The sequence below is a fragment of the Flavobacterium sp. genome, assembly GCF_046073885.1.
In the GTDB taxonomy this organism is placed as follows: domain Bacteria; phylum Bacteroidota; class Bacteroidia; order Flavobacteriales; family Flavobacteriaceae; genus Flavobacterium.
In genome coordinates, this window is the sequence record NZ_JBJTND010000015.1 from 1 (window position 1) to 44498 (window position 44498).

Sequence of the window (44498 nt, forward strand, 5' to 3'; positions counted from 1 at the left end):
CCCGCTCTCCCAACAGTAACTACGCCTGTAACTTATTGTCAGGGAGCCACTGCTACTGGATTAAGTGCTATTGGAACTGGTTTATTATGGTATGCTGCTCCAACAGGAGGTACTGGATCTTCAACGGTAATCGTACCAAGCACTTCAACTGCTGGTACAGCAACCTATTATGTATCACAAACGGTATCGGGTTGTGAAGGTCCAAGAGCTCCAATTGTAGTTGATGTAAATGCTACACCTGCGCTTCCTACAGTTACCACACCAGTTACGTATTGTCAGAATGATACACCATCAGCATTAATTGCTACTGGAACTGGTTTATTGTGGTATACCACTGCAACAGGAGGTACTGGATCTGCAGCAGTACCAACACCAAGTACTGCCACTGCAGGTACAACAAATTATTATGTATCACAAACAATATTAAACTGTGAAGGTCCGAGAGAGACTATTGTAGTTACAGTAAATGCTACACCGGCTCTTCCAACAGTTACTACACCGGTGACTTATTGTCAAGGAGCCACTGTAACACCACTTATAGCAACTGGAACCGGATTATTATGGTATACAGCAGCAACAGGAGGTACGGGCTCAGCCACTTCACCAACACCAAGTACCGCAGCCGCAGCAGTAGGTACCACTACGTATTATGTATCGCAAACGATATTAGGTTGTGAAGGTCCTAGAGCTGCTATAGATGTTACAATATTAACTGCTCCAACCATTAGCGCTCCAACCAACTATGAGGCATGTGATGACAATGTAGATGGATCAGTTTGTGCCTTTAATTTGCATACAAAAGATATTGAGATAACTGCCGCTCCAGGATTAACTATAACATACCACTTAACTCCATCGGATGCACTAACAGGTAGTAATCCAATACCAAATGGCCCTTATTGTAATATTGCAAATCCACAAACGATATATCCAAGAGTATACAACCCTGCGGCACCAGCATGTGTTTCTACTACCTCTTTTCAGTTGATAGTAAATCCAAAACCACAAGTAAATTTATCGGTTAGTGATTACCAATTGTGTGACAATAACAATTCACCAGATGGGAAAGAAGAATTTAATTTGCCAACTAAAGATGCAGAGATTATAAACGGTCAACCTTCTATGGTGGTTACGTATTATTTTGATCAGCCAAATGCTATTGCACAAACAAATGCATTACCAAATTTATACACCAATGTGGTTGCCAATGTACAAACCATTTGGTTTAACATTAAAAACACGGTAACCGGATGTACTTCGGTAGGTTCGTTTAAATTGGTTGTTAATCCGTTGCCATTAATGACAGTAAACAGTCCAACGGTATGTCAGGGTAATCCGGCTACAGTATTTGCTACAGCAGCTACAGCTGCCAATTACAGTTATGTATGGACGGTTCCATCTGGAGCTAGTAATCCGGGTAATGTACCTTCATTTACCACTACAACTCCTGGTGTTTATAGTGTGGTTGCCACCAATACTGTAACGGGTTGTGTAGGAGCAAGCGCCTCGGGTACAGCAACTTTTATTACAGCACCTTCTTATAGCGTTCCAACCTTGTATGAATTATGTGATGATAATAACGATGGTGTATCGTGTGCTTTTGTTTTAAACACCAAAGACACAGAGATCTCTACCCAAGCAGGAATTGTAATTACATATCACTTAACCCCAACAGACGCTCAAACGGGAGCCAATCCAATACCAAAAAACACTCCGTATTGTAATATTACCAATCCACAAACGATTTATCCAAGAATATTCAATCCGGCAGCCCCAACATGCGCCTCTACCACGTTATTCCAATTGATGGTAAATCCAAAACCTTCGGCTACTCTTCCGAGTGCTTATCATATTTGTGATGACAATACCGATGGTATACAGGTGTTTAATTTATCTGGAGTAGTTACCCCACAGGTATTAGGTACTACATTACCAGCGGCTAATTACACCGTTACGTATTATACCTCATTGGCTAATGCCCAAGCGGGAGCACCAGTTATTAATCCAGCCAGTGCTTTTGTATCGTCAAGCACCACAATTTGGATACGAGTTCAAAACAATGCTACAGGCTGTTATAGTATTTTAACAATGTCTTTGGTAGTAGATTCGTTGCCACAACTTCCTTCTCCAAACTTCTTTCCACAATATGAACTTTGCGAGACGGTGGCTCCGGTATGTATCGAGACCTTTGATTTAACAACTAAGATACCTTCTATTTTACAAGGACAATTAGGTATGCAAGTGTTGTTCTATCCATCATTGGCAGAGGCCATCAGTAATACCAATGTTATCGCTAATCCATCGGCTTATGACAATGCTATTCCTTGCGCACAAACATTAGGAATCCGAATCACTAATTCCATCACGGGATGTTATGTAATCTCTACGATGGACTTGGTAGTGAATCCAAAACCACAACCGATACCACCAACAGGACCTTATACGGTATGCGGAACCGATCAATCGGGATTGTCATGTGTTGATTTAACCACCAATCTTACTCCCAATATCTTATTCCAAAGTCCGGGAGTGTATACCATTTCGTATCATTTAACAGCAGCAGATGCAACCAACAATCTAAATGCAGTAAATGCGAGTTGGTATTGTATGATTAATGCATTCTCACAATTTTTATGGGTTAGAGCAGAGAATCCGATAACCCATTGCTTTAGCATTATGCAAATCGAGTTAAATGTAGACCCTGCACCAATCATGCCACCAAATCTTACCGCTATTGCCAACTGTGATACAGATAGTAATACTCAGGATGGATGCACCACGTTTAATTTAGAGACACAAACTCCAATAATCTTAGCAGCACAAGTAACACCTGCTACTAATTATACGGTAAGTTATTACACCACCCAAGCCTCAGCAAGCGTTACTCCGGCTGGATTGTCTATCTTTAATACTACCTCATATACAGCTTGTGGTACCACCACGATATGGGTTAGGGTAGAGAACAAAACCACACATTGCTTCTCTGTAGGTTCGTTCCAATTGCAGGTGAATACTCCAATAGTTTTAACAACCCCAACTTTATATAGTTTGTGTGATTATGCTCAGCCTACCTCACCTGCCAATGATCAATATGCTATTTTTGACATGCTAGGATTTGTAGGGGCTGTACCAGGACATACCTTAGAATTTTACTTGGATGCCAACCACACCCAACTTATCAGCAATCCATCGGCTTATCAAAATAGCACCAATGCAGCTCAAACGGTATTTATAGTAGCTACAAACACTGCAACAGGATGTAAGAGCTATAGAACACTTACCATACAAGTGTTACCAATACCAACACCAAGAACCGATTTAACGAGTTTGCCGTTGGTAAAATGTGATGATGTAAACCCGAATGATGGCTATGAGATCTTTGATTTAACGGTCAATGCAAACTACATCATGAACGGCGATGTGAATGTAACCTTACATTACTTCCCAAGTTATACTGATGCGGTAAACAATACCTCAGAGCTACTTACTCCAACAGCGGCTAACGTGAATCAAAATGTATGGATTCGTGTGGAGAGTATGTATAATATCGATACCCAAAGTCCACCACAACATTGTTATGTACTGGTAGAGCAACCAATAAAAGTAAACCCACTTCCATTAATTGTACCAGGAGTAGTGTACCAAGAGTGTGATGATGATACCGATGGGCATACCGTATTCCATTTAAACAGTCAAGCCAGTATTTTATTAAATGGCAATGCTTTGCCATTAACCAATTATACTTTGTCCTTCTATTTAGATGCAGCGCTTACTCAGCCTATACCAAGTACGTTTACCAACACCAATACAACAGGTAATACCCAAATTATTTATGTGGTAGCTACCAATACCGTTACCGGATGTAAGAGCCCTGTGTCGCAGTTTACCATTATGGTCAACCCAAAACCAATTCTTAACATCCCACCGGATTATGCTACATGTGATGATGAAGCAAACGATAACGATGGGTACTACTTATATCCACTAGATGTGTTGATACCAGGTATATTAGGTGCAACACAAACTCTAGCCGATTATGATGTGATGTTCTATGACACCCAATACAACCCACAGGCAACACCACCATTGTTACCAACGGCTATTACAAATCTTACAAACTACCAAGCCTACACACATACGGTATGGGTAGTGGTAAAAAACAAAGTAACGGGATGTGAGCGTATCGCTACATTTAACATTATAGTAGAGCAAAAACCACAGCCAAAAATTGAGGCTATAACCAACGTTATTTGTGTGGATTACAACACCCACCAAGTAGTTCGAGATTTAGTGCTAACTGCAACCAATACGACCCCGTATTTAAATACGATTCCAACCTACACCTACCAGTGGTATGATGCAGCAGGAGTTGCTATACCGGGAGCAACAGGAGCAACCTACACTGTGAGCAGTCCATTTGCAGATAATACCAGCACGAATTTCACTGTGAGTATGACCAGCACAAGTCCGCAAGGCTGTACAGATGGATCAGCACCGTTTACCGTGTTGCAATCAGGGCAAGCAGTGCCACTACCATCGGGAAGTCAGGGGTATACAATAACCAATGCTTTTTCAGCCAACCAAACCATAACGGTAAACATAACAGGATATGGAAACTACCAATACAGCTTGGATGATGGACCACGTCAAGACAGTAATGTGTTTGAGAATGTAGGATTAGGAGAGCACTATGTTACTGTGTGGGATACCACCGCAGGAATAGCCTACAGTTGTGATCCATTGGTGATAAGTCAAATTGCCACTATCGATTACCCACATTATTTTACTCCAAACGGAGATGGTATCCATGATAATTGGAATATTCATGGATTAGAAAATGATTTTACGGCAAAAATTTATATATTTGACCGCTACGGAAAATTGATCAAACAAATCAGTCCGCAAGGACAAGGGTGGGATGGAACCTACAACGGAATATTAATGCCATCAACCGATTATTGGTTTACTGTAGATTACACCGAAGCTGCAGCTTACAAACAATTTAAAGCGCATTTTACATTAAAAAGATAGTATTACAATGAAGATTAAACAATTAATTATAGTAATAATTGCATTAGTAACCGAACAGGCATTTTCGCAAGAAATATTACCGGTTTATTCGGATTATTTATCTGATAATTATTTTTTGCTACATCCTTCAATGGCGGGAGCAGCAAATTGCGCTAAATTAAGATTAACAGGAAGACAGCAATGGTCAGGTCAACAAGATGCTCCAGCATTACAAACAGTAAGTTTTAACGGTAGTGTGTCTGATAAAGATGGTTTGGGTGTTATTTTAATTAATGATAGAAACGGATACCATTCTCAAAAAGGTTTTAGAGTTGCATATGCGCATCATTTAATGTTTTCAAGGGATGACATTGATTTAAACCAATTGTCTTTTGGTATTAATGTAGGTTTTGCACAAAGCCAATTGGATGAAAGCACTTTTTATCTTAATGATCCTTCTTATGATCCAATTGTTTTTGGACAAATACAGAAAGCTTCTTATTTTAATGCAGATATTGGAGCCTCTTATAACTTTTTAGATTTTTATGCACATTTAACCGTAAAAAATGCACTTGCATCTCAAAGAAAACTTTACACAGATAAAGAACCTGTTGATTTAAAAAGATTGGTTTATAATATGGGTTATACATTTGGAGATTCAGAAGGATTAATGTTTGAACCATCGATGATGTTTCAGCATGTATTTCAAACTAAAGAATCTATCCTTGATTTTAACCTTAAGGCATATAAACAAATGGATTTTGGAAAATTATGGGCTGTTCTATCTTACAGAAGAAGTTTAGATGGGGCTCAATATATTGAAGGTAATGCAATTGCAACGCAAAAAATGCAATACATAACTCCAATATTAGGGGTGAATTATAAAAATTATATGTTCTCTTATACCTACTCATCTTTATTAGGAAATATTAAATTTGATAATGGTGGATTCCATCAGTTTACTTTAGGAATCAATCTTTTCTGCAAACCAGAAAAATACCACTGTAATTGTCCTGCTGTTAATTAATATAAAATACAATTCAATCCCGATATTTCTATCGGGATTATTTTTTCTATGTAAAATATGATAATTAAATCTATTCAAGGTAAGTCTCCAAAAATCCCTACAGATTGTTATATAGCTGAAAATGCTACTATTATAGGAGAAGTCGAGTTTGGCTCAGAATGCAGTGTATGGTTCAATGCAGTGATTCGAGGTGATGTTCATTATATTAAAATTGGAAACAAAGTAAATATTCAGGATGGAGCAATTGTGCATGCCACTTATCAAAAACATCCCACAAATATTGGTAATAATGTATCAATTGGTCATAATGCGATAGTTCATGGTTGTACTATAGAAGACAATGTGTTAATTGGTATGGGAGCAATTGTAATGGATAATTGTATTATTCAAAGCAATGCTATTGTTGCCGCTGGATCGGTAGTTACTCAAAATACAATTGTAGAGTCGGGGACAATTTATGCAGGAATTCCAGCAAAGAAAGTAAAGGATATTGACGCTTCAGAATTTTCAGGAGAAATCCAACGTATTTCAAATAATTATGTGATGTATTCAAGTTGGTATAAAACAGAAGAATAAGTAACCGAATTTAGCTTAAATTTTCAGAAATGCTCTTCCGTTAATAAGAACTTCGGGATCTATTAATACAATACTAAAAACGCCTGAAACAATAATAAATTTCAAAATTACATGAAGTTGTAGGTATTGTATTTTTGAATTTGAATTCCATAAGAAAAATAAGAAAAACAGTAACACTATCAAACTTACATAAAAATAGATATCCATATAACCTACATCGTATTTGTCTACTAGCAGGTAAACCGGAATTATCGTAAGCACAGTAAGTAATGAAATGATTTTTTTAGCAAATAGTTCGCCATATTTCACTGGAATCGTTTGATAGTCATTCGCAACATCACCTTTAATATTTTCTAAGTCTTTAATTATTTCTCGAATTAATATCAGCAAAAACAAAAATGTTGCATGAGCAAAAATTTGGGGATATAAATTCTTGTAATATAATAGAATTGCAAAAAAGGGTAAGATAGCTAATAATGAGGCAGTTAGATTACCAATAATTGGATACTTTTTTAATTTATGTGAATAAAACCAAATCAGAAAAATATAAACAGAAAAATACAGTACTGCCCTAAACGAAACCAATAAAGCCAATAAAGCAACAATAAAGTTAACCGTAAAATATACTTGAAGCTTGGTTCGTTGACTCACCAAACGATCAATTTTTGATTTATTAGGTCGGTTAATTAAGTCTTTTTTACTATCATAAAAATTATTGATAATATATCCCGAAGCAATAGTTAAACAGGAAGCAATAACGATAATGAAAAGATTAAAATCGAGCAGTACAGTCAAAGCTCTTTTTTCTGGAGCCAAAATAAAAATGGCCGAAAGGTATTGCGCCAGCACAATAATCGGAATATTATAGCCCCGAACCACAGAAAACATACTCAATATTTTCTTAATAGTATGTTTAGTTTTCCGGCTTAACATCAGTTGGATTAAAATTGATAAACTACTTCGAGAGTATATTCTTTTAAAGATTTTTTAGCTTTTTCTAAATCCTCTGTAAAACCAAGAATATAGCCTCCGCCACCCGATCCGCAAAGTTTTAAGTAGTAATCGTTAGTTTCAATACCTCTTTGCCACACTCCGTGAAATTCTTCAGGAATCATCGGTGTAAAGTTATTCAAAACAACTGTCGACAATTTTTTTGTATTAGAAAACAACGATTTTTTGTCTCCTCCAAGAAAATTCTCTACACACAAATCGGTGTATTTGACAAATTGATTTTTCAACATGGTACGGAAACCTTGATCTTTAAGGTTTTCCATAAATATATTTACCATAGGAGCGGTTTCGCCAACAATTCCAGAATCAATTAAAAAAACTGCGCCTTTACCTTCTGTACTTTGAGAAGGAATCCCAGTTGCCTCAATATTATCTTTTGAATTGATTAAAATAGGAATGCTTAAATAGCTGTTTAATGGATCTAAACCAGAACTTTTTCCATGAAAAAAGGACTCCATTTCGGCAAAAATATTTTTTAACTGAATTAATTTCTCACGAGTAAGATTTTCTAAAACAGTAATTTTATCTTGCGAATATTTATCGTAAATAGCAGCAACTAAAGCACCACTACTTCCAACGCCATAACCTTGTGGGATGCTCGAATCAAAGAACATTCCTCTAGTTAAATCGGCATTTAATAATTCGATATTGAAATTTACTAAAGTTGGTTTTTGTTGCTGTAATTGCTCAAGATAAGCAGCAAATTTCTGTAAACTTTCATTAGATTTTTGGGCTTCCGCCGAAGGGTTTTCGGTCACTTTTAAAGCTCCATTGTAGAAATTGTAAGGGATAGATAATCCTTTTGAATCTTTGATAATTCCGTATTCTCCAAAGAGTAATATTTTGGAGTAAAATAAGGGTCCTTTCATTTCTTAATTTTCAAGTATTAATTGACTTCCAAAACCAATTTCATCACAAATATACTGACCATTTTGACAATAGCCAACTAATTCGTCTTTAATAAATTGCAAAGTCTCATTTTTATATTGTTCAGGGTATAATACATGTACATTGGCACCGGCATCCAAAGTGAAACAAACCGGAATTTTCGTTTCATTACGATACTTCCAAATTTTGTTTAAGATCTCCAATGTGTTTGGTTTCATTAAAATAAAATAGGGCATTGAGGTCATCATCATGGCGTGTAATGTTAATGCCTCACTTTCAACAATTTTAATAAATTCATCTAGATTTCCATTTTCTAAAACCAATTTTAATTTGGATAAATTTTGCGGAGCTTGTAAAAATCGTTGTTCAGCAAACGGATGATTGTGCATTAAATCATGTCCAACAGTACTTGACACTTGTTTTTCTCCTTTATCTACTAATAAAATGGTGTCTTGATAATTATGAAAAACCGAATGCAGTTCTGGTGAAAAGGCAACCCCAAATAAATTGGAACTTTCTTTAATTTCTTGATGTTCTCCCCATGCTACAACCGCTCCTTTAATACTTCTACAAGCACTTCCAGAACCAAGACGAGCTAAAAATGATGCTTTCTTATAAAAGAAATCAGCACTCATTTCTGGATTTAATTCTTTTTCCAAACTCATGATGTTCATGGCTAAAGCTGCCATACCTGATGCAGAAGAAGCAATTCCAGAACTGTGCGGAAAAGTATTTTGGGTATCAATTGTAAAATGATAATTTTTCAAATACGGACAATATTTTTCTATGCGCTCAAAAAACTTTTGAATTTTTGGTTTGAATTCTTCTTTGGGCTTTCCTTCAAAAAGTAAGTCAAAAGAAAAAGTACTATTGTTCTCACTGAGTTTGTCAAAGTGCCTCTTTGAGAATCCTAATTTAGTGATGGTCTTACAATTATTTAACGTAAAACTTATAGAAGGATTAGCCGGAATTTGATCTTGTTTTTTTCCCCAGTATTTTACAAGTGCAATATTGCTAGGAGCACTCCAAGTGAAGATTCCTTGGTAAATATCTGAAGAAATTGAGTTGGCAATAAAATCCGTTTCGGATAACATAGATAATATATTTTTACAAAGATACTTATTTTACAAAAACGAAACCATTTTGTTTACTATATTTGTATAATAAATAAACAAAATGCAAAAGATAATTCGAATAGCGGTGGTTTTAACAACCTGTTTGTTGGTTGGATATTTTTCTGGGATGGTTACTCGAGATAGTATTACTACTTGGTACCCTACTTTGGTAAAGCCCTCTTTCAATCCACCAAATTGGGTTTTTGCACCAGTATGGACGATCCTTTATATTATGATGGGTGTTGCAGGAGGTATGGTGTGGAATAGATTGGAGCAAGATCCCGAAAATGTAAAGAAAGCCTTTACTTTTTTTATTATTCAATTGGCTTTAAATGCCGCTTGGTCGGTCATTTTCTTTTATTTTCACAATTCTTTTTTAGCCTTAATTGAAGTAATTCTTTTTTGGCTACTTATTTTTGAAACTCACATTCAATTCAAGAAAATTGATAAAACGGCAGGTTTATTGTTTATTCCTTATTTAGCTTGGGTAAGTTTTGCAACAGTGTTAAATGCCAGTATTTGGTGGTTGAACCGATAAAAAAAGCCCTAGAAATTCTAGGGGCTTTTTTATTTAGTTAACTACTAACTTCTTTTGTAATTTACCATTGTCGGTAGTTATTTCAATGAAGTAAATACCTTTTGAGAAATTAGAAACATCTAATGTATAAGAATTAGAATCGTTCGAATCTACTGTTTTTATTGATTTTCCTAATACATCGTAAATTGTAATATCTTGAATAGTATCGGTTGTATTTTGTAAATTAACTTGTACTATAGAATTTGATGGATTTGGATATAGATTTAAATTCGAGGTATTAAAATCATCATTTGCTAAAGCAGCAATAAATTCTGTATTAAAAGTATTGGTGATTATTGCTGGGTTATTATCAAAATAGATTGAAGCTGCGTTTGGGATAATATCACCAATTGCAAATCCTGGTTTTAGTTTAACTTTAAAAGTTGCATAACCTTTTCCAATTTCTGTGTTCTCTACAGATGGAGGAAGAAGTATATCATTAAAGCTCCATTTTAAATTTGAACCATTTCTCTCTAATATATACTCATGACTTGCATTTATCATTCTAATTGAATTTTCATCAATTTTTGAATCTAATACATCTTGAATTTTAATATTTAGAGCATTTTCGTTTCCAACATTTTCAAATTTTATTGTGTAAAATAAATAATCATCTGGGCCAAATTCATTAAACACTATTTTAGCTCCATGTGATTCAATTACCCTATTTGGATCATAAGCAGCAACAACTGCTTGAGTATTTGAAGAATTATTGTTTATAATATTTACATCTGCCAAAGGTCCGCTTATTGTGGCTGTATTCGTTAGTAAATCATCAATGTTGATTGCTGGTATTGCTGGTACACTCATGCTTACATCAATTGATCTTGTTTCAAACGGAGTAAGATTATCATAATTATAAGTAAATCCTGATGCAGTTGCTGTTGTGCCAGTTTGACTAACTGTAGCTGTAGTTACTAATGGGTCATTTGTATAACTAACAACTCCTGAAGTAGTCGCCAAGCTATTGTTTTTATAAACAATTCTATTGATGTAATCAAAACCTGCTCTCGGGCTAGTTAATGGAACAATGTTTATACTTACATCATCAAATGATTGTGTAACTTGAATTGGAAAATAATAAGTTTGATTAACACTATTAATTGGAATTACTATATTAGTGTAGTTAGTTGGCGTTAACGATAAATAAGTTGCAAATTCTGAATTAATTTCATAATTAAAATTATAACTGCTGGTTCCAGTAGAGTCATATATTGAATAGCTTCCACTAGGAACTGTGATTGAATTAACTATCCCCGAATTATTTTTTTCAACCAAAAAAGTTCCGTTAGGAAAATTAATTTCATCTGAATCTTTAATGCCATTATTATTAGTATCAATAAATGCTACTAATTTAGTTTCAGTTGCTAGAGTAGAAGAAAAACTACCTGATTGAAGAAAAACCGCCGAATCAAATGCATTGTCTCCAACATTGGCTATGGCCAATTTTATGTGATACGTTTCACCACATTGAATAGCTGCATTTGCAGGTAAAACAGTAGTAAACCCGTCAAACTGAATCGTGGTATTTAATAAAGGTGTAGTTCCAGTTCCATTATTTACATAAAAAGCAGAGTTTACATTTGAATTAACCGTGTCAATTGAAATCGGAATAGTTGTATTTGGAATTAAAGCAATGTTCATTGCATTTCCCTGAAATGGGCCAGAAATACCAGGGCCACTTATAAAAAATCCAAAAACATCGTTAAATGAACTATTAACAAACTCAAGATATTCTTCAGATCCAAAAACAAAATTAAAACTGATATTATCTCCCTGAGCAACAAAATCAAATTCAAGAGATGCAGTGTTATATATTGTTCCATTGGTTATTAAAGCTAAATCACTATCTCCAGGGTTAATGATACTAGATGCTTGAGTCGCACTTCCTGAATTATTTGGTCCAATAGCGACTTGACCTTTTCCAGTACTTAATAGTAAACCTTGATTAAGTCCAATGTTCGTTGTCGCTCCATTAGAAAAAGAAGTTGCCTGGTCTTTAAGCATGGTCCCATTAATAAGAGATCCATTAAATTTTACATTACTGATGTAAACATTATTACCTAACAATACATTCTGAACTAACTCAGCAGGAGTGTTATTACTATTTACGATTAATTGAGCCTGAATAGTAATTGAGCTCAATAATAATAGGAGAATCAGGGTAGTTTTTTTCATAAAATAATTGTTATTTATTATTCAAATATAAATACAATTACAGAATAAACAAGTTTATTTATTATTTAATCGCCTCAGCCACAATAAATCCGCCTGTCCAAGCATTCTGAAAATTGAATCCACCTGTAATGGCATCAACGTTTATTATTTCACCTGCAAAAAATAAATTTTCATGGATTTTACTTTCCATAGTTTTGAAGTTGATTTCTTTTAAATCAATACCTCCTGCGGTAACAAACTCTTCTTTAAATGTACTTTTCCCGTTTACTTGAAATTCGCCTTTAGTTAATTGAAGTGCTAAATTTTGAAGTTGTTTTTTTGTCAAATCAGCCCATTTGGTTTCTTCTGAAATTTCGGAGGCAAAAACCAAACTTTCCCAAAGTCGGTTAGGAAACTCAAAGGGTGATTTTTTAGAGACTGCTTTCTTTGAATGTTCTAATTTGAGCTCTTTTAGTTTTTCTTCTGCTTCTTCAAGTGTAATTTCGTTCAACCAATTTACTTCTATAGCAAATTGGTATTTTTTATCCGCTAATTCTAGTGCTCCCCAAGCCGATAAACGTAATATTCCTGGGCCGCTCATTCCCCAATGGGTAATTAATAAAGGTCCGGAAGCTTCTAGTTTGGAGTTTTTGACCTTTACGGAGGCCACAGCAGAAACGCCCATTAATTCTTTAATTCGTTTGTCTTTAATATTGAAAGTGAATAGGGAAGGTACAGGAGGAATGATAGTATGTCCAATTTCAGAAAGCAAGTCCCATATTTTCGGATTACTTCCGGTAGCCAAAACTATTTTTTCACAAGAATAGTTGGCTACATTTGTTTCAATTTTCCAGTAATCATTTCCTTTAAATATTGATTGAACACTCTGACCGGTAAGTACATCAATTCCTAATTTTTTGGCCGTTTGGATGAAGCAATCAATTATGGTTTGGGAGGAATTGGATACAGGAAACATTCTGCCGTCCTCTTCAATTTTTAATTCTACTCCATGTTTTTCAAACCATTCAATGGTGTCTCCTGAGCAAAATTGATGAAACGGACCGCGGAGTTCTTTTTCGCCACGCGGATAAAATTTCACTAAATCATTCGGAACAAAACAGGCATGAGTAACATTGCATCTGCCACCACCAGAGACTCTAACTTTGGTCAACACTTCTTTTCCACGTTCTAAAATAGCAACTTTATAACTCGGATTTTTTTCTACAATATTAATTGCAGTGAAAAACCCCGCAGCACCTCCACCCACAATTACTATGTCGTATTTAGAAATCATATTCGATCTGGAAAATCTGAAATTATGCCGTCTATAGGCAATGTTTTGACAAATATAAGGTCTTCTGCAGAATTTACGGTCCAGGTGTAAATTTTATATCCACTGTTTTGCATTGAATTACAATTTTCTTGATTCAGTAATTTGAAATACGGATTAATCGAATGAACTTTTATTTTTTTGGCGAAGGCCATAGCACTTGCAACAGAATCTTCGGTTAACACCCCTAGTAAAATCGCCGAATTTAATTTTGAAATAGTTTCTAAGGTTTCCCAAATAAAGCTTGAAACCTGAAATTGTTGGTAAACCCAATTGAAATGAGTTTCAAATTCTTCAATGATTTCAACTACTTTTTGGGTAGCCAAAGGGTCTTTGATTTCAATATTGACGCCACATTTTTTATCAACTAATTCTAGGACCTCACGTAAAGTTGGAATTCCCATTTGATTTAATTCGGAAGCAGTAAAATTAGAAACCAAACCGGTTTTGTTTGTAGTTCGATCAACCGTTTCGTCATGAATGACAATTACTTCGCCATCTTTACTCAAGTGCACATCCAATTCAATTAAATCAACACCTAATTCTATTGCTTTTGCAAAGGAAGCTACCGTATTTTCGGCAACATGCCCTTTTGCACCACGATGACCAATTTTTAGCATGGAATATTACATTTTTTCTACTAAGAGAATAGTAAATGGAGTATCAAATTTTACTTTTCTATCAGTAACAATCGAAGTTTTTCCAGAATAAGTATCTTTAACTTTGGTGCCATTTTTAAATAGTTTACCAACCGATATGGTTTTTTTACCAACGATCAAATCCAAACCAATCACCACTTTATCTTCTGCATAAACTCGGCTAAATACATAAGGTACATTCGAGATTTTAGTATGTATTCCGGCGCCAATTGCAGGGTGGTTTTTTCTAAAGTTGCTTAGTTTTTGCCAATGCAAAACATTTTCTTGGGTTAATGAATTTGTTTTTATTTCTTCCCAATTCATAAAAGAACGAAGCGTGGCATCCCCTTGAGTGCCTTCTATAATTAAGGAACGACCACTTTCATCACCATAATAAGTTTGTGAAATACCGGGAGCTAAAAGTAATTTTGTTGCGCTCTCCAAAGTTTTTTCACGTTTTTTATCAAATGGATTTCCGTCATCATGAGAAGAAATATAGTTCATCACGGTATTTCCTTTTAAATCGGAATTTAATAACGATGCATATTTTGAAAACAATTCTTCGTAGCTCATTTTTGCATCATATGGAAACCCAAAATTGATTAAGCCAGTAAATCCATTTTCAAAATAGTTCACTTTTTTATCACCAAAATCATATATTTTTTTTCCGCTAATGTTATAGCCATAAACTTCCCCTACCATAAAAAATGGGTTGGCATCCAAAACCTTATTTGGATTATTTGCTTTAAATTCGGCGAAAGCCCTATCACATACTTTTTTAAAATCTGCCCAAACATCTTCTTTGGTATGCTTAGCAGTATCTACTCGGTAGCCATCTATTCCGTAGTTTCTAATGTAATCGGAAAGCCATTTCATAATGTAATATTTTGGAGCTCTTGGGTAGCCCGTTTTCTTGAAAAAGGCATCCAATTCGGCAATTTCTTTTTCATAACGCTCTTCTTTTTTCCATTTTTCAATTAAGAAAGGAGGCAATTCCACATTATCATTACTTTCAGTTTTTACATCCGGAAGATTCTCTACAAGTGTGCAATTGATGTAGGTATCATACGATTGGTAGGTGCATTTTGGTGAAGTTCGTACCCAGTCACTTGGATAAGCAGAGTCTTCTGGAGTAACGGGTCCCGTATGATTTATAACTGCATCCAGCATAATTCGAATGCCTTTAGCATGTGCTTTTTGAACTAATTCGGCCAGGTCACTTTTGGTTCCATAACTTGGATCTATAGCACTCCAATCGCGTGTCCAATAACCGTGAAAACCATAAGAATATCCAGTTCCTTCGTCTACACCATCATGAATTTGCTCTACAATTGGAGTCATCCAAATTACCGTGGTTCCTAATTTATCAAAATAACCTTCGTCTAATTTTTGAATAACCCCACGAATATCCCCACCTTCAAAACCACGAAGTTTTCCGGTTTCTTTAGTTCTGTTAAAAGTGTGGTCGTTAGTGGTATCTCCATTGTTAAAACGATCGGTTAATAGAAAATACACATTTGCATTTTCCCATATAAATGATGCTTTTACAGAAGTGTTTTTCTTTTTTTGGGCATTGGAGTTTCCGCAAAAGAATAATGTAATAACTAGTAAAGCAATTGTTTTTTTTATCATGATTTAGTATTCTATTTTTATTTCTGGTTTCGTTCCTTTTTCCCAAGAAATGGAAATTTCAGTTTGATTGGTAGTGGTTTTAAAAGCACTTTCTTTTCCGTTTAGGAATACTTTTTTAGGTTGAATAGTATGCAAGATTAGATTTACAAGTTTTCCCTTCGATGCAAAGTTTTTCCCAATTTCAGCTTTGAAATTAATTTTCAAAATTCCTTTAGAATGGCTACTGCTAAATTTTAAAAGTTCGTAATTTCCTTTTTCAAATGCATTTGGAGTCACACCATCATCATTGTAAACACTCCCAGAAGAGGCAGTTGCTTTTTCATCAAAATAATAATGCAAATCAAAATTATCCAATGAATACTCGCTTGTATTGGTAATGGTTTTAATTCTTGGGATGAAACTTCCTCCAGCCACAAAAACAGGAATATGGTCTTCAGCTACCTCAATTTTACTTGTTGTATTGCTAGCATATTTTTTATCTGAATAAAAATCAAACCAATTGAAAACTGTGTTTGGAAATTGCAATTCGATTTCTTTAATGTTGGCACTTGTTATGGGTTTAACTAAAAAATCAGCTCCCCAATAATATTGATCTGATTTAATATCAGAAGAATTGTTTTCCATATAAAATGGGCGCATTAGCGGCAACCCTTTTTGATTGTTTTCAAATGCTAAAGTGTAATTGTATGGCAGTAATTGATAGCGTAATTCCACTTGTTTTTTAGCTTTTTCTTTGGTTACTATATCTTTATAAGCAACTTCAGAAGCTACATCTTCTTGCGCATGGGGACGAAATATTGGGTTGAAAACGCCATATTGCAACCAACGTAAATACAATTCGTTATCAAAATAATCACCTGCAAATCCACCCAAATCAGAATGCATATAGGCCATCCCTTGCATTCCCATTTGTACAGAAATACCAACTTGACTTTGCAAGCCACCCCAGCTTCTGCTCACATCGCCACTCCACGGAATCATACCAAAACGCTGGCTTCCCGAATATCCGGCACGCATTAATATGAATGGGCGCTGGTTAGGAAAGTCTTTTTGATATCCTTCAGCAATTAATTTTGCCCAATTGTGTCCGTAAACGTTATGAATTTCATCTGCTTTTCCGCCGGCAGTGATTGCAGAACTCGGGAAAACTTCGGGTTCACCCAAATCACCCCAAAGTCCGCCAACACCTTGATTGATTAATCGCTTATAAACATTCCAAAACCATTCTTTTCCTTGCGGTTTGAAAACATCTACAATCCCGGTATTTCCAAAATAAAAATCCCAAGTTGCTGAAGTTCCATCAGCATTGGTCGCCAAAATTTTATTGCTAGCTGCTTCTTGCCATTTGGAAGAAGTGGTGAGAATAAAGGGCTCAGTAATCAGTATTGTTTTGATATTTTTTTTAGACAAATCAGTTATCATTTTATCCGGATTTGGAAAATTATCTTTGTCCCAATCTAGATTTCCCATAGTGCCTTTAATGTCTTTTCCAAACCAATATAAATCCAAAATAATGGCATCAACGGGAATTTTACTTTCTTCAAATTTTTGAATGGTTCGTTCAACTTCTTCTTGCGAATGGTATCCAAATCGACTTGAAAAATTACCGAACGCCCATCTTGGAGGTAACGGCTGTTTTCCGGTAAGGGAAGTATAATTAGACGTTAAATCATCCCAAGTATCTCCAATTAGTACCTGATAGGTTTTTCTGCCCGAAGTAGTTTCATAGACTAAAGTGTTGTCTTTTTTACTGTCTAAATCCAAGTATCCAATGGCTGCATTATCAAAATGAACCGCATACATTTTTGAAGATAAAACCACTGGAATACAAAAATTCATTAAATCGGCATGGGTTTGATACCCGTAACTTGCACGGTTATATAATTGCAATTTATTGCCGCGTCGGTTCATTGTTTCAAATGCTCTTGAACCGCCTCCATATAATTTTTCTTCAGGAGAAATGTTGAATTCTATTGTTTCATTATTTTCGTTTTTGGCATAACCATTTTTTTCAGATAAAATAATAGCACCGTTTTTTAAATAGGAAATTTTAAAAGGAGCTTTATCAATTAGAATTGTAATGTCTTTTGAATAGAGCATTAATGCTCCTATTCCATCTGAAAATTTTACTTTGTTTTTTTCTTGCGATTTAATTACAGCCTCCGAATTTGGATTGAAAGCTTCTCCTTTAGGAATAAAAGAAGTTTCTACGATTTTATCTGATAAGTACTTTATCAAATAAGCACCATCATTGGTTTTTACTTCCAAAATATTTTTTTTCCAAGTATGGGAAAGGTAACTTCTAGATGCATTTTGCGCAAATGAAATAGCAGTTATTAATAAAAAGCAAAGTATTTTTTTCATTTAGAATGTTTATTTTAATTCCAATATCAAGGCCGATTTTCCTTCAATTACCAAATCTTCTTTAAGATTAATTTGTTTGTTTGATAAAGCCTCTGTTGCAGACAAATGTGTTTTAATATTTTCTTTAAATCGATCTAATTTTAAAGTTTGTTTTTCAGTATTGTTATTAATAACTATCATTATCGTTTCAGAATCGTTGTATCTAAAATACACATATACATTGTTTTCTGGAACGTAATGTTTCATTTTTCCAGAATGTATTACTGATTTGTTTTTACGCCAATTATATAATTTTGAAGTGAAATCGAAATACTGTTCTTGTGTTGTATTTCTCCCCGATTTCGAAAAAGCATTGTTGGCATCACCATTCCATCCCCCCGGAAAATCCCTACGAATATCTCCGTCTCCAACAGATTTACTTCCGGCCATTCCAATTTCTGAGCCATAATAAATTTGCGGAATTCCACGAATTGTAGCTATTAGTGTCATCGCCAATTTGTATTTGTTGAAATCACTTTTATACACTTCATTCAAGCGATTAGTATCATGATTTTCTGCAAAAACAAACATGTTATTGACATTTGGATATAGAAAATCGCTATTGAAATTCTCATAAATCTTAACCATTCCATTTCGCCAATCTTGTTTGTCTTCATTGAAAACACCTGCATTTATTGTTTCTTGAAGGGTAAAATCCATTACACTTGGCAAATTGGAATTGTAACTTTGTATCGCAGCAATTTTACTGTCTTTTTGCCAATAGGCAATTTGTGCTTGGCTGTAATACCAAACTTCTCCAGCAATATTAAAATTTGGGTATTCATCCGTAATGGATTTTGTCCATTTGGCAATAGCCTCTTTATCATTGTAGGAATAGGTGTCAACTCTAAATCCATCCAAATCAGCATATTCAATCCACCAAATCGCATTTTGAGTTAAATATTTCAGCACCAAAGGATTCGATTGATTCAAGTCGGGCATTGATTTTACAAACCAGCCATCAACACATCGGTCTTTATCAATTTTAGCGGCATTTGTATCCATTTGAGTTGCCATTCTATAATTGGTTTGAGCATAACCTGGAAACTGATGAATCCAATCGTAAGTTGGCAAATCATTCATCATCCAATGTTTGTAACCCCAATGATTTGTAACATAATCCATGATATTTTTCATGCCTCGTTTGTGTAATTCCGAACTCAAAAGTACATAGTCTTCGTTGGTTCCAAAACGAGAATCTATTTTATACACATCCGATTGCCCGTAAGTGTGATACGAACCACGTTCATCATTGTCTTCGCAAAGTGGTGTTGGCCATACTGCAGTTGCACCAAGCTCTTTGATGTAATCCAAATGATTGATTATCCCCTGGATATCCCCGCCATGGCGTCCATCTTTATTGGTTCTATTTGCTTTTTCAATGGTTTCTTGCGTACTATCGTTATTGGGATTCCCGTTTGCAAAACGATCTGACATGATTAAGTAAATCATATCTGAACTATCATAACTTTTGCGTAAGCGTGAATTTTCTCTTCTTGCTTTAAGCGAATAGTTTTGGGTAAACGACTTGTTTTTGTTTTTGAACGTAAATACAAAATCTTGAGCAGCACAATTCTTGGTATCGATCGTAACAAAAACATAATTTGGATTTTCTGTTTTTTGAACTTCCTTGATGATTATTCCATTAGAAACCGAAATTGTATTTTGAGCAATGTTTTTTCCATAAAACATAATCTGCAACTCAGATAAATTCATGTCACTCCACCAAAATGGCGGTTCAACTCGGTCAATTTGCGCAAATGAAATGGAAGTGATAAATAGAAATAGAAAAACTTTTTTCATGGTATGATTTTGATAATGAGGAACTAATATAAAAAAAATAAGTCGCAAAGAACTTCTTTGCGACTTAAAATATCGAATAATAATTAAACTTTGACTAAGCTGTTAGGTTCTACTTGAATTTCTTTTCCTTTAACAACGACTTTAATAGCTTGTGTGCCATCTAAAGAAAATAAAGTTTCATTTTGATTCACAACCACTTTCACAATTTGATTTCTGAAATTGATTTTAAACGAATAACCTTGCCATTCTTTTGGAATTTTTGGCTCAAAATGTAAAGTGTCATTTTTTACACGCATTCCACCAAAACCTTCTACAATACTCATCCAAGTTCCCGCCATAGAGGTAATGTGACAACCTTCTTCCACTTCTTTGTTGTAGTCGTCTAAGTCCAAACGGGAAGTTCTTAAATAAAAGGTGTAAGCCATTTCCATTTTATCCAATACAGCTGCTTGAATAGAATGCACACAAGGCGAAAGTGAACTTTCGTGAACAGTGAACGGCTCGTAAAAATTAAAATGTTTTTCTAATTCTTCTTTGGTGAAATGATCTTCAAAGAAGTAAAAACCTTGTAAGGTATCGGCTTGTTTGATATAAGGCGAACGTAAAATTCTATCCCATGACCATTTTTGGTTAATTGGGCGTTGTGATCGATCTAAATCATGAACTTTTACCAACTCTTTATCTAAGAAGCCATCTTGTTGTAAATAAATTCCAAGTTCTTCTGAATAGGGGAAATACATATTGTCGGCAACTGCTTTCCAATGTGAAATTTCGGCTGTATCTAAATTTACTTTGCTCATAATTCGAGCAAAATCAGATGCATATTCTTTTTCTACTTTGTTAATTTGCTCCACGGCATAATCAATACACCATTTCGCTAAATAATTCGTGTAGAAATTATTATTTACATTGTTTTCATATTCGTTTGGACCTGTAACTCCTAGAATTACATATTGATTTTTATGGGTAGAGTAGGTAGCTCTTTGGTGCCAAAAACGAGCAATTCCAATCAACACTTCCAATCCTTTTTCTGGAATGTAAGAGTAGTCTCCTGTGTAACGGAAGTAATTGAAAATTGCAAAGGCAATAGCTCCGTTTCTATGAATTTCTTCAAATGTAATTTCCCATTCGTTGTGACATTCTTCACCATTCATGGTAACCATTGGGTACAATGCAGCACCGTTCGTAAACCCTAATTTGGCTGCGTTTTCAATGGCTTTGTCCAATTGGTTGTAACGGTAGGTCAACAGGTTTCTAGCTACTTGTTGGTCTTTGGTAGCCATATAAAACGGAATGCAATACGCCTCAGTATCCCAATAGGTAGATCCACCATATTTTTCACCTGTAAATCCTTTTGGACCTATATTCAAGCGAGAATCTTTTCCTAAATAAGTTTGATTCAATTGGTAAATATTGAAACGAATTCCTTGTTGTGCTTTTACATCACCATCAATGGTAATGTCACTCATTTCCCAAATTTTTGACCAAGCCTGTTTTTGATTTTCTGCTAATTTCAAATAACCAATTTCAAGTCCTTGTGCAATTACTTTTTTAGCAGCGCTAATAGTGTCTTGATGGTTTAATGAAACAGTATATCCACCTAATTTTTGAATGGCACTTGTTTGACCTTTTGCAACAGTAACTTCATAGGAAAATTCAATTCTGTCGGAAGTTTTAGTAACTTCTGAAGGCGCATAATTTAGGTTGTTACTTTCTAGCAAAATAGTATTGTGCATGAAAGTAGTTGCTGTAAAATGGGTTTTAAAAGTTCTAGCGGTTACAAATGCTTCATTTCCAGAATGAGCAACATCTAGCGGCTCCCAAAATTTTTCTTCCCAGTTGGCATCTTCATTTTGAACTCCGGCATCTAGATATGGTTTGTATACAATTTTGGCATCCCCATTTAATGGAGTGATTTCAAAATTGATAATTCCTAATTCATCTAAATCTAAAGATAGAAAACGAGTAATTTTTGCCACAACCTGGGTTCCGTTTTGCAGGGTAGCTTCAAATGAACGGTAATAAATACCTTCTTTCATGTTTAATTCTCTGCGGAAATTTGCGACCGATTTGCATTTAGCTAAATCTAAAATTTCGCCATTGATTTCAATGTTAATTCCAATCCAGTTTGGTGCATTTAGCACTTTTGCAAAATATTCTGGATAGCCATTTTTCCACCAACCCACTTTAGTTTTATCGGGATAGTAAATTCCGGCAATGTAACTTCCTTGAAATGTTTCACCAGTATAGGTTTCTTCAAAATTGGCGCGTTGACCCATGGCACCGTTTCCGATGCTGAATAAACTTTCTGACGATTTTACGCTTTCTGCATCAAATCCTTCTTCAATTATCGACCAATTATCTGGTTTAATGTAATCTTGATTCATTATTCTGTATTTTAAATCTATTTTCAAACTTCAATAGCGTTTGAAAATTTGTAACTAATTTTAATTTATTAAAGTATCTAAAAAAGAGGTATCAATAAATGTGAAATCTTTAAATAGATAGTTTGCTTCGTGTAAAGTTGCTGCATCTCCAATTCCAATACTGATCATATTGGCAGTATTGGCAGCCTGAATTCCTGCAACCGAATCTTCAAAAACAATCGAGTTTTCGTTGGTTGCGTTCAGTTTTTTTGCAGCTTGTAGAAATACTTCGGGATCGGGCTTAGCATTGGATACATCGTTGCCATCTACAATAGCATCAAAAAGCGGCATAACTCCCGTTTTTTCTAATATAGGACGAGCATTTTTACTTGCAGATCCTAGTGCTATGAGTTGGTTATTGTCTTTTAAATAATGCAAAACCGGAAGTACTCCTGGTAGAATTTCGCTTTGGTCAATATTTACTAAATACGACAAGTACTCATCATTTTTTTGAATAAGCCATTTGTCTTTATCTTCTTGAGAAGCTTGAATATTTCCTAGCTCTAAGATGATATCTAGTGAGCGAACACGGCTTACGCCTTTCAGTTGTTCGTTATGTTCGTGAGTAAATTCGATGCCTAGTTCTTGAGCTAATTTTTTCCATGCTAAAAAATGGTATTTAGCAGTGTCTACAATTACTCCGTCAAGGTCGAATATGAATGCTTTTTTATTTGTCATTGTATTCTAATTATTCTGTTTTTTCTTTAATTGTAAAAACAGCTAAACCAGCAATTGCCATAGAAATTCCAGCAATTACAATTATCATAATAGGAGCTCCACCAAATGCAGCAATTAAGGTACTTCCTAATAATCCAGCAGCAATTTGCGGAATGGTTATTGTTCCGTTAAACAGACCCATGTAAACACCCATTTTTTCTGCAGGTAAGGAGCTTGATAACATTGCATACGGTATTGCTAAAATAGCAGCCCATGCAAATCCAACCCCAATCATAGATAATAATAAGAGATTTTTATCGTGAATTAAAATCATTGAAATTAATCCGATTCCACCTAAAAGAAGTGAAAAACTGTAGGTTTTTTTTCTGCCAATTGCTTTTGCAATACTTGGAATTAATAAGGCAAATATTGCGGCAATTGCACTGTAAAAGGCAAACATTACTCCAGTCCAATCTCCTGCTTCATTGAATCCAAGTGATTTAGCGTCTCCTGCTTCAGGACCCCAAACTTGATTGGCTATTGCTCTTGTTGTGTAAACCCACATTAGAAATAACGCAAACCAAGAAAAGAATTGCACTACTCCCAATTGCCAAAAGATTTTTGGAGTATTTGAAATAAGTGTAAATAGATTTGATTTTTCTTTAGATTCTGTGGCATCAAGATCAATATTATTGTATTCGGCATGTTCTTTTGGAGCGTATTCTTTTGTTCTAAAAACTGTCCAAAGTACACTAAGTAATAAAATTGAACCACCGATATAAAAGGACCAAATTACAGAATCGGCAACTTTTTGACCTTCAGCTGGGACGTTAGCTACATTGGCTTTGGTTAATATCCAAGGAAGCAACGAACCAAAAACAGCACCAAAATTGATAAGGGCACTTTGAAGGGAATAGCCTAGATTTTTTTGTTCGTCGTTTACCATATCTCCTACTAATGCTCTAAAGGGTTGCATCGTGATATTGAAGGAAGTATCCATCAATAATAACATTACCGCACCAAAAACTAATGGGGGTAAAAGATTGGTAAAATTTCCGGCATTTGGCATAAAAAACATAGCCAAAGCAGAAATAATTGCGCCAACTAAAATAAAAGGAATTCTTCGGCCTAAACGTGTCCAAGTTTTATCACTTGAAAGACCAATAATCGGTTGTACAATTAAACCTGCCAAAGGGGCAGCAAGCCAAAAATAACCAATGCTATGAACATCGGCACCTAATGCTTCTAAAATTCTACTTGTATTTCCGTTTTGTAGCGAATAGCCTATTTGTACTCCTAAGAATCCAAAGCTTAAATTCAAAATTTGCCAAAAACTTAATTTGGGTTTTTTCATTATCGTAAATTTTTAAAAATTACGATAAGCAGTATGCTTATCAAAACTCATTTTTTTGTTTTCGAAGTAAAAAGTATAAGTTTTGATTTGGTAAAGATATTAAAAGAAATAAGAAATTAAAATTATGATTAAAAATTTTAGAAAAAATGTCTACGAAAACGTTTTTTTGTTAATAAATAAATTAATTTAACGTGTTGATTCCCGCTCAATTAGCTCGGTTTCAATCACTTCGGTTTTGTATTGTTCTTCGTAATCTTCTTCTTCAATTTCTAATTTTTCAATCAACATAATTGCAGCTTTTTCACCCATTTTTATTCCGTTTTGACTTACGGTTGTGATGGATGGTGAAGAATATTTAGAGATGATACCGTCTGTAAATCCAATTATTGATAGGTCTTCGGGAACTTTTTTTCCTAATCGGGTTGCTGTTTTTATCGCGGTAACTGCAAAAATTTCGTTTACTGCAAAAATGGCGTCAATGTCGTTGTTCAAAATCAAATCTTCAATAGAAGATTCAAAGTTATCGGTATCTTCAATTTTTAAAATTAGATTTTCATCAACCGAAATATCATTGTTTTGAAGTGCTTTTATGTAACCTTCAGTTCTTAATTTACCAACACTTACGTAATCTATTGTGGTGAGAAGTGCGATTTTTTTAAATCCCATGTCAATGAGATATTGGGTAGCATTAAATGCAGCTAAATTGTCGTCGATAATTACTTTATCACAAAGAATATCATTTGTAATTCGATCAAACATTACCACGGGCATTCCTTGATTGATAACTTCGGTAATGTGGTGAAAGTCCCTTTTTTGTTGGGTTTCTTTAGATAATGACATGATAAAACCATCAATACTTCCATTGGCAAGCATTTCCATGTTGATTACTTCTTTATCGAAAGATTCATCCGAAAGGCAAACAATAACATTGTATCCTTTTTTGTTGGCAACATGCTCTACACCGCTGATTACGGTTGCAAAAAAATGGTGAATTATTTCGGGAATAATAATGCAAATCGTTTTCGACTTTCTGTTTTTTAAACTAAGTGCAATATTGTTGGGTTTGTAGTTGTATAATTTCGCAAAAGCCTGCACTTTTTGACGGGTATCTTCACTTATTTCTGGGCTGTCTCTAAGCGATTTGGAAACGGTAGAAATGGATACGTCTAATTCCTTTGCAATTTGCTTTAAAGTTACTTTTCTTTTCATGTTGCGAAATTGATAATTAGTAAAAAAAAAATAAAGATATATTTATTTTCGGAATCATTGATTTTTTCTAGATAAAACTTGAAAAATTCGGAAAGTTTTCAACACGCAAACGTTTTCGCAACACTATTATTAAGGAGTAGTTTTTTTATACGATTTATTTACATAATTTTAATCTTTCGAAGTAAAAGTATAAGCTTTTAAAACAATTAATTAACCTAAACATAATTTATGAAAGCAATTTACAAAAAATTGTTGTTTTTAATGTTCTTGTTTCCAATTAGTCTGTTCGCTCAGAGCACTTTACAAGGAGTTGTATTGGATTCAAAAACAAACAAACCATTTCAAGGTGTGAATGTAGTTGTGCAAGGCACAGGACAGGGTGCATCAACTGATTTTGAAGGGAATTTTCAATTCAAAAATTTAAAAAAAGGAGCTAAAATTTTATTTTCTTACGTTGGTTATCAAAACGAAACAGTTGTTTTTTCTGGACAATCAATGATTACAGTAACGATGACTTCGGAGGCGAATCAATTGGAAGACGTAAAAATCCAAGTGGGATATGGTTCTGTTAAGAAAAAAGATGCTACCGGATCGGTAGAATTAATAACTTCCAAAGATTTTAATAAAGGGGCTATTACCAGTGTTGACGGCTTGTTAAACGGTAGAGCTGCAGGGGTTGTAATTACCTCTTCAGGGACTCCTGGTAACGATGCGGTTATTCGTATTCGTGGAGGGTCTTCACTAGCAGCAAGTAATGATCCGTTATTAGTGGTTGATGGCTTGCCAATTACGGGTGGCCTTTCTTCAATTAACCCAAATGATATTGAAACGTTTTCTATCTTAAAAGATGCTTCGGCTACCGCAATTTATGGAAACAGAGGTTCTAATGGTGTTATCATTATTACTACTAAAAAAGGATCTAAAAATGGAGTACAAGTTTCATTAAATACTTTTACTACCTACAATACTTTAGCAAAACAAATTGATGTTTATTCTGCTGATGCTTTTAGAGATTTAATTGGAAATATTGCTCCAACTAAAGTGAGTATGTTAGGAAATGCTAATACCGATTGGCAAAAAGAAATTTTCAAGCCAAACTATACTACAGATTTAAGTTTATCTTTAACAGGTAATTTATTCAAAAAAATACCTTCTCGTTTAACTATTGGAAATACAGATAATAGCGGGTTATTGTTAACTTCAAACTTTAAAAGAACAACAATTTCTACCTCTATCAATCCAAGTTTTTTTGATGATCACTTGAAATTTAACATTACAGGTAATTATGCATATACTTTTAGAAGATCTGCAGATGAGGGCGCTATAGGAAGTGCACTTTCTTATGATCCTACTCAATCTGTTTATGATCCTAATTCTCCTTTTGCTGGTTATACAGAATGGACCAATGGAGGTAATCCTAACGGTACAGCCAACCCAGTTGCATTATTATTAGAAAAAAGAGAGATTTCTAATAACAATCGCTTTTTTGGAAATTTCAACATGGAATATAAACTTCATTTCTTCCCTGCCATTAAAGCTATTATTAATGCAGGTTTGGAAGTTCAAAATGGAGATGGTATGCTATCAACCAACCCAAATGCTAGAATTGGTCTACAAACATTATCTATTGGAGGTACTTCTCAAAACCTTCCAATCGGATATACTCAAACTAATTGGTGGCATAATAAAAACCATAATGTAAGTTACCAATTGAACTATACTAAAAAAATCAATAAACTAGATATTGATGCATTAGTAGGATACAACTATCAAGAGTTTCAATACCAAAGCTACTATTCAGGAAATAAAAATGCCTATGGATATGCTGGATATGAAGAAGTTAAAGTATCTGATGTTTATACTGATCCAGGAAATAAACTAAGTGCTATTTTCAGCCGTGTGAACTTAGGATACAATGATAAATATTTATTTACTGCGAATTTTAGACGTGATGGATCTTCTAAAATTTCCAATGTAAACAAATACCAAAATTTTATGGGGTATGCATTTGCATGGAAAATTAAACAAGAAGATTTCTTGAAAGATTCAAAAGTTTTTTCTGACTTAAAATTACGATTAGGATACGGAGAAGTTGGACAACAAGATCTTCCAGTTCCTTACGATTGGTTTAAACGATACAATACAGCTAACAACAACTATTATCAATTTGGTAATGACTTTGTAATTATTTCAAAACCTGAAGGATACAATCAAAATCTTAAATGGGAAAACAGTAAGAAATACAATGTTGGTTTTGATTTTGGTTTCTTAAATAACAGATTAAAAGCTTCTTTGGATTTATATGTTGCAAAAACAACCGATTTATTTTCTCAAGTTGCTGAAGGAGCGCTTCAAAACTTAAGAATTTATGGTTATAGAAACATTGGTTCATTAGAATCAAAAGGGATTGACCTTTCTGTTAACTATAATGTAATTCAAAGAAAAAATTTAGATGTGAATTTTAACTACAACTTCACATATAATAAATTGACATTAACTGACTTGTTTACTGATGGATTATTAGTTGGAGGTATTGGTTTACAACAATTCACTCAAATTCATAAAGTTGGTTTAGCGCCGTATTCATTCTGGGTGTACGAACAAGTATATGATGCCAACGGAAAACCAATTGAAGGTGTATTTGTAGATAGAAACCACGATGGTGTGATTGATAGTAAAGATAAATACAACTACAAAAAACCACAAGCAGATTATACAATGGGCTTTATGGTAAATGCTACAATGTATAAAAATTGGGATTTCTCTATGGCGTGGAAAGCAAGTTTTGGAAACTATGTTTATGATCAAGTTTCTGCAGGAAGTGCTGCTGCTGATGTTATTAATAATACTCAATCAGGGACATTAAACAATGCACCAGTTAATTTTAATGATTCCAACTTTACTAAAATCAATTCTACAAAAGAATCCGATTACTACATTACTGATGCATCCTTCTTAAAACTTAATAACGTAACGGTAGGATACAAATTCAACCAACTTTTTGGAGAAAAAACCAATATGAGATTTTATGTTGGGGTTCAAAATGCACTTATTATTACTAAGTATAGAGGAATTGACCCAGAGGTATTCAATAATGGTATTGATGGTGCAATATTCCCAAGAGCGAGAATGTATATGTTAGGAGCAAATATTAATTTTTAATATAAAAGTAAGATGAAAAAAATAAATTTCAATTCTAGATTTTTTATAGTAAGCTTTTTACTATTAGTGTTAAGCTCTTGTAGTTTAGATATCAGTCCGAAGGATGATGATGATTTCACATCTGAAGATTTTTATAGCAACCCGGATTCATATCAACAATTCTTAGCTAAAATATATGGCGGATTGGCAGTAACTGGGCAATCGGGTCCTGCTGGAAGTTCCGATTTAGGTTCGGGTCCTGGAACAGTTGATGAAGGGTTTTCTCAATATTTAAGAGGGTACTGGCAATTGCAAGAATTACCAACAGATGAAGCAATTATTTCATGGGGAGATCCAACATTAAAAGATCTTAACTTGAATACTTGGAATGCAGATAACGTATTTACAGAAGCATTTTTTGCTAGAATATTTTTCCAAATTGGACTTTGTAATGAGTTTTTAAGAGAAACAACAGAAGAAAAATTAAATGGAAGAAATGTTGATCCAGATTTAAGGGCAAAAATTCAAACTTACCGTGCTGAGGTTCGTTTTTTAAGAGCATTATCTTACTATCATGGAATGGATATTTTTGGTAAGTTACCTTTTGGAACGGATCAAGATTTATTAGGTACACCACCTCCAATGCAATCAAGAACATTTATTTTTAATTTCATATTAGATGAATTAAATGCTATTGATGGGGAGTTATTAGCTCCAAAAACCAATCAGTATGGTAGAGCAGATAAAGCAGCGGCTTGGATGTTAAAAGCAAAATTATTATTAAATGCTAAAGTATACACTGGTGTTGACCGCAGTGCAGACGCTTTAGTTGTAGTTAATAATTTAATTGGTTCTGCATATGGTATCGCAAACATTCCATATTCTAATTTATTTAAAGCAGATAACAACTCAAACGGAGCTCAAGATGAGATTATTTTCCCTATTTGTTTTGATGGAGTAAAAACTCAAACATGGGGAGGTACAACCTATTTAATTCACGGTTCTTGTTCAAATGCAGTTGGTTTAACATTAGGAGTTAATAATGGATGGTCTGGTTTTAGAACTAGAAAAGAATTTACAGAAACGGTAGGTACTGATCCACGTGTGACTTATGTGCCTGGAAATAATGATCCGGTTTCAATTGCAAATTATGCAGATTTTAATCAAGGAAAAAAATTAATTAAATATTCAAATAAAAAATCGGATGGTTCAAATGGTCAAGATTTATCTTTCCCAGATACCGATTTCCCAATGTTCAGAATGGGTGATGTTTATTTAATGTATGCAGAATTGGCATTAGTAAATGGTCAAGGAAGTGCTACAACTGCTTTGGGGTATATTAATGCTTTAAGAAGTAGAGGAGGAGTAAGTCCGGCAACAATGGCAGATTATGTTTCAGATCCAGCAATGTTCATCTTAAAAGAAAGAGCAAAAGAGTTATACTGGGAAGGGCATAGAAGACAAGATTTAATTCGTTTAGGAAAATACTTAAGTGATTACAATTGGGAATGGAAAGGTGGAAATCAATCTGGAAATCCAGTTGATGCACACTTTTTAATATATCCAATTCCAAACAAAGAATTAAATTCTAACGCATTATTGTCTCAAAATCCTGGATATTAATTTGAATTCTAGAATTTTCTAAACTATTAGATAAAAAATATAATTATGAAAAAATTACTTTTTAGTTTTATTATTGCTGCGGGGATGATAGCTAGTTTTGTGTCTTGTGATAAGGACATGAATAATCCAAATGCAAGTATCTCGGGCTCTATGAACTTAGTTTCGCCAAATAATGGGACAAGTTTAACCTTGAATCCAAACAATTTTAGCGCTACAGCATTAACAGTGCGATGGACTTCTGCAAATTTTGGGTATTCAGCATCTGTTAAATATGTACTTCAAATTATCTCAGCTGCAGATAATTTTGATACTTCAACGGTTATACCACAGGTTATTCCATTGGATACATACAATGAGTACACCAATTCTACCTATGAAAAAGCAATTACGACTACCACTTTAAATGGTAAACTTAAGGCTCTTGGAGCAACAATAGGGGCAGTTTCAAATTTTAAAATGAGAGTTTATGCTCAACCTTCAAATCAATTGGACACTTCTGTAAATGGTCTTAGAGAATATTCTCAAGAAGTAGCCTTTACAAGTAATGTGTACGATCCAATTGATGAAGCTCCGAAATTGTATGTAATTGGAAACTTTGGTGCAACTAGCACATTTGCAAATTGGGATATTAACATGAACGGAACATCAAATTCTCCATTAATTTATTCGCCACTAAAAGATGGAGTATATGAAGGGTTTGTATACATGAATGTTGCTGCTCCTCAATTTAAATTTGCTAACCCTACCGCTACAACTTTAGATATTAAAGGATTAAAAACTCAATACACTCAAACCACAATGGCTAGTGTAAGTCTTACTACTCCCTTAGGAAATTTCGCTGGAGAGATCATGGCTTCGGCAGATGTTTCAACAAGTAATATTATTACTCCTGTTGCTGCCTTAACGGGTGCAGGAACTTATTTTATCAAAGCTGATTGGGTAAATAATAAATATACTGCAATAAAAAGATTAATTTCTTTAAAAGGAATTATGACATCTCAGGTAAACAAATATTTTACATATGATACCGATCCAACATCGCAAACATATAGAATGTTTACTATCGACAATGTAACATTATCGGCAGGAACTGGTTTCATCCAGCTTAAAGATAATAGTTCTGCATTGGCTGATAAAGTAGAGCGTTTTGGAATTGATAATAATGTTCCTGATTTGCAAATTTCTCCTGATGCATTGTCAAGCATTAAAAATAAAATGAAATTAGGAGGTCAATCTCAATTTAAGTTATTGGCGCCAGGAAATTATAAAGTTGTGTTGGATTTAAGAAATTCGGCAAACTACAATTTAAGATTTGTACAATTACCTTAAGAATTAAGTAACCATTTGTCACAACAACGATGAAAAAAATACTCTTTTATTTTTTAGTTTTATTTACAATAACGCTAAACGCACAAATAACAACTACACCAACTTCATTTGAAGCAAATCAGTCGGTTACTATTAATTTTAATAAAACTGGTACTGCATTAGCTTCCTATACAGGGGTTATTTATGCACACATTGGCGTTACTGTAAATGGCGTTGATTGGCAAAATGTGAAAGGATCTTGGGGGAATAATACAACTCAACCTGCATTAACTCAAACAGGTACTTCTACTTATACCCTTACAATCTCACCCGATTTATATACTTATTTTAATGTGCCAACTACAAGTTCAATCACTAAAATATGTGTGGTATTTAGAAATGCTGCAGGGAATTTACAAAACAATCAAGGATCTTTCATTAATGTTGGAGCCTTTCAAGCAAGCTTAACTACACCCGTTGCAAATAGTACTACTATTATAACATCTGGTCAAAGTTTGCCTATTGCCGCTTCAAATACAGGTGGTGCTGCTAATTATACATTATTAGCAAATGGAGTTTTTCTTAATGGTTCCTCAGGAACTACCTATAGTTATACGCCTACAAATATTACATCAAATACTACTTTTGAGTTACAAGTAAATTTAGGGTCGGTAACTTTTACTTATAAATTTTATGCAATTGTAGATCCTATTACTCAAAGTGTTGCTATGGCTTCTGGTCTTGAGGATGGAATAAATTACAATCCTACAGATCCAACTAAGGCAACTTTGGTATTAACCGCCCCTGGTAAGGATTTTGTATATGTAGCGGGTAGTTTTAATAATTGGCAACCAAATACTAGTTATGCTATGAAATTGGATCCAATTTCAGGTAAATTTTGGTTGGAATTAACTGGTTTAACATCTGACACAAAATATACTTATCAATATTGGGTTGTGGATAATACACCAACTTCAGGTTCTCCAAAACTTGTAAGAACTGGAGATCCATTTTCAACTTTGGTATTGTCATCCTACGATGATCCCTATATTCCAGCAGCTTCCTATCCAAACTTACCTGCTTTCCCAACAGCATCTGGACAAGATAGAGAAGTTACCGTTTTACAAACCGGTCAAACACCTTATGCTTGGAGTACAGCAACAACTAACTTTGTAAAGCCTAGTAAAGATAATTTAGTAGTATATGAGGTGCTAATTCGTGATTTTGATTCAAATCGAAATATCCAAACTTTAATTGATAAAATTGATTATTTCAAAAACTTGAAAATCAATGCGATCGAATTAATGCCAATTATGGAATATGAAGGAAATGAATCTTGGGGTTACAATACGGCTTTCCACATGGCTTTAGATAAATACTATGGTACTCAAAATAAGATGAAAGAATTCATTGATTTATGTCATCAAAACAGAATTGCTGTAATATTAGATTTGGCTTTAAATCACGCTTTTGGTAGAAATCCAATGGTGAGAATGTGGATGAAAGATGCAGATGGTGACGGTTGGGGAGATCCTGCTGCCGACAATCCGTATTTTAATGAATATGCGAAACATAGTTATAGTGTAGGAAATGATTTCAACCATTCTTCAATTTATACAAAATACTATACCAAAAGAGTTATTAAACAATGGATACAAGAATTTAAAATTGATGGATTCCGTTGGGATTTAACCAAAGGCTTTACACAAGCCTGCGCATCTGGAAATGATGCTTGTACCAATGCCTATCAACAGGACAGAGTAGATATCTTAAAAGATTATGCAGATTATTCTTGGTCTTTAGATCCGTATCATTATACAATATTTGAACATTTAGGAATTGATAGTGAAGAGCAGCAGTGGGCAAATTATAGAATTGGTGAAACGCCTAGCAAAGGGGTAATGATGTGGGGAGAAATGACTACCGCTTATTCTCAGTTGTTAATGGGTTATACTTCTAATGCAGATATTACTAGAGTAGGTAATACAGCCCACGGTTTTACTGCAAAAAGAGTAATGGGTTATCCAGAAAGTCATGACAAGGAGCGCATCATGTATTCTGCATTAATCTATGGCGTAAGTTCAGGTGCTAGTCCGGTTTTAGGAAATTTAAATAATGCATTATACAGAATGTCAGCTATTGGCGCTATTAGTTTATTAGTTCCAGGCCCAAAAATGATTTGGCATTTTGCCGATTTAGGAATGAGCGATTCTATTTATACTTGCAGTAATGGGACAATCAACACAGAAACAGATGCAACATCAGGAGATTGTAAATTAGCTACAAAGCCACAACCACAATGGATCAATAATTGGTTGGCAAATACGCAACGCAATAAAATTTATAACGATTGGGCTAAGATGATTGATCTCAAAAAAAACAATCTGGTTTTCAGTAGTAATTATGCAATTAGTCCAAATGGGAGTAATTTAAAGCAAAGAATTTACATTTGGAATGACGCTATTCCTACAAATCAATTAAAAAATGTAGTTGTTTTAGCTAACTTTAATACGGATGCATCCGATATTACTCCAGATTTTCCTTATACAGGAACGTGGGTAAACCTTATGGATAATTCAACAATTAGTGTTTCAAGCACAACTACACCAATTAATATTGAAGCAGGTGGATTTAGAGTATACGGTAATGCTGCCCCAGCTTTATCGACAGAATTTCAAAATGCTATTGAAAAATGGATTACTTTATATCCTAATCCAACAAACGATTATTTCAATTTAAATACTAATACCAATAAAGTAGAAATTTATACTCTTACAGGGCAATTAGTAAGCGGTTTTGATAAACAAAATGCCAATTATAAGTATTCAATTTCAGAATTAAATAATGGAGTTTATTTAGTAAGAGTATTTGATGAAAATAATTTCCAACAAACAATAAAAATTATTAAAGAATAAATAATAAACCTTAAACTATTTAGCCAATGAATAAATAAAAATTTATATTAATTTACACTTTTTCAATATTATAACAGCAAATAAATAAGATATTGAAAATTTTACTAACAAAAAATTATTAAATTTGCACATTAACCTATTAAACAAAAAAAAATGATTAAAAAACTATTTTTCTCGTTACTTTTTATGGTTCTTGCCATAAACACTAATGCACAAAGCATTGGAATGATTGGTGATTTTACTAGTTGGTCTTCAGATGTTGTAATGAATACATCAGACAACGTGGTATACACTATTAATAATTATACCTTCTTAATTTCTGGTGGAGTTAAATTCCGTCAAAATGCAGATTGGGGTACAAACTGGGGTAGTAACACTTTCCCTTCAGGAACTGGTACGCCAGGTGGAGCTAACATTCCTGTTCCAGCTGGAACTTATGATGTTACTTTTAACAGAACTACAGGAGATTATACATTTACTACTGTTTCTACAAACTACGACAACATTGGTATGTATGGTGGATTTAACTCTTGGGCTACTCCAAGTGAGCCTTTAGTAACAGGTGATGGTATTACCTATACTAAAATTGATTACCACTTTACAGCAGATGGTGTGAAATTTATTAAAGACAACAACACTTCAAACACTTGGGGTGGTACTGCATTTCCTTCAGGATCTGCAACTGCAGGTGGTCCAACAATTCCATTAACTTCAGGTTTTTATAATGTTGACTTTAATAAAAACACATTACAATATAACTTTGTTCAGGTTCCAGTTTCTATGATTGGAGACGCTGTAAGTGATTGGAGTACCGATGTTGATTTAGTTTCTACAGATGGTGGTGTTACTTTCTCATTACAAAATGTAACTTTATTAAGTGGTGGATTAAAATTCAGAGCTAACTATTCATGGGCTAGCAACTGGGGTAGTACTGCTTTCCCTGCTGGAACAGGTAACTTAAACGGTAATGATAACATCCCTGTTTCTGCTAGTGCAGCAGGAATTTATGATGTTACTTTCAACAGAGTTACTGGTGCTTATACATTCACGTATGTAGCTGCTCTACCATTTGATGTAATTACTTTTAATGGTATTACTTTATCTACTACAGACGGTAATACTTACACAGGAACTGATCTTTATTTTGCTTCTGCAGTAAATTCTAACTTTACTCAAAATACTTCAGTTGTATGGGGTGCTTCTTCATTCCCAGCTGGTACAGCTGCTTCAGGTAACACTAGTACAATTTCTGTTCCTGCAGGATATTTCACTATTACTTTTAACAAATCAACAGGTAACTACAGCTTTACTACATCTACAGTTTCACTTATTGGTAGTGCAACAGCTGGTGGTTGGGGTGCAGATACTGCTATGACTTCAAATGATAACGGGATTAATTTTACAGCTACTGGTGTAGTATTAACTGTTGGTCAAGCTAAATTTAGAGTAAACAATGCATGGACTACAAGTTATGGTGATGCAGCATTCCCTTCAGGTATTGCAGGTATGCCAGGTTCAAACATTGATGTAAATGTTGCTAGTACTTATGATGTAACTTTTAATAGAGCTACAGGCGCATATAACTTTACAGATACTTTAAGTGCTAATCAATTTGCAAATACTTCATTCTATGTAGCGCCAAATCCTACTAAAGGAATGTTTGCTATTAATACAGATGTTGCTAAAGTTCAAATCTTTAATTTAACTGGACAATTAGTTAAAACTTTCAATAATGCAGTTGCAAACGAAGGTTTATCTATTTCAGAATTAAATCAAGGTGTTTACTTTGTAAAAGTTACAGATTCAAATCTTAACGAAAAAACTATCAAATTAATCAAAGAATAATTTATTTTTTATTAATATAATTAAAACCTCTCCTTGCGAGAGGTTTTTTTATGTTCAAAAGTAATGTAAAACAAAAAACCCGAATAGTTAACTATTCGGGTTTAAGTGGTACCTCCAGGGATCGAACCAGGGACACATGGATTTTCAGTCCATTGCTCTACCATCTGAGCTAAGGTACCTTGCTGACGCGGGTGCAAATATAGAACGATTTTTAATTTATCCAAAACAATTATTAAAAAAAAATCTATTTGTAACTTTGCAATTCAAAATATTCAATTATGCTTCTAGCCATCGATATAGGAAATACCCAAGTCAAATTAGCTGTATTTGAACTGAATACCCTTCTTGATAAAAAAATAGTACCCCTTTCTGGATGGAAAATTGAGGTAGAAAATTATCTGAAATTATTTTCTAAAATAGAAGCATTAGTAGTTGCTTCTGTAGGAAATAGCGATGAAAATGACTTTTTTGAATATAATTCAAGATTAAAAGTCCTCTTTATTACTCAAGATACTAAGTTTCCTTTTACAAATTCTTATTCCACTCCAAAAACGCTTGGAATGGATAGAATGGTTCTTGCAACGGGAGCAGTGCAATTGTATCCAAATCAAAACAGGTTGGTTATTGATGCAGGAACTTGTATTACCTATGATTTTATAGATTCTAATAATGTGTATCATGGAGGCGCCATATCTCCTGGTATTCGACTTCGATATGAATCATTACATACTTATACGGCTAAACTTCCGTTATTAACTATGGAATCGCCAGACGCTCTAATTGGAAATTCTACTATGCAATCCATTCATTCGGGTATCGTAAATGGAATTGCCTTTGAATTAGATGGATTTATTTCTTCTATTTTGGATAGAAATGATAACTTTATCATAATTTTAACGGGTGGAGACGCAGAATTTTTGGCTAAACGATTAAAAAATACCATATTTGCCAATCCAAATTTTCTTTTAGAGAGTTTGAATCAAACTTTTCAATACAATCAACAATGATTAAAAAAATTATAGTAAGTATTAGTTTACTTTTTTCTTTAGTTTCTTTTGCACAAAACGGAACTTCTTCTCCTTATTCTTTTTATGGTATCGGTGATGTTCGCTTTAAGGGAACTGTAGAAAATACCTCAATGGGTGGATTAGCAATAGTGCCTGATAGCATTCACTTAAATATTATAAATCCAGCAATGTATTCTAGTTTGAAATTAACTACCTATGCAGTTGGTGGAACATTTACAGTAAATAAGTTAACTACCGATTCACAAAGTGAAAAAGCGCAACGTACAGCTCTTGATTATTTAGCTGTTGGTATTCCTATGAAAAAACTTGGAATTGGTTTTGGTTTGATTCCGTATTCATCTGTTGGCTATAATTTAAAAAGTAGTATTACAGATAGTAACTTAATTAGAACCGATAGTTATGATAAAGGTGATGGAGGTGTTAATAAAGTGTTTTTAGGGTTTGGATATCAGTTGACTAAAGGGTTAAGTATTGGTGCAGATGTACAATATAACTTTGGACAAATAAATACCCAAAATATTGCAATACGTTACGATGTGAATGGTTTTCCAATACAATATGCTTCTAAAGAAGTAAATAAATCTATTGTTAATGGTGCAAATATTACAACTGGGGTATCGTATCAATCTAAATTAAATAAAAAAATAAATTTATTTGCTAGCGCTATTTATTCTCCTTCATCTAATGTTAATTTAACAAATACAAGAACAGTATCTTTAGTGCAAACTGTGAATGGAGTTGATGCAGGAGTAGTTGGAGATCCTGTTGAAATTGGAGTGCCTAGTACTAAATTAAGTCTTCCGTCAAAATTCACTTTTGGATTAGGATTAGGTGATTCAACAAAATGGATAATTGGAACCGAATTAATATTTCAAAACTCAAGTAATTTTGGAAATAGATTTTCAGACATTGCTAATGTAAGTTATCAAAATGCAACTAAACTTACTATTGGAGGTTATTATATTCCAAATCATAAATCTTTTACCAATTATTTTAGCCGTGTGGTTTACAGAGGAGGTTTGAGATATGAAAATACTGGTTTAGTTGTGAATAATACTTCAATTAAAGATCAAGCTGTAACTTTAGGAATAGGAATGCCTTTAAGAGGGACTTTTTCAAATATTAATATTGGTGTAGAATTTGGGAACAGAGGTACAAAAAGCGCCGGACTAGTAGATGAAAATTACATGAACATAAATGTAGGCTTGTCACTTAATGACAGATGGTTCGTTAAAAGAAAATACGATTAATTTTATTGAATTAATATGAAAGCAAAAATATTTTTATTATTAGTAATTCTTACTTCTTTTGCAAATGCTCAAGAAAAAAGTTGTGCCAATAAAGAAAAACAATTGGCTCAATATTTAATTGATAATGAAAATAATAAAGCTCTTGATTTATGGAATGAAGCAAAAGTTTCTTGTCCAGATTTTAGTGAGAATTTATATAAATTAGGAAATAGAATTTTACAATACCAAATTGAAATTGCAGATGCAAAAGATAAAGAAAGTAAAGTAAAAGATTTGTTGCAATTCTTTAATCAATACGATAAATATTTTCCTGCAAACAAAAATGGTAATTACGAAAAAAGAGCCATAGCTCTATATACCTATAATGTAGGAACTCCCCAAGAGGTATTTTCTTATTTAGATAGAGCATTTGATAAGGAAAAGGAAACATTTGCTAACTCTCAAGCAATATACAATTACTTCGAATTGTATTTTTCAAAATTTAAAGCAAGTAAAACAGAAATGTCTAATGAGACATTACTTGATAAATATTGTGCAGTTAATGCATTAATTGCTGCAAATAGCTCAAAATACCCAACAAAAAAAGAGGAATACCATAGGGTTGAATTGGGTATAGATTTACTAATGAAGGATATACTTGCCAAAGATAATATTGTAGCGTATACACAAAAAAAATTAGAGTTAAACTCTGTAGATACCTCTTGGTTAGAACCTGTTGCTAGAGTGCTTTCGGTTAAATGTAAAAACCAACCACTATTTGAAACAGTAGCTAGTAAATTAGATAAAATCAATCCAACCTCGGTTTCTGCTTACTATTTAGCAACTTATTATTTAAATACTGGAGATCAAGAAAAAGCCATTGAATTATTCAAAAAATCGGCCGAATTAGCTCCAACAAAGCTAGAAAAAGCAACTACATATTATTCAATAGCTAGCATATTGGCTTCAAATGATAAAGCGACTTCACAAAAAATGGTGTTAAGCGCCCTAGAAAATAACCCTAGCAATGGAAGATATTATATTTTCTTAGCCAATTTATATGCCAATAGTGTACAAGAGTGTGGTGCAAATACTATTGAAAAAAATGCTATTTACAAATTAGCTTCCAATACGGTTCTTAAGTCTATAGAAGTTGAACCTAGATTAAAGTCTACAGCAGAGGCAATGTCGGCAGAATATCTTAAAAGGATGATATTTGATGATCATTCAAAAGAAAAGTCGGCAACAATTGGTTGTTGGATACAGCAAACAGTGCAATTTTAATTATGGGTGCTGTTGCAAAAAATAACATCCTCTTTTGTATAACTGCTTTTGTAGGATTCTCATTATTTTCTTGCGAAGGGAATTTTAAAGAAGTACAAAAATCTACCTTTTCTGAATTTGTTCCAAGTGGTGAAGCCGATTCCATAAATATTAAATACACCGATTCGGGAAGGATAAAATCAATTTTAGTAAGTCCAAAAATGTTGGATTTTGCAACGGTAGAGTTTCCATATACCGAATTTCCAAATGGAGTAAAGGTTACTTTATATGATCAATTAGGTAAAAAAACTTTTGTAAAATCTAAATACGCCATTTCTTATAAAAACACTTCTTTAATTGATTTGCGAGGAGCGGTCAAAATAAGTAATGAAGTAGGGCAGCTATTTGAAACCGAACAATTGTATTTTGATCAAAAAAACGAATGGTTTTATACCGAAAAATCATATAAATTTACAGATCCAAAAGGAGTTTCGTATGGTGAAGGGGTTGACTTTAGTAAAGACTTTAAAATAATTAATTCTCAAGTAGTTTCTGGAGAAGTAGAAAAACAATAATACTATGAATTATCTAAAAATCACAAAATACATTTATTTAGGCGTTGGATTTATTATGGCATATGATTTTATTACCAGATGGGAAGAAAATCCAAAGCCATGGTTGAGCCTTGTTTTGGCTGGATTAGCCTTTTTTACATTCTTTTTCAGAACCAAGTTTGCTAAAAAATTTGAAGATCGAAATAGAGAAAACAATTCTAATAGCTAATAATGAATATAGTAGTAATCGTTTTATGTTTACTTCTTTGTGCATTCTTTTCGGGGATGGAAATTGCTTTTGTCTCATCAAATAAAATTTATCTTGAAATTGAAAAAAAACAAGATAATTTTCTTTCTAAAATACTAGCAAAACTAACCGAAAAACCATCCAAATTTATAGCAACCATGCTAGTTGGAAATAATATTTCTATGGTTGTTTATGGGTTTTTTATGGGAGATTTAGTGATGCATTGGATTGAAAAACTACCGTTTCATCTATTGGAATTTCCAAGCTTAATTCTACAAACGGTGATTTCTACGCTAATCGTTTTAATCACATCCGAATTTTTGCCAAAAGTATTTTTTCAGGTATATGCTAATAATTTCATGAAATTTTTTGCGGTACCTAGTTACTTTTTTTATGTAATATTCAATTTCATTTCAACTTTTATTATTTGGATTTCAGATTATATTTTAAAGAAATTCTTCAAAACAGAAGGAGATTTTGTTCCATCTTATTTTAGTAAAGTTGAATTAGGAAATTACATCAATGAACAAATGAGTTCGGTAGAAGATCACGAAGAAGTTGACTCTGAAATTCAAATTTTTCAGAATGCTCTAGAATTTTCAGGAGTTAAAGCTCGTGATATTATGACGCCAAGGACAGAAATTGTTGGAATTGATCTGTTTGATTCGGTGTCGGATTTAAAAGAATTATTCATAAAAACGGGTTATTCTAAAATTATAGTTTTTCAAAACTCGGTAGATGATATTATTGGTTATGTACATTCATTTGAGTTATTCAAAAAACCAAAAAATATAAAGTCCATTATGATTCCGGTTGAGTTTATTCCCGAAACAATATTTGTAAAAGATGCGTTGAATGTACTTACCAAAAAGAGAAAAAGTATTGCTGTAATATTGGACGAATATGGTGGAACATCAGGGATTATTACTGTTGAAGATATTATAGAAGAGTTGTTTGGAGAAATTGAAGACGAGCACGATAATGACGAAGAATTAATTGAAAAACAAATTAACGATAACACCTATGTTTTTTCGGCGCGATTAGATGTAGAGTACCTAAACCAAGAATATAAACTTAATATTCCCGAAGACGATTCTTATGGAACTTTGGGCGGATTTATCGTAAACACCTCTAAGGAAATACCACAAAAGGGAGATGAAATACGGGTAGATAATTTTCATTTTATTATCGAAGAAGCTACAAATACCAAAATTGATGTAGTTAAAATGACAATTTTTGATCAAGAATAAAAAAAAATTAACTTTTTAGTGCAATTTATAAGCCTACAATTATTATTATTTCGTAGATAATTGTATTTTCGCAAACTGAAATAAAAATAACATATATAAAATGGCAGTTTTACAAACAATTAGAAAACGTTCTGGATTACTTTTACTAGCTATAGGATTCGCTCTTTTGGCTTTTGTAGTTCAAGATTTATTTGTTAAAGGATTTAAAAGTCAATCAAAAGACGTAGGTAGCATTAATGGAAAAGACATTTCTTTTGATCAATTCAGAATTAAAGTAGCCAATGCAGAAAAAAATGGGCAAAATGGGCAACCAGTTACGCAAACACAAGCTGCTAATCAAATGTGGGAGCAAGAGATTGCTATTGCTTTAATATCAGATCAATTCGAAAAAGCAGGTATCCGTACTAGCGAAAATAATATTATTGAAATTTTCAAAAAAGATCCAAATATTGGTCAAAACCCTGCGTTTTTGAATCAATTAGGTAAATTTGATTTGGCAAAATTTAAAGAGTTCTTTAAAAATAATCCAGAGCAAGCTAAAGCTTTTGAAGACCGTCAAACAGATGCTGAAATCAATGCTAAATACCAAATTTATAGCAGTATGATTAAAGCTGGATTGTATGCTACAAATGCAGATGGTAAATTCAAATACAAATTAGAAGCTGATAAAATCAATTTTGATTATGTTTCGGTTTTATATTCTACAGTTAAAGATAGTGATGTAAAAGTTACTGATGCAGACATCCTTGACTACATGAAGAAAAACGAGAAAAAATTCAAATCGGAAGAAACTCGTGAAATTGAATACGTATTAATTGAAAATAAACCTTCTGCCAAAGATGAAGCTGAAATGAAAGCTAAAATCAACGGATTGTTAACTGGAAGTGTTGTTTACAACAAAGAAACTGGTGCAAATGATACATTGCCAAGCTTTAAAACAGCTCCAAATGTAGCAGATTTTATTGCTGAAAATTCAGATAAACCATACGATTCAACTTTTGTAACTAAACAAGATTTACCTGCAGAACACGCAGATCAATTATTTGCTTTACCTGCTGGAGAAATTTATGGTCCTTACATCAACGGAAACTACTATTGTTTATCTAAAGCAATGGGTAGAAAAGCTGGAGCTAAAGCTAAAGCTAGTCACATTTTAATTAGTTGGGAAGGGACAAAACTTCCAAACAAAAAAGAAAAAAGAACTAAAGAGCAAGCTAAAGCAAAAGCCGATATGTTATTGGCACAAGCATTGGCTAACCCAGGAAGTTTCATGATGTTGGCATTAACTAACTCAGATGATTCTTCAGCTCAGCAAGGTGGTGACTTAGGATATTTTGCTCCTGGGCAAATGGTTAAACCTTTTAATGATTATGTTTTTAGCAACCCAGTTGGAAAAATTGGATTAGTTGAAACTGAATTTGGTTACCATATTATTAATGTTACCGATAAGCAAGATGCTATTCGTTTAGCAACTGTAGCTCAAAAAATTGAGCCATCAGAAGCTACTAACAATGAAATTTATACTAAAGCAACCAAATTTGAAATGGATGCTACTAGCAATAAAGATTTTGCTGCTGTTGCAAAAGCTGCAAAATTAACAGTGAATCCTTCTGTAAAAGCGAAAGCTATGGATGAGGCATTTGGAGTTGCGGGTAGCCAAAGACAAATTATCAAATGGGCTTACAGCAAAGAAACTAACGTTGGTGATGTTAAGAAATTTGACGTTGTAAATGTTGGTAGTGTAATTGCTAAGTTGAAAAAAATCAACGAGAAAGGATTAATGACGGTTGAAGAGGCTAAACCAATGGTGGAAGGTATCATTAAAAACAAAAAGAAAGCAGAGAAAATTATGGCTAAAATGAAAGGTTCTTCATTGGATGCTATTGCAAAAGCAAATGGTTCTACTGTTCAAAATGCGCCTGCTGCTTCTGTAGAGAACTCACTTTTAGCTAATGTTGGAATGGAACCTAAAGTAGTTGGTATGGCATTTGGTACTGTTGTAAATAAAGTATCTGCTCCAATTGAAGGTAATTCTGGAGTGTTTGTTGTAATGACTAAAGCGGTTACTAAAGCACCAAAATTGCCTAAATATGATGATTACATCAATAAAGTAAAAGCTAGTAATGCTCAATCTGTAGGAAGAGTATTCCCAGCGTTGAAAAACGATGCAGATATTGAAGATAACAGATTAGAATTTTATTAATAGAATTATAAAAGGTTAAAAAAATCCCGTTCGAGAGAACGGGATTTTTTTTTGTTTAAGAATTATAAAATCATTTCGT

General features: G+C 33.7%; 29 protein-coding genes and 1 tRNA gene. 16 read left to right on the plus strand and 14 right to left on the minus strand.

Annotated elements, in window-relative coordinates; all coding sequences use genetic code 11:
- From ACKOWY_RS02310 to ACKOWY_RS02320, 3 genes are all read left to right on the plus strand, one after another.
- Window positions 1-5031, plus strand: a 5031-nt coding sequence (locus ACKOWY_RS02310; RefSeq protein WP_408939827.1) for a T9SS type B sorting domain-containing protein, incomplete at its 5' end; no start/stop codon positions are given.
- 7 nt (window positions 5032-5038) lie between these two features.
- Window positions 5039-6037: a type IX secretion system membrane protein PorP/SprF gene (locus ACKOWY_RS02315; protein ID WP_408939828.1), complete on the plus strand. Its 999-nt coding sequence runs from the start codon at window positions 5039-5041 to the stop codon at window positions 6035-6037.
- Between the two features lie 57 nt (window positions 6038-6094).
- Window positions 6095-6613, plus strand: coding sequence for a gamma carbonic anhydrase family protein (locus tag ACKOWY_RS02320; RefSeq protein WP_408939829.1), 519 nt, complete (start codon window positions 6095-6097; stop codon window positions 6611-6613).
- Between the two features lie 15 nt (window positions 6614-6628).
- On the opposite strand, the gene ACKOWY_RS02325 is transcribed toward ACKOWY_RS02320, so the two are convergent.
- The 3 genes from ACKOWY_RS02325 to ACKOWY_RS02335 are packed head-to-tail and all read right to left on the minus strand — an operon-like array spanning window position 6629 to window position 9606.
- Window positions 6629-7546 carry a geranylgeranylglycerol-phosphate geranylgeranyltransferase gene (locus ACKOWY_RS02325; protein ID WP_408939830.1) on the minus strand — a complete coding sequence of 306 codons (918 nt, stop codon included), beginning with the start codon at window positions 7544-7546 and terminating at the stop codon, window positions 6629-6631.
- 8 nt (window positions 7547-7554) lie between these two features.
- Complete coding sequence (locus ACKOWY_RS02330) at window positions 7555-8493, minus strand: mevalonate kinase (RefSeq protein ID WP_408939831.1); 939 nt, start codon at window positions 8491-8493, stop codon at window positions 7555-7557.
- Window positions 8494-8496: 3 nt separating this feature from the next.
- Window positions 8497-9606, minus strand: a complete 1110-nt coding sequence (locus ACKOWY_RS02335) for a diphosphomevalonate/mevalonate 3,5-bisphosphate decarboxylase family protein (RefSeq protein ID WP_408939832.1) — start codon at window positions 9604-9606, stop codon at window positions 8497-8499.
- An 82-nt stretch (window positions 9607-9688) separates the two neighbouring features.
- Here ACKOWY_RS02335 and ACKOWY_RS02340 point away from each other — a divergent pair, with 82 nt between their 5' ends.
- Window positions 9689-10165: a TspO/MBR family protein gene (locus ACKOWY_RS02340; protein ID WP_408939833.1), complete on the plus strand. Its 477-nt coding sequence runs from the start codon at window positions 9689-9691 to the stop codon at window positions 10163-10165.
- 33 nt (window positions 10166-10198) lie between these two features.
- Here the strand turns inward: ACKOWY_RS02340 and ACKOWY_RS02345 are convergent, their stop codons facing one another.
- The 10 genes from ACKOWY_RS02345 to ACKOWY_RS02390 form a co-directional block, all read right to left on the minus strand.
- On the minus strand, window positions 10199-12382 hold the full coding sequence (locus tag ACKOWY_RS02345; protein WP_408939834.1) for a choice-of-anchor L domain-containing protein: 2184 nt from the start codon (window positions 12380-12382) through the stop codon (window positions 10199-10201).
- Window positions 12383-12443: 61 nt separating this feature from the next.
- Window positions 12444-13655, minus strand: a complete 1212-nt coding sequence (locus ACKOWY_RS02350; protein ID WP_408939835.1) for an NAD(P)/FAD-dependent oxidoreductase — start codon at window positions 13653-13655, stop codon at window positions 12444-12446.
- Window positions 13652-14311 (minus strand): glycerophosphodiester phosphodiesterase, encoded by a 660-nt coding sequence (locus ACKOWY_RS02355; protein ID WP_408939836.1) that lies wholly within the window; start codon window positions 14309-14311, stop codon window positions 13652-13654. Before ACKOWY_RS02355 ends, ACKOWY_RS02350 begins: the two co-directional genes overlap by 4 nt.
- A gap of 6 nt (window positions 14312-14317) precedes the next feature.
- The gene (locus tag ACKOWY_RS02360) at window positions 14318-15961 is read right to left on the minus strand and encodes an alpha-amylase family glycosyl hydrolase (RefSeq protein ID WP_408939837.1); all 1644 of its coding nucleotides are present in this window, start codon (window positions 15959-15961) and stop codon (window positions 14318-14320) included.
- Between the two features lie 3 nt (window positions 15962-15964).
- Complete coding sequence (locus tag ACKOWY_RS02365; RefSeq protein ID WP_408939838.1) at window positions 15965-18325, minus strand: TIM-barrel domain-containing protein; 2361 nt, start codon at window positions 18323-18325, stop codon at window positions 15965-15967.
- Between the two features lie 9 nt (window positions 18326-18334).
- Complete coding sequence (locus ACKOWY_RS02370; RefSeq protein ID WP_408939839.1) at window positions 18335-20167, minus strand: glycoside hydrolase family 13 protein; 1833 nt, start codon at window positions 20165-20167, stop codon at window positions 18335-18337.
- 83 nt (window positions 20168-20250) lie between these two features.
- A complete protein-coding gene (locus ACKOWY_RS02375; protein ID WP_408939840.1) occupies window positions 20251-22554 on the minus strand; it encodes a glycoside hydrolase family 65 protein in 2304 nt (767 codons plus the stop codon).
- A 60-nt stretch (window positions 22555-22614) separates the two neighbouring features.
- Window positions 22615-23271 carry a beta-phosphoglucomutase gene (pgmB, locus tag ACKOWY_RS02380; RefSeq protein ID WP_408939841.1) on the minus strand — a complete coding sequence of 219 codons (657 nt, stop codon included), beginning with the start codon at window positions 23269-23271 and terminating at the stop codon, window positions 22615-22617.
- A gap of 10 nt (window positions 23272-23281) precedes the next feature.
- Complete coding sequence (locus ACKOWY_RS02385) at window positions 23282-24604, minus strand: MFS transporter (protein ID WP_408939842.1); 1323 nt, start codon at window positions 24602-24604, stop codon at window positions 23282-23284.
- A gap of 186 nt (window positions 24605-24790) precedes the next feature.
- Window positions 24791-25813, minus strand: coding sequence for a LacI family DNA-binding transcriptional regulator (locus ACKOWY_RS02390; RefSeq protein WP_408939843.1), 1023 nt, complete (start codon window positions 25811-25813; stop codon window positions 24791-24793).
- A gap of 228 nt (window positions 25814-26041) precedes the next feature.
- On the opposite strand from ACKOWY_RS02390, the gene ACKOWY_RS02395 reads away from it, so the two are divergent.
- From ACKOWY_RS02395 to ACKOWY_RS02415, 5 genes are all read left to right on the plus strand, one after another.
- Window positions 26042-28975 (plus strand): SusC/RagA family TonB-linked outer membrane protein, encoded by a 2934-nt coding sequence (locus ACKOWY_RS02395; RefSeq protein WP_408939844.1) that lies wholly within the window; start codon window positions 26042-26044, stop codon window positions 28973-28975.
- A 12-nt stretch (window positions 28976-28987) separates the two neighbouring features.
- Entirely contained in the window at window positions 28988-30577 is a 1590-nt protein-coding gene (locus ACKOWY_RS02400) for a RagB/SusD family nutrient uptake outer membrane protein (RefSeq protein ID WP_408939845.1), read from the plus strand.
- Window positions 30578-30622: 45 nt separating this feature from the next.
- Window positions 30623-31906: a SusE domain-containing protein gene (locus tag ACKOWY_RS02405; RefSeq protein ID WP_408939846.1), complete on the plus strand. Its 1284-nt coding sequence runs from the start codon at window positions 30623-30625 to the stop codon at window positions 31904-31906.
- Between the two features lie 29 nt (window positions 31907-31935).
- Window positions 31936-34800, plus strand: coding sequence for an alpha-amylase family glycosyl hydrolase (locus tag ACKOWY_RS02410; RefSeq protein WP_408939847.1), 2865 nt, complete (start codon window positions 31936-31938; stop codon window positions 34798-34800).
- Window positions 34801-34953: 153 nt separating this feature from the next.
- Window positions 34954-36645 (plus strand): T9SS type A sorting domain-containing protein, encoded by a 1692-nt coding sequence (locus tag ACKOWY_RS02415; protein ID WP_408939848.1) that lies wholly within the window; start codon window positions 34954-34956, stop codon window positions 36643-36645.
- Between the two features lie 106 nt (window positions 36646-36751).
- On the opposite strand, the gene ACKOWY_RS02420 is transcribed toward ACKOWY_RS02415, so the two are convergent.
- A tRNA-Phe gene (locus ACKOWY_RS02420) sits at window positions 36752-36824 on the minus strand.
- Between the two features lie 99 nt (window positions 36825-36923).
- On the opposite strand from ACKOWY_RS02420, the gene ACKOWY_RS02425 reads away from it, so the two are divergent.
- From ACKOWY_RS02425 to ACKOWY_RS02455, 7 genes are all read left to right on the plus strand, one after another.
- Window positions 36924-37652 carry a type III pantothenate kinase gene (locus ACKOWY_RS02425; RefSeq protein ID WP_408939849.1) on the plus strand — a complete coding sequence of 243 codons (729 nt, stop codon included), beginning with the start codon at window positions 36924-36926 and terminating at the stop codon, window positions 37650-37652.
- Window positions 37649-38923, plus strand: a complete 1275-nt coding sequence (locus ACKOWY_RS02430) for a hypothetical protein (RefSeq protein WP_408939850.1) — start codon at window positions 37649-37651, stop codon at window positions 38921-38923. The genes ACKOWY_RS02425 and ACKOWY_RS02430 overlap by 4 nt, the downstream gene beginning before the upstream one ends.
- Window positions 38924-38938: 15 nt before the next feature.
- Window positions 38939-40186, plus strand: coding sequence for a tetratricopeptide repeat protein (locus tag ACKOWY_RS02435; RefSeq protein ID WP_408939851.1), 1248 nt, complete (start codon window positions 38939-38941; stop codon window positions 40184-40186).
- Window positions 40159-40740: an LPS export ABC transporter periplasmic protein LptC gene (lptC, locus tag ACKOWY_RS02440; RefSeq protein ID WP_408939852.1), complete on the plus strand. Its 582-nt coding sequence runs from the start codon at window positions 40159-40161 to the stop codon at window positions 40738-40740. Before ACKOWY_RS02435 ends, lptC begins: the two co-directional genes overlap by 28 nt.
- Before the next feature lie 4 nt (window positions 40741-40744).
- Window positions 40745-40948: a hypothetical protein gene (locus tag ACKOWY_RS02445; protein WP_408939853.1), complete on the plus strand. Its 204-nt coding sequence runs from the start codon at window positions 40745-40747 to the stop codon at window positions 40946-40948.
- Window positions 40949-40950: 2 nt separating this feature from the next.
- Window positions 40951-42216, plus strand: a complete 1266-nt coding sequence (locus ACKOWY_RS02450) for a hemolysin family protein (RefSeq protein WP_408939854.1) — start codon at window positions 40951-40953, stop codon at window positions 42214-42216.
- A 100-nt stretch (window positions 42217-42316) separates the two neighbouring features.
- Window positions 42317-44419 carry a peptidylprolyl isomerase gene (locus ACKOWY_RS02455; protein ID WP_408939855.1) on the plus strand — a complete coding sequence of 701 codons (2103 nt, stop codon included), beginning with the start codon at window positions 42317-42319 and terminating at the stop codon, window positions 44417-44419.
- Window positions 44420-44498: the final 79 nt, after the last annotated feature.

Bases quoted from the DNA above. Each gene is read 5' to 3' on its own strand.
- ACKOWY_RS02315 (WP_408939828.1), top strand. From the start codon at position 5,039: ATGAAGATTAAACAATTAATTATAGTAATAATTGCATTAGTAACCGAA.
- ACKOWY_RS02320 (WP_408939829.1), top strand. From the start codon at position 6,095: ATGATAATTAAATCTATTCAAGGTAAGTCTCCAAAAATCCCTACAGAT.
- ACKOWY_RS02325 (WP_408939830.1), bottom strand. From the start codon at position 7,546: ATGTTAAGCCGGAAAACTAAACATACTATTAAGAAAATATTGAGTATG.
- ACKOWY_RS02330 (WP_408939831.1), bottom strand. From the start codon at position 8,493: ATGAAAGGACCCTTATTTTACTCCAAAATATTACTCTTTGGAGAATAC.
- ACKOWY_RS02335 (WP_408939832.1), bottom strand. From the start codon at position 9,606: ATGTTATCCGAAACGGATTTTATTGCCAACTCAATTTCTTCAGATATT.
- ACKOWY_RS02340 (WP_408939833.1), top strand. From the start codon at position 9,689: ATGCAAAAGATAATTCGAATAGCGGTGGTTTTAACAACCTGTTTGTTG.
- ACKOWY_RS02345 (WP_408939834.1), bottom strand. From the start codon at position 12,382: ATGAAAAAAACTACCCTGATTCTCCTATTATTATTGAGCTCAATTACT.
- ACKOWY_RS02350 (WP_408939835.1), bottom strand. From the start codon at position 13,655: ATGATTTCTAAATACGACATAGTAATTGTGGGTGGAGGTGCTGCGGGG.
- ACKOWY_RS02355 (WP_408939836.1), bottom strand. From the start codon at position 14,311: ATGCTAAAAATTGGTCATCGTGGTGCAAAAGGGCATGTTGCCGAAAAT.
- ACKOWY_RS02360 (WP_408939837.1), bottom strand. From the start codon at position 15,961: ATGATAAAAAAAACAATTGCTTTACTAGTTATTACATTATTCTTTTGC.
- ACKOWY_RS02365 (WP_408939838.1), bottom strand. From the start codon at position 18,325: ATGAAAAAAATACTTTGCTTTTTATTAATAACTGCTATTTCATTTGCG.
- ACKOWY_RS02370 (WP_408939839.1), bottom strand. From the start codon at position 20,167: ATGAAAAAAGTTTTTCTATTTCTATTTATCACTTCCATTTCATTTGCG.
- ACKOWY_RS02375 (WP_408939840.1), bottom strand. From the start codon at position 22,554: ATGAATCAAGATTACATTAAACCAGATAATTGGTCGATAATTGAAGAA.
- pgmB (WP_408939841.1), bottom strand. From the start codon at position 23,271: ATGACAAATAAAAAAGCATTCATATTCGACCTTGACGGAGTAATTGTA.
- ACKOWY_RS02385 (WP_408939842.1), bottom strand. From the start codon at position 24,604: ATGAAAAAACCCAAATTAAGTTTTTGGCAAATTTTGAATTTAAGCTTT.
- ACKOWY_RS02390 (WP_408939843.1), bottom strand. From the start codon at position 25,813: ATGAAAAGAAAAGTAACTTTAAAGCAAATTGCAAAGGAATTAGACGTA.
- ACKOWY_RS02395 (WP_408939844.1), top strand. From the start codon at position 26,042: ATGAAAGCAATTTACAAAAAATTGTTGTTTTTAATGTTCTTGTTTCCA.
- ACKOWY_RS02400 (WP_408939845.1), top strand. From the start codon at position 28,988: ATGAAAAAAATAAATTTCAATTCTAGATTTTTTATAGTAAGCTTTTTA.
- ACKOWY_RS02405 (WP_408939846.1), top strand. From the start codon at position 30,623: ATGAAAAAATTACTTTTTAGTTTTATTATTGCTGCGGGGATGATAGCT.
- ACKOWY_RS02410 (WP_408939847.1), top strand. From the start codon at position 31,936: ATGAAAAAAATACTCTTTTATTTTTTAGTTTTATTTACAATAACGCTA.
- ACKOWY_RS02415 (WP_408939848.1), top strand. From the start codon at position 34,954: ATGATTAAAAAACTATTTTTCTCGTTACTTTTTATGGTTCTTGCCATA.
- ACKOWY_RS02425 (WP_408939849.1), top strand. From the start codon at position 36,924: ATGCTTCTAGCCATCGATATAGGAAATACCCAAGTCAAATTAGCTGTA.
- ACKOWY_RS02430 (WP_408939850.1), top strand. From the start codon at position 37,649: ATGATTAAAAAAATTATAGTAAGTATTAGTTTACTTTTTTCTTTAGTT.
- ACKOWY_RS02435 (WP_408939851.1), top strand. From the start codon at position 38,939: ATGAAAGCAAAAATATTTTTATTATTAGTAATTCTTACTTCTTTTGCA.
- ACKOWY_RS02445 (WP_408939853.1), top strand. From the start codon at position 40,745: ATGAATTATCTAAAAATCACAAAATACATTTATTTAGGCGTTGGATTT.
- ACKOWY_RS02450 (WP_408939854.1), top strand. From the start codon at position 40,951: ATGAATATAGTAGTAATCGTTTTATGTTTACTTCTTTGTGCATTCTTT.
- ACKOWY_RS02455 (WP_408939855.1), top strand. From the start codon at position 42,317: ATGGCAGTTTTACAAACAATTAGAAAACGTTCTGGATTACTTTTACTA.